Below are 56,073 nucleotides of genomic sequence, written 5' to 3' on the forward strand. Positions count from 1 at the left end.
CCACCTGACCCCATGCCGAACTCAGAAGTGAAACGCCGTAGCGCCGATGGTAGTGTGGGGTCTCCCCATGTGAGAGTAGGGAACTGCCAGGCATCAAACAAGTGAAGAGGCCATCCGAAAGGATGGCCTTTTTGCGTTTATGCGCCAAAAAAACGGCAGGCCGGGTAAGGCAAGCCGCCACCCGGCACGTCAGACCGCACTCCACGTCACAATAAAGCCCGCAATCCCATCCACATCATTTAAGTCCAGCACCGGAACCTCAAGCGGCAATACCACATCACTGGCCACCGCAATCACATGCTCATCCAGCGTTAACTCGCTGAAATCATGCCCGGCATCGCTTCTGAACAGTAGGATCTTAGGCACTGCCTCATGCTTAAATCCTTCAATCAGCACCAGATCCAGGGTGGAATGATCCATCCGACTGACCAGATAAGCGAGATCCAGCGGCGCCTCGTCCGGCGTTTCTGTCATTAACGCCCAGCGCTGAGGACTTGCTACCATCGTTTGTGCTGCTCCGGCCTTACGCAGCTCATAGCTGTCTTTTCCTGGCGTATCGATATCCATGTTGTGATGACTATGCTTAATCAATCCAGGACGAAGGCCTCTGGCACACAGCGCGGGTATCAGCTTTTTCAGCAGCGTGGTTTTCCCGGTCCCACTCCATGCGGAAATGGCTAAAAGAGGTATCATTTTTTCTCCTGCATCATCTGCAAATCTTCATGCGTGTTCACGTTCACAAACGCTGATTTCACATCGCTAAAATCAACGGAATGGCCACCAGACTCACGCATGAAGACCATCACCCTGCGCTCTCCCGCAGCCAGATAGCTCTGCAGAGCAGGCGCTAGCGAACGATGCATCAACGCGACAGCAGGATGGTCACGCTCGCCGTCATGTACCCAAACCACAGGAGCTGTACCACGAAGCAGGAGCAGACGCTCGACAAGACAGGAGGGAATAAACGGCGTATCGCAAGGGCAGAAGATAAACCACTCTCCGTGCGACTGTTGCATGACCGAAAGCATACCGGCAAGCGGTCCCGGGTAATTCTCAAGGCTATCCTGATAAACGGCGTACCCGCTGCGTCGGTAAGTGTCGATATGCCTGTTCGCGCTGATGGCCATTGCCGTCACCTGGCCGGCAAGCGTATCGGCGACATGCTGCCACAAGGGCTTTCCATTAAGAAGCTGAAGCCCCTTATCTTTACCGCCCATTCGCGTTGCTCTGCCGCCTGCCAGAACGACCCCGATGATTTCCTGGCTAACATTCACGAATATCGCCTCTTTTATTGTGGGATTGACCCTGCTAACGTGTCACTCTAAATGAAAGGAGCACCACCATGAAATGTAAACGTCTGAATGAAGTTATTGAACTCCTCCAGCCCGCCTGGCAAAAAGAGCCAGAGCTAAATCTGATGCAATTTTTACAGAAACTGGCGAAAGAGTCAGGTTTTGACGGCGATCTGGCAGACCTTTCTGACGACATCCTGATCTACCACCTTAAAATGCGCGACTCCGCCAAAGATGCTGTTATTCCTGGTATTCAGAAAGATTATGAGGAAGATTTTAAGACCGCATTATTGCGCGCCCGAGGCGTAATTAAAGAGTAAAAGCTTGTAAGCGGCGGCACCGAAATCGCCACAAGATGATATCCTGAATCATTCGTATAATTTCCGGATGATCGGATGAACGACCAGGCTTTTACTTTCCAGACATTACACCCGGACACCATTATGGATGCCCTGTTTGAACAGGGTATTCGGGTGGATTCCGGGCTAACCCCATTAAACAGCTACGAAAACCGCGTCTATCAATTTCAGGACGAGGATCGTCAGCGCTTCGTCGTAAAGTTCTATCGTCCTGAACGCTGGTCCGCTGAACAAATTCAGGAAGAGCATCAGTTTGCTCACGATCTGCTGGATGACGATGTTCCCGTTGCCGCACCGCTAAAATTCAATAACCAAACGCTCCTCACGCACGAAGGGTATTACTACGCAGTATTCCCAAGCCTGGGTGGTCGTCAGTTTGAAGCGGATAATATCGATCAGATGGAATGGGTTGCCCGCTATCTTGGGCGTATCCACCAGACGGGACGCAAAAAAGCCTTTATTGCCCGTCCAACGATGGGGATTCAGGAATACCTCCTTGAACCGCGCGAACTATTCGAAACGTCTGCAATGATCCCCGCTGCGCTAAAGGATGATTTCCTCAACGCCACCGATAAGCTTATTGCTGCAGTGAAAACCTGCTGGCGCGATGATATTTCCGTTCTGCGCCTGCATGGCGATTGTCACGCCGGGAATATTCTCTGGCGTGATGGCCCGCTGTTTGTCGATCTCGATGATGCGCGTATGGGGCCAGCGGTTCAGGACCTGTGGATGCTGCTCAATGGCGACAAAGCCGAGCAACGCATGCAGCTTGAAACCATTATTGAAGCTTATGAAGAATTTAGCCCGTTTAATTCAGACGAAATTGCCCTGATTGAGCCTTTACGTGCGATGCGTTTTGTTTATTATCTCGCATGGTTAATCAGGCGTTGGGACGATCCGGCATTTCCTCGCAATTTCCCGTGGCTTACCGGAGAGGATTACTGGCGTAGCCAGATATCTACATTTACTGAGCAGGTTAAGGTTCTTCAGGAGCCCCCTCTGCAATTAACGCCGATGTATTAATTGGACACACCCAGGAGAGAGTTAATCATGAAAAAAATTTGGCTGGCGCTGGCAGGTATGATTCTGGCATTTAGCGCTTCTGCTGCGCAGTTTACCGACGGAAAACAGTATATCACGCTGGACAAGCCGGTCGCTGGCGAGCCACAGGTTCTGGAGTTCTTCTCGTTCTATTGCCCACACTGCTATCAGTTCGAGCAGGTGCTGCATGTCTCTGACAGCGTGAAGAAAAAGCTGCCGGAAGGCACCAAAATGACCAAGTACCATGTTGAGTTCCTGGGCCCATTGGGTAAAGACCTGACTCAGGCATGGGCGGTGGCGATGGCACTGGGCGTGGAAGATAAGATCACTTCGCCAATGTTTGAAGCCGTACAGAAAACCCAGACCGTTCAGACCACTGCAGATATCCGTAAAGTGTTTGTTGATGCTGGCGTGAAAGGTGAAGAGTACGATGCCGCATGGAACAGCTTCGTGGTGAAATCACTGGTTGCCCAGCAGGAAAAAGCGGCTGCTGACCTCCAGCTTCAGGGCGTTCCGGCGATGTTTGTTAACGGCAAATACCAGCTGAACATGCAGGGTATGGACACCAGCAGCATGGATATCTTCGTACAGCAGTATGCTGATACCGTGAAATACCTGGTTGAGAAGAAGTAATTTCGCTGATGTAAAAACGCCGGTCACTGACCGGCGTTTTTGTATGAAGATTTTATCTTGTCTATCTGTTCGTCTTTCTCTTTCCAGAGCGTATTAAGCCACTGCTGGAAACGACGTTTGAAGTTCTTATCGTTTACGTAATCACCGTGCAGTTCAGCGTCTATCGGGACCAGATCGACGTGCACGACAATGCGCGTCAGTTTGCCGCTGAGCATATCGAAGAACGGCGTCCTGTCGTTTTCCGGATAGCAGAGCGTGACGTTAAGAAGTTTATCGAACTGTGCTCCCAGCACGTTAAGCGCCATCGCAATCCCCGCCGCCTTTGGCGGCAACAGATGCTGATAAGGAGAGCGAGTTTGCTGGCGCTTCTCTTCCGTAAACCGGGAGCCTTCAACAAAGTTAACGATGGTCGTTGGATGTGCGCGAAACTTTTCACAGGAACGGCGCGTGGTCTCCACATCCTTACCGCGACGTTCGGGATGACGAATCAAATAGCTGCGCGAATAGCGTTTCATAAACGGCATATCGAGCGCCCAGCAGGCCAGCCCGATAAAAGGCACCCAGGCGAGCTGCTGTTTAAGGAAGTATTTGTTCATCGGGATGTGTTTGCGAAAAAGCACGCATAACACCACGATGTCCGCCCAGCTGTGGTGATTGCAGATCAGCAGATACCAGTTCTTTTTGTTGAGACTCTCCAGCCCTTTGACATCCCACCTCAAATGCGGGTTAAGGCACAACAGGATCGCCAGTCCTTCGCACCAGCAATACATCATGAAGTTACAAAATGCGGATACGGCTCGCCACACCACGGGTACAGGCAGCAGCAGTTTAATGATCCCGGCGAGAATGATCGGCACGGAACAGGCGATCGTCACCAGAATAGTTAAAATGATGCTTAGCAGTAATGTTATTGCAGCGAGCAATCTCGACATGATGAGCTTTTTCAAATAGTTAGCTGTAAGTGAGCGACCGACTAGTCGACGCTGGGCGCTGATTTTACCAGAAAACAGACAAATGAATGGCGCTTTCACATGATGATTTGGCGGCTTTTACCCTGGCGCAGCAGATTTCTCTGGGGTTCTGCGCGAATCAAGGCTTATATCCACATAGACTAAATTGCCATCAGTTGGCCATATAGATAAGATCTGACAACATAACAGCATGATAATTAAGATCTAAATATTACCTCATATGTGTTTTTTGCGTCTGTTATTCATATGAAGTGAAAATATACACAAACTTATCCACAGTTTGATTTTTGCGAGCGATCCTCACGATCGCAAAATCTTTTCCTGTATCTGGCGCTAATAACTGATGTTTTCATCCTTCTGTGGCATCCTTTATCCATAAATTGATTAAAGGCACGGACATTATGGTTCAGATCCCAGAAAACCCTCTTATTCTCGTCGATGGCTCTTCTTACCTGTATCGGGCATACCATGCGTTTCCTCCTCTGACCAATAGCGCAGGGGAACCCACCGGCGCAATGTACGGCGTGCTGAACATGCTGCGCAGCCTGATCCTTCAGTATCAGCCAACCCATGCGGCTGTCGTCTTTGATGCGAAAGGTAAAACCTTCCGCGATGAGCTGTTTGAGCATTACAAATCCCACCGTCCGCCAATGCCTGACGATCTGCGTGCGCAGATTGAGCCGCTGCACGCCATGGTAAAAGCGATGGGGCTGCCGCTGCTGGCCGTCTCCGGCGTTGAAGCCGATGACGTCATCGGCACGCTGGCGCGTGAAGCAGAAAAAATGGGGCGTCCTGTGCTGATCAGCACCGGTGATAAAGATATGGCGCAGCTGGTAACGCCAGGTATCACCCTGATTAACACCATGACCAACACCATTTTGGGGCCAGAAGAAGTGGTCACTAAGTATGGCGTGCCGCCTGAGCTGATTATCGACTTCCTCGCGTTGATGGGCGACTCCTCGGATAACATCCCTGGTGTTCCCGGCGTCGGTGAGAAAACCGCGCAGGCGCTGCTTCAGGGGCTTGGCGGGCTGGATACGCTCTACGCCGAATCAGACAAAATCGCCGGGCTCTCCTTCCGTGGTGCAAAAACCATGGCCGGGAAGCTGGAAGAGAACAAAGAGGTGGCTTATCTCTCCTATAAGCTGGCAACCATTAAAACCGATGTCGAACTGGAGCTGGGCTGTGAGCAGCTGGAAGTGCAGCAGCCTTCCGCTGACGATCTGCTGAGCCTGTTTAAGAAATACGAATTTAAGCGCTGGATCACTGACGTGGAAGCCGGCAAGTGGCTGCAGGCAAAAGGGGCGAAACCTGCTGCAAAGCCGAAGGAGACGATTGTCGTTGACGCAGAAGAGCAGGCGGAAGAAGAAGCCGTGGCGCTTTCCTTCGACAACTACGAAACCCTTCTTGAAGAGTCGCAGCTCATTGCCTGGATCGAAAAACTGAAAAAAGCGCCGGTCTTCGCCTTTGACACAGAAACGGACAGTCTCGATAACATTTCTGCCAATATGGTAGGCCTGTCATTTGCGACAGAACCTGGTCATGCGGCCTATGTTCCCGTTGCGCACGATTACCTGGATGCGCCGGAGCAGATCTCCCGTGAACGCGTGCTTGAGCTGCTGAAGCCGATCCTGGAAGACGAAAAGGCGCTTAAGGTTGGGCAAAACCTCAAGTACGATCGTGGCATTCTGCAAAACTACGGCATTGAACTGCGCGGGATCGCCTTCGACACCATGCTCGAATCCTACATTCTGGACAGCGTCGCGGGTCGCCATGATATGGATTCCTTATCTGACCGCTGGCTCAAGCACAAAACGATCACCTTCGAAGAGATTGCCGGCAAAGGGAAAAATCAGCTCACCTTTAACCAGATTGCTCTCGAAGAGGCAGGACGCTACGCGGCGGAAGACGCTGACGTCACGCTGCAGCTGCACCTGAAAATGTGGCCAAAACTGCAGAAGCACGAAGGTCCGCTGAATGTGTTCCAGCATATCGAGATGCCGCTGGTGCCCGTGCTGTCACGCATTGAACGTAACGGCGTGAAAATAGACCCAACGGTGCTGCATAACCACTCCGGGGAGCTGGCGCAGCGCCTGACCGAGCTGGAGCAAAAAGCGCATGAGCTTGCAGGCGAGCCGTTTAACCTCTCTTCACCGAAGCAGCTGCAAACCATCCTGTTTGAAAAGCAGGGCATCAAGCCGCTGAAGAAAACCCCTGGCGGCGCGCCGTCAACCTCTGAAGAGGTGCTGGAAGAGCTGGCGCTGGATTATCCGCTGCCGAAAGTGATTCTGGAGTACCGTGGTCTCGCGAAGCTGAAGTCTACCTACACTGATAAGCTCCCGCTGATGATCAACCCGAAAACGGGCCGCGTGCATACCTCATACCATCAGGCTGTCGCGGCGACCGGTCGACTCTCGTCTACCGATCCCAACCTGCAGAACATCCCGGTACGTAACGAAGAAGGCCGTCGTATTCGCCAGGCTTTCATCGCTCCAGAGGATTATCTGATTGTCTCGGCGGACTACTCGCAAATCGAACTGCGCATTATGGCGCACCTGTCCCGTGACAAAGGCCTGTTGAGCGCATTTGCCGAAGGGAAGGATATCCACCGGGCAACCGCGGCAGAAGTCTTCGGTTTGCCGCTGGACAGCGTGACCAACGAACAGCGCCGCAGCGCTAAGGCGATCAACTTCGGTCTGATTTACGGCATGAGTGCATTCGGGCTTTCGCGCCAGCTCAACATTCCGCGTAAAGAGTCGCAGAAGTATATGGATCTCTACTTCGAGCGTTATCCGGGGGTGCTGGAATATATGGAACGCACCCGCGCGCAGGCGAAGGAGAAAGGTTATGTCGAAACCCTTGATGGTCGCCGTCTCTACTTACCTGACATCAAATCCAGCAACGCGGCGCGTCGCGCTGGCGCAGAGCGTGCGGCGATCAACGCCCCGATGCAGGGTACCGCGGCGGACATTATTAAGCGTGCAATGATCGCCGTTGATGCCTGGCTGGAAAAAGAGAAGCCTCGCGTGAAAATGATCATGCAGGTACACGATGAACTGGTATTTGAAGTGCACAAAGACGATCTCGACGCCGTGTCGAAGAAGATCCACGAACTGATGGAAAGCAGCATGACGCTTGACGTGCCGTTGCTGGTGGAAGTGGGAAGTGGTGAAAACTGGGATCAGGCTCACTAACGGTTCTTCGCATAACGCGCCTTTTATGTAAGTTTGCAACATAACAACGCGCGTTTTGTGACGATCATTAGAATTCCCTATGTAAAGAATGAAAAAAAACTACAAAAAGTGCTTTTTCTGCAGCACAAAAAGGGGTAGAGTTATCGGCGTAGGGTACAGAGGTAAGATGTTCTATCTTTCAGACCTTTTACTTCACGTAATCGGATTTGGCTGAATATTTTAGCCGCCCCAGTCAGTAATGACTGGGGCGTTTTTTATTGCGGCAAAGAAAAATTCAGGCAAAAAAAACGCGGCCATCGCCGCGCTCGGTATTACTCTTCTTCCGCTTCCGTCGCGGGTTCCAGCTCGCTAAACCAGGTGTCGAGCTTCTGACGCAGCTTGTCCACACCCTGCTTTTTCAGCGAGGAGAACGGCTCAACCTGCACGTCACCGTTGAACGCCAGCACCGCTTCGCGAACCATATTCACCTGCGCTTTGCGTGCGCCACTTGCCAGCTTATCGGCTTTCGTCAGCAGCACCAGCACGGCGATATCGCTTGCCACAGCCCAGTCGATCATCTGCTGATCCAGATCTTTCAGGGGATGGCGAATATCCATCAGCACCACCAGACCTTTCAGGCACAGGCGTTTTTCCAGGTATTCCCCCAGCGCACGCTGCCACTTGATTTTCATCTCTTCCGGTACCTGCGCGTAACCGTAGCCCGGTAAGTCGACCAGGCGTTTGCCCTCTGCGACTTCAAACAGGTTGATGAGCTGGGTACGGCCAGGTGTTTTTGAGGTACGCGCCAGGCTCTTCTGATTGGTCAGCGTATTCAGGGCGCTGGACTTCCCCGCATTGGAGCGGCCAGCAAAGGCCACTTCAATACCGGTATCAGAAGGGAGGTGGCGAATATCGGGCGCACTGGTGACAAAATGCGTCTGTTGGTAGTTCCAGGTAGTCACGTGGTCGTCTCCAAAATCGTAATCTGAGGGGGATTATACCTGAATGCAGGCAAAAGGCTTTTCTGATTGCCAGGACTTGTAGGCGAATGCCCCAACCAGTGTGAGAGATCGGCCAGAGAGGCTATGGGAGATTTCAGAGAATTCGCAGGCGTCAAAAAAACCAAACTGTTTTAAATCATAAGCTTATTTCCGGGTAATTGTCTGAAAATCCCTTTTTGTACCGTTTCGTTGCTTGTTAGTTTAACGGAACAAGGTAAAGTGTGCGTCAGGGCGAGGAAGCCAGCAGGATATCGACTTAAGGATTAGGGTCAGGAGCGCCAGGAGGCGAAGACGCAGGATTGTCAGGATGACCAGCGCCTGGAGGCGTTTAAACAGGAAAGGGAACCGTATCACGGACGGTATTAGCCAAGGGATAAACAGGGTTTGTTGTTGGCAAACACGGAATGTCTGACCCGCTAAGGGTTGTGAGTCAGGAAAAAAGGCGACAGATTGCTCTGTCGCCTTTTTTCTTTGCTTGCTTTCTGCTAGATTTCGCCGCAATTCTATACTGAAGAAAACGACTTAAAGATAAAACATCATGAAAAAACCAACCTCCGCTGCGGGCGCGAAACGCCCTGCAAAAGCACGCCGCAAAACGCGCGAAGAACTGAACCAGGAAGCGCGCGATCGCAAACGCGACAAAAAACATCGCGGTCATGCTGCGGGTAGCCGTGCCAACGGTGGTGGTGCAGCGGGCGCTTCTGCAAAAGGCAAACAGCAGAAAGATCCTCGTATCGGCAGTAAAACTCCCATTCCACTGGGCGTGACAGACACCCCGGTCACTAAGCAGCACAAACCAAAGAGCGAGAAACCTATGCTTTCACCGCAGGCTGAGCTGGATTTGCTGGAGAACGATGAGCGCCTGGACGCGCTGCTGGAACGTCTTGAAGAGGGTGAAACCCTGACCGCCGAAGAGCAGTCATGGGTGGATGCCAAACTGGATCGCATCGACGAGCTGATGCAGAAGCTGGGTCTGTCTTACGATGACGAAGACGACGAAGAAGAAGACGAAAAGCAGGAAGATATGATGCGTCTTCTGAAGGGTGGAAACTAACATTTGCACCCGGCAGGCACGATAGTCCTGCTTATAACCCTTCCGGTTATATGTTATCTGGTGTGGTTATTCGTTAAACTACGGCGGTTGTCGCGGCGACAGAAGTGGCTGCGCACCCGAGTGATGGCCCGCGATGGGGCCAGAACGGGCCGCCGTATACGAACGCGACACCAACGGAAGGAGTGAGCATGTCAGCACCAACTATCGACTGGGATTTGGCCCTAATCCAGAAATATAACTATTCCGGGCCGCGTTATACGTCATACCCCACCGCGCTGGAGTTCTCCGATGCCTTCGGAGAGCGTGCTTTCCAGCAGGCTGTCGCGCGCTATCCTGAGCGTCCGCTGTCTCTCTACGTCCATATTCCGTTCTGCCATAAGCTGTGTTACTTCTGCGGCTGCAATAAAATCGTGACCCGTCAGCAGCATAAAGCCGACCAGTACCTTGATGCGCTCGAACAAGAAATTGTGCATCGCGCGCCGCTGTTTGCTGGCCGTCACGTCAGCCAGCTTCACTGGGGCGGCGGTACGCCAACCTATCTGAATAAAGCGCAAATAAGCCGCCTGATGACCCTGCTGCGCGGCAATTTCAGTTTTAACGCCGACGCTGAAATCTCGATCGAAGTCGATCCGCGTGAAATTGAGCTGGATGTACTGGATCACTTACGCGCCGAAGGCTTCAATCGTCTGAGCATGGGCGTGCAGGATTTCAATAAAGAGGTTCAGCGTCTGGTGAATCGCGAGCAGGACGAAGAATTTATCTTTGCCTTACTCAATCACGCGCGTGAGATTGGCTTCACCTCGACCAATATTGACCTGATTTACGGCCTGCCAAAGCAAACGCCGGAAAGCTTCGCCTTCACCCTGAAGCGCGTGGCCGAACTCAACCCGGACCGCCTGAGCGTCTTTAACTACGCGCATCTGCCGACGCTGTTTGCTGCCCAGCGCAAAATCAAAGATGCCGATCTGCCTTCTGCCCAGCAGAAGCTGGATATCCTGCAGGAAACGATCACCTCGCTGACCGAAACCGGCTATCAGTTTATCGGGATGGATCACTTTGCCCGTCCGGATGACGAACTGGCGGTAGCTCAGCGCGAAGGGGTCCTGCACCGCAACTTCCAGGGCTACACGACCCAGGGCGATACCGATTTGCTGGGAATGGGCGTCTCCGCCATCAGCATGATTGGCGACTGCTACGCGCAAAACCAGAAAGAACTGAAGCTGTATTACCAGCAGGTTGATGAGACGGGCAACGCGCTGTGGCGCGGCATTGCATTAACGCGCGATGACTGTGTCCGTCGCGATGTGATTAAGGCGCTTATCTGCAACTTCCGTCTCGATTTCAGCGACGTGGAAGCGCAGTGGGAGCTGAACTTCAGCGATTATTTCGCAGAAGACCTGAAGCTTCTGGCGCCGCTGGCGAAAGACGGGCTGGTGGATGTGTCGGAGAGCGCGATTGAGGTCACGCCGAAAGGGCGTCTGTTGATCCGTAATATCTGCATGTGCTTCGACGCGTATCTGCGTCAGAAAGCGCGACTGCAGCAGTTCTCGCGGGTGATTTAAGCCGCAAAAGCGCAAACGTAGGCCGGGTAAGGCGAAGCCGCCACCCGGCTTTTACGTTCAACCCCGCTAGCTAAACAGCCCAACCAGCGCCGCACACAACATAGCCGCAACGGCGGTTTGTGGCGTGTGGCTTTCAGCGGCTCCGCTAGAGAGCATATTCACGATTGTTTCCAGCATGATGTTCACCCCCAATTTCCGGGCACGATCATACAAAACTCATCGGAACAGTAAAGCGCAAAATAACGGCGATTTGCGCTCAATTAATAACCTTTACACTTCGGGGACGATCACTCCATTCCCAGCTCTTTAAGCTTGCGCGTCAGGGTATTACGTCCCCATCCCAACAGGCGAGCGGCTTCCTGCTTGTGACCCTGCGTATGACGAAGCGCGGTAGTTAACAGCGTACGCTCCATCTCTGGCTGAGCTTCAGACAGCAGGTTTTGATGACCGGAACGCAACGCGCGGTCGGCCCACTGCGCCAGCAGCGTTGCCCAGCTGTCCGGCAGCGCGTGCCCGGTAGTGCTTTCAGGCGCGGTCGCTTCAAACAGCTCAGCGGGTAAATCCTGAATCAGCACTTCCTGCCCGGCGGCCATCACGGTTAACCAGCGGCAGGTGTTCTCCAGCTGACGCACGTTGCCCGGCCACGCCAGGCGCGTCAGAGCGGCATCGGTTTCCGGGTGAAGCTGCTTGGCTTCCACACCCAGCTCGCGGGCGGCCACCTGCAGAAAATGACGCGCCAGGCGGGGAATATCTTCCCGACGCTCACGCAGCGGCGGCAGATGAACGCGGATGACGTTCAGGCGATGGAATAAATCCTCACGGAATTTCCCTTCCTGCACGCGTTGCTCCAGGTTCTGGTGGGTCGCGGCAATAATGCGCACGTCTACCTTCACCGGCGCATAGCCGCCCACGCGGTAAAACTGTCCGTCGGCCAGCACGCGCAGCAGGCGGGTCTGGACATCCAGCGGCATATCGCCAATTTCGTCCAGGAACAACGTGCCACCGTCAGCCTGTTCGAAACGCCCCTGACGAATGGTATTAGCGCCGGTAAATGCCCCTTTTTCATGGCCGAACAGTTCGGACTCAATCAAATCCTTCGGGATCGCCGCCATATTCAGAGCGATAAACGGCGCTTTTGCCCGCGGGCTGTGGCGATGCAATGCATGCGCCACAAGCTCTTTACCGGTTCCCGATTCACCGTTAATCAATACGCTGATGGACGAGCGGGACAAACGACCGATAATGCGAAACACGTCCTGCATCGCCGGCGCTTCGCCGATGATGTCTGTCGTTGGCCCAAAATCGGGCGCGTGGCGCGGCTGCTGCTGCTCCTGATAATGGCTAATCGCGCGCTCAACCAGCGCCACCGCTTCGTCAATATCAAACGGTTTGGGCAGGTAATCGAACGCCCCTTGCTGATAGGCGCTCACTGCGGCATCCAGATCGGAATGCGCGGTCATTATGATGACCGGAAGCATAGGGTGGCGTTGTTTGATCTGCTTTAACAGCGCCAGCCCGTCCATGCCCGGCATACGAATATCCGAAAGCAGAACATCCGGCGTTTTGGTGGTGAGTGCATCGAGCACTTCGCTGCCGCTCTCAAACGTCGTGCAGCTTAATCCTGCCCCTGTGAGCGCGCGTTCAAGCACCCAACGGATGGAGCTATCGTCATCGACTACCCAGACTATCCCTCGTTGCATAAACGTCACCTTTATTTTTTAATCGGCAGGAAAACCGAAAACTCGGTATGTCCCGGCCAACTGGTAAATTCAATTTTCCCGGAGTGTTGATCGATCAAACTGCGGGCAATGGATAAGCCCAGGCCGGTCCCGCCTTCGCGACCGCTTACCATCGGGTAGAACAGGGTATCCTGCAGATGCGATGGAATGCCGGGCCCGTTATCCTCAACGTCGATTCGGGCCGCCAGCCGGTAGCGCACGCCGTGTAACGTGAGCTGGAAGGCGGTGCGGGTGCGTAAAATAATCTCGCCCCCTTCAGGCCCCAGCGCCTGCAGGGCATTACGCACAATATTCAACAGGACCTGCTCAATCTGGTCCGGATCATGGGCCAGTTCCGGCAGGCTTGGGTCGTAATCACGTACCAGCGTGACGTTCTCCGGCAGCTCCATTGAGACGAGCTTCACCACCCGTTCAGCCACTTTATGGATGCTTTCAGTGACGTGCATGCCCGGCTGCTGCGGACCAAGAAGACGGTCTACCAGATTTCGCAGACGGTCGGCCTGCTCAATGATGACGTTGGTGTACTCCGCCAGCGCGGGATCGGGGAGTGCCTTGGTCAGAAGCTGCGCCGCGCCGCGTAACCCACCCAACGGGTTTTTGATTTCATGCGCCAGACCGCGCACCAGGTCACGGGCGGCAATTTGCTGCGCATGCTGAAGCTGCTCCTGGCTCAGTCGACGCTGATTATCCATCGGCGCCATTTCCAGCAGGATCATCCCATCGGGAAGACGCTGCGCGGTCAACGACAGAATGTGCGAGCGCCCGTCGATCACCAGCGTCACTTCGTTATCGGTAAACCCCTGGCCAGCCTGCAAACTTTCCTGCATCAGGCCAATATTCAGCGAAAAATAGCTCAGGAGTTCAGGAAGCGGGGTGCCGAACAGTTTACGTGCGCTTTGGGCGAGCAGCTGCTGCGCCGCCGGGTTGGCGTAATGAACGGCCAGCTCGTCATCGACCAGCAAAATGCTGTTAATCAAAGAATTGAGGATCTGCCCAGCATCGGGCAGCGTGCCAGTTGCCATTCAGCAGTCTCCTGGAGTTGTTGCACTGTTTTAGTGCAGTATAGCGTTTTCGGCGTAAATAGCGCGTGAGATCAGGTTGTTGGTGGAGAAAAAAGCCCATCCGGAGATGGGCTAAAAGTTTCCACGGCAACTACCCCCGGCGCTTGTCACGCCGGGTAAAACAACTTTATTAAACGCTGTAGTACAGTTCGAACTCAACCGGGTGTGGCGTCATACGCACACGGTCGTTCTCTTCAATACGCAGGGCGATGTAAGCGTCAATCGCTTCATCAGTGAACACACCACCTGCAGTCAGGAACTCGCGGTCTGCGTCCAGCGCCTGCAGGGCTTCTTCCAGAGAGCCAGCAACCTGTGGGATCTCTTTCGCTTCTTCTGGCGGCAGGTCGTACAGGTTTTTGTCCATCGCTTCGCCCGGGTGGATCTTGTTCTTAATACCGTCCAGACCGGCCATCAGCAGTGCTGCGAAGCACAGGTATGGGTTAGCCGCTGGATCCGGGAAGCGCACTTCGATACGACGTGCTTTAGGAGACGCCACCACCGGAATACGGATAGAAGCAGAACGGTTACGTGCAGAGTAGGCCAGCATCACTGGCGCTTCGTAGCCCGGGACCAGACGCTTGTAGGAGTTAGTGGTTGGGTTCGCCAGGGCGTTGATCGCTTTAGCGTGTTTGATAACACCACCGATGTAGTGCAGCGCCTGCTCGGACAGACCGGCATATTTGTCGCCAGAGAACAGGTTGGTACCGTTCTTGGACAGAGACATGTGGCAGTGCATACCGGAACCGTTATCGCCAAACATTGGTTTTGGCATGAAGGTCGCGGTTTTACCGAAACGGTGCGCAACGTTGTGCACAACGTATTTGTAAATCTGAATCTCATCCGCTTTCTTGGTCATGGTGTTAAAGCGGGTAGCGATTTCGTTCTGGCCAGCAGTCGCCACTTCGTGGTGGTGCGCTTCAACAACCAGGCCCATCTCTTCCATGATCATACACATGGTAGAACGGATGTCCTGTGAAGAATCGACAGGAGGAACCGGGAAGTAACCGCCTTTCACGCCAGGACGGTGACCTTTGTTACCACCTTCGTATTTGGTGGAAGAGTTCCATGCGCCTTCGATGTCATCGATAGCCACGTGGGAACCAGAAATTGAAGCGCCGAAACGGATGTCGTCAAACAGGAAGAACTCTGGCTCTGGTCCGAACAGAACGGTGTCTGCGATGCCGGTAGAACGCAGGTACTCTTCAGCACGTTTTGCGATAGAACGTGGGTCACGGTCGTAGCCCTGCAGCGTGCCTGGCTCGAGGATGTCGCAACGGATGATCAGGGTTGGTTCTTCGAAGAACGGGTCAATGAGCGCAGTGGTCGCGTCCGGCATCAGAACCATGTCGGATTCGTTAATGCCTTTCCAGCCACCAATGGAGGAGCCGTCAAACATTTTGCCTTCTTCGAAGAATTCGGCGTTCACCTGATGAGCAGGGATTGTGACGTGCTGTTCTTTACCTTTGGTATCGGTGAAGCGCAGATCAACAAACTTCACTTCATGTTCGTTCAGCATCGTCAAAACGTGTTCAGCGGACATACTTAACTCTCCAGATTGGTCATTGTCGTCGTGGTAACGAGGTCTTCAATTTCTGTTTGTACTGGCTGGTGCCATGTATTTTTTATAAAGCGAAATCTGTGCCAACTTTTAAAACACCCCAAAAAGGCGTTATCATGCGCACCATAGTGCAAAAGGGCTGCACCACGATGGATTTGTTGCACCAGTATAGTGCTTCAATGTGAACATTGAGCACCATATTGGTGCAATTTACGTTAAAGTGCCCTTTTACCGCTCCGTGAAAGCGATCACAAAGCATCCCTGCATGACTTGTTTGCGGGGGATGTTTGTGATCCTGTTTTGTAGTGCGATTAATCCGTGTACAATAACGCGCTATTTCTAAATGCCTGAGGCAAAGTTGTGATCGAAAATTTGCGTAACATCGCCATCATCGCGCACGTAGACCATGGTAAAACTACCCTGGTTGACAAGCTGCTGCAGCAATCCGGTACGTTTGATGCGCGTGCCGAAACCCAAGAACGCGTGATGGACTCCAACGATTTGGAGAAAGAGCGTGGGATTACCATCCTCGCGAAAAACACCGCGATTAAATGGAATGACTACCGTATCAACATCGTTGATACCCCAGGGCACGCCGACTTCGGTGGTGAAGTTGAACGTGTAATGTCCATGGTAGACTCCGTTCTGCTGGTCGTTGACGCAATGGATGGCCCAATGCCACAGACGCGCTTCGTGACCAAAAAAGCTTTTGCCCATGGTCTGAAGCCAATCGTTGTTATCAACAAAGTTGACCGCCCTGGCGCGCGTCCTGACTGGGTTGTTGACCAGGTCTTCGACCTGTTCGTTAACCTCGACGCGACCGACGAGCAGCTGGACTTCCCTATCGTTTACGCCTCTGCGCTGAACGGTATCGCAGGTCTGGACCACGAAGACATGGCTGAAGACATGACCCCGCTGTATCAGGCGATTGTTGACCGTGTTCCTGCGCCAAACGTCGATCTCGACGGTACCCTGCAGATGCAGATCTCTCAGCTCGACTACAACAACTACGTTGGCGTAATCGGCATTGGTCGTATCAAGCGCGGTAAAGTGAAGCCAAACCAGCAGGTTACTATCATCGATAGCGAAGGCAAAACCCGTAACGGTAAAGTTGGTAAAGTGCTGACTCACCTGGGTCTTGAGCGTATCGAGAGCGACATCGCTGAAGCGGGCGACATTATCGCTATCACCGGTCTGGGTGAACTGAACATCTCCGACACCATCTGCGATCCGCAGAACGTCGAAGCGCTGCCAGCCCTGTCCGTTGATGAACCAACCGTATCCATGTTCTTCAACGTCAACACCTCTCCGTTCTGTGGTAAAGAAGGTAAGTTCGTTACCTCTCGTCAGATCCTTGACCGTCTGAACAAAGAGCTGGTGCACAACGTTGCGCTGCGCGTTGAAGAAACCGAAGACGCTGATGCATTCCGCGTTTCGGGTCGTGGTGAGCTGCACCTGTCTGTTCTGATCGAAAACATGCGTCGTGAAGGTTTCGAAATGGCGGTTTCCCGTCCGAAAGTAATCTTCCGCGAAATCGACGGCCGTAAACAAGAGCCGTTCGAAAACGTGACGCTGGACGTTGAAGAGCAGCACCAGGGTTCTGTGATGCAGGCTCTGGGTGAGCGTAAAGGCGACCTGAAAAACATGAATCCAGATGGCAAAGGCCGCGTACGTCTCGACTACGTGATCCCAAGCCGTGGCCTGATCGGCTTCCGTTCAGAGTTCATGACCATGACCTCCGGTACCGGTCTGCTGTACTCCACCTTCAGCCACTACGACGACGTTCGTCCGGGCGAAGTGGGCCAGCGTAACAACGGCGTGCTGATCTCCAACGGTCAGGGTAAAGCGGTTGCGTTTGCGCTGTTCGGTCTGCAGGATCGCGGTAAGCTGTTCCTGGGTCACGGTGCTGAAGTTTATGAAGGCCAGATCATCGGTATTCACAGTCGTTCTAACGACCTGACCGTAAACTGCCTGACCGGTAAGAAACTGACCAACATGCGTGCGTCCGGTACTGACGAAGCAACGGTTCTGGTTCCACCGATCAAGATGACTCTGGAGCAGGCTCTGGAATTCATCGATGATGACGAACTGGTAGAAGTGACTCCACAGTCAATTCGTATCCGTAAACGTCACCTGACCGAGAACGATCGTAAACGTGCTATGCGCGGTGCGAAAGAAGACTAATACGGTCAATCTATAGGCCGGGTAAGCGCACGCGCCACCCGGCAGGTAAAAAGCCGCTGATCCCTCAGCGGCTTTTTTATTCGATGATCGCCAGAATTCTTCATTACCCGGGGACGTTATGTCCCAACGCTATCTTTTTCCTGCGAAATTCACGGATTAGGGTAACTCTGCTCCATTTATCACGAACACCCGATCTGCCGATGAAATCGTGGTTTCGCGATGCGCGATAATAATCCTCGTAATGTTCATCGCCTGTATAGACTGATTGACCTGACTTTCACTGGTTTTATCAAGGTGGCTGGTCGCCTCGTCCATGAATAAAATACCCGGTTTACGGTATAATGCCCGGGCAATATAAATCCGCTGTTTTTGACCGCCGGACAACCCTTCCCCAAGTTCACCAATCAGTGTCTCGTAACCCATTGGTAGCTTTAAAATGTCATTATGAATATGGCTTGCGATAGCGCATTGCACCATCCACTGCTCGTCAATGTCAGGCCGAAAACCGGCGATATTCTCTTTGATTGAGCCTGAAAACAGCTTATCTTCCTGCATGATACAGGCAATGCGTTCAGCATAATGCTCGAAACCAAGTTGCTTAATATCAATGCCATTAATTCGGACGCAGCCGTTCGACGGTTCGAATAAACCGCACAACACTTTCATCAAGGTGCTTTTACCTGAACCCGATACGCCCGTAATAGCAATACTCTCTCCGGCATGAATGGTCAGATTCAGTTTGCTGAAGATAGGGTCCGCATGGTTATCATAACGGTAAGTCAGATCCTGAGTTTCGAGCGTTAAGGCTCCGTGTGGTAAACGCAGCGGGCTGGTGGCCGTTGAAGAAGATGCTTCCTGCAGCGCAATATCGGCAACGCGTTCATTGTGTAAGTTGATGATCTTCAGCTGAATGATAAAGTTGATCAGGGCATTTATTCGGTCATAGAACTGACTCCTGAAGGTGTTAAATGCGATAAACATACCGATGGTTAAATGACTATCCATCATCAGCCTGCCGCTAACCCACAGGATAACAATTTGGTCGCAGGCGGCGATAAAAGAGACGACGCCACCAAAGAAAAGATCCATTCGCGTCAAACGAATGCCTGTATTGACCTTATCTGAAAAAAGATTAAACCAGTTATTGATTCTCAGGTCAGTCATCCCCTGAATCTTAATCGTCGCGATACCGTACAGGGTTTCCATAAAATAAGAATTAAGGCGTGCTTCCTTGATTAACTCTTCTTCGGATAGCTGGCGATAGTATCGATAGGTAGCAAACCGAATGAAGGTGTATATTGCGGTAAAAGAGACCACTATCATGCTGAGCTGCAGGTTGTATAAAAACATCATTACCAGCAAACCCATGAGCATTAGCGTATCAATAATGCTACCAGTCAAACCTGTGGTAAAAGTGGCCCGTATAACATCAAGCGAGTGGAAGCGAGACTGAATGTCCCCCAGTTTGCGTCTTTCAAAATAGGTGGTCGGTAGCTTAATAAGGTGAGAAAAGAGGCTAAAACTCCACTGGACGTCGATGAGTGTTCCCAGTATCAGCGTGGTCCAGGAGCGTATGACACTGACCGTCAAACGTAACAGAATCAGAATAAACAACCCAAGACAGATGATATTAAGTAAACCGTAATCTCCGGATGCAATCACATTATCCGTGACTAATTGTGTCCCCACTGGCATTAGCAGGCTGATCAACTCAATCACCAGCGATAAGAAAAATACCTTCGTCAGTGAAGTTATCAGTCCATTGATATTCTTTAATAACGTGGTCGCTTTTAACCTGTTTTGCTTCTTTTGAACTGAGAAAGTGGTTCCCGGCCATACCTCAAGCACAACACCAGTAAAATGTTGGGACAATTCGGGCATGCTAATCACCCGTCGTCCAAACGCAGGGTCGTGGATCACCGCGCTGTTCTTATCGACCTTAATCAGTACGACAAAATGGTTAAAATCCCAATGCAATATGCAGGGCTTACGCACGTCATGTAATTCCTGAAGGTCCACGGACAATGCGCGTGACGACATCTCCAGTTCACTGGCAATTGCTTTTATCGCATTGAGGTTGACCCCACGTGATGACAAATTGAATTGTTGCCGGAGTTGCAGTAGATCCACCTGCTTGCCATAAAAACTGCATATCATTGAAAGACAGGCCAGGCCACATTCGGACGCTTCGGTTTGAAAGACAACTGGGATGCGTTTAAATATTTTCAGATCCAACTTGCGCAGCAGCGTCTCAAGTGTATAAAGATTATTCATTACCTGCGTCCGTTACGCTCATTTTCATTTCGTAAAATGGCGATAATAACCACTCATAGATATGTCTCTTTTCAAGGAAAAGAGAAATCTGCGCTTTGGCTCCCTGGCTCAGTGAGAGTTGTTTTCCATGAACTTGCACAGACTGTAGGTCAGGTTTGATCATGATTTTGTACCAGGACTTTTTATCGTCATAGAATTCATGTGCGATGGTCTGCTTTGACAGGAGTTCTGGCTTCGATGCCGGAAGCCTGGATATTGCTGATATTGATGCCCTGAACTGACCAAATTTTTCATAAGGAAAGGCGTCGTAACTAACATTAACGCGCTGGCCAATCGCCAGATAAGGAAGAACTTCATCCGGAACCCAGGTTTCGAGATAGCATGGAGAATGGATATTCTGCTGAACTCGCGCCAGTACATCGCCTGCGCCGATCATCTTACCTTGCGCCGTATTGATGGAGTCGATTAAGCCATCGGCTGTTGCCACGATGACATAATTACCTTCCGCTTCTGTATTTAACTTTTCTTTTTGCAGTTCGTATATTTTTTGCTCAAGCTGGTAAATCTGTTGGTCATAATCAGCGCTCTGGGACTGGATTTGCTGATTGAGCGCATCGATCTGAACCTGGTCCTGTGATTTTCTGGCGACCAGGTCAGAAACATTGCTCTGCTGTTGGTAGAGTAGTGCGTTTTGACTGCTCATCTGGTCTTTGGTGACCAGACCTTTTTCCTGATAACCACGGTAATCGTTAACGTTCTTCTCAATCTGATGCAGTTCCCGCTCAGCCTGCACCAGTAGCCCAGATGAGGTATTAAAACTGGACTGATAATGATCTTTTTGAGTCGTCAGCGCGTTGAGCGTACGGTTTTTCGAAGAGTTCAAATTTGCCATCATTACGCTGATACTCTTTATCTGTAGCGCGATCTCCTTTTTTTTATTCTCATCAACCAGGCCTGATTGCGTCGATACACCCGAATGAATGAGAAAGAGAGCATCACCTTTTTTTACGCGATCGCCTTCATTAACAAAACTCTGCACGACTGTACCCTGCATTGATGCAGAGATATTCACTGAGCCAGGGAAAGTGGTTATTTCACCGTGAACGATGACGCGACGGGTGTAGGAACCTTTGGTAATAAAAATAGAAATGGAAGCAATAAAAAAAATGCTGAGCAATATGATAAGAGCAAAAGGGATGCCCGGCAGAAGAACAGCTTTCCCTTCCCACCGTGTACTCTGATATTCAATAGCTTCCTTGCGAAACATATCTGGCCTCCTGCGGGGTGGAAATAGCCGCCAAATATCAGCGGCTATGAGTTATAATGGTTCAGGAATTAATGTCTACCGTGATCATTACCCTGGCGGCCACCGCCACTTTTCGAACCACCATTACCTTTTGATGAACCACCGCTTTTACCACCAACGTTAACCGAGCAACCACCGCTAAAGGATGTGCTTTCAGAGTGAGAACCATCTTTGTTAGTGGTGCTGGTGTGAGAATAGCTGCCATTACAACCAGCGCTACCACCACCGAACATCCCACCAATCGCACTACCGATAGAACCCCACATTCCTGCACCGCTGACGTTACTTAATTCACTTTCATTGAGTTCACGCATTATTAATTTTCCTTGCAATAGTGAGCAAAAGGTATACCCATAATATCCATAGACTTTTTCCATACCATTTCACCATCCGTGAATGAAATGTTTTTTACGCCAAAACGCGTAAAATCCTTTTCGCTGTACGTCGACAGACCTGTGTCTGGATCACCAATATTTTCTTTTTGCCCGCAAAGTGGCATCATCCATGACACATTTATATCTTTGTAGAATGCTTTATCCGTTTTTCTTATTTCTGAGAAAATGCGATCTGTTATCGTTGTGTCTGTATTGATTTCTCCGTTAACCGTAGTTGTTAACTTATTGTCATCAGAATTAGGCGACCCATGGAAACCAATAATGGAACCATAGTTGATGATTTTGTTTTTTGCCGCTGGGAAAAGATAGTTAGCACAGGAAGAAAGGCATAATCGCCTGACCTCAATGTTAATTTCTTTATCATGAATAACTTTTGCTATTTTTATTGCAGTTTCGACATCGCCACCACCACTGTTTATGGATATCGTTCTGACAGGGATAAGGTTTTTTCTGATAAGCCCCACAATGATTTTGTCATCATCTTTGGATATGTTTCCGTCGATATATAACGTATCAAAAACGAGGTGGGTTGAAAGTTTTGGTTCAAGCCCTTGCTTCACAATCAGTTGGCTAGAGAGTTGATATAAAATATCTCTGCTGGCTTTTTTAAATCGGTAGGCATTGTATGAATAAATAGCGAATGCGCAGAGTATTGCTATTAATACGGCACTGAGGACGTATCCCTTTTTAATCTTCACGAAAGTGCAGCTCCATGTGTAAAGTAATGTAAACTTAGCATTATAAAAAAGAAGATAAATAGAGTATTTGTATCTAAATGTAAATTTAAGTAAAGTAAACTTGTTGCAATTTCTCGCAAAGCCGCGAGAAATGGGATTGCCATGGAAAAAACTGGGGGAATATGGTGATGAGAAAAAGCTTATGGAAGCGTTTTTCTATAATTTTTTGCAAAATGAACTAAAACGTATATCTTCGCAAAAACGCACTTAAATAAAACTCATCCCAGCCTATCGCCCGAAAGCCAATATCATCTTCCCGGGCTAAATTTTTGTTCTTCATACTGCTCCCTCTCAGCTGAATCTCGTGCATAGCCAAACTTTATCTTTCCCGCTACAGTTACCTCTCCACGGCGAGCAGGAGATAACCATGCTTTATATCTTTGATTTAGGAAACGTAATCGTCGATATCGATTTTAATCGCGTGCTGGGTGCGTGGAGCGACTTTAGCCGCGTTCCGCTGGCGACACTGAAGCAGAATTTCGCGATGGGCGAGACCTTCCATCAGCATGAACGCGGCGAGATCGGTGATGAAGAATTCGCTGAACGTTTCTGTCAGGAGATGGATCTACCGTTGAGCTACGAGCAGTTTTCACACGGCTGGCAGGCAGTATTTGTCGCCATCCGGCCTGAAGTGATCGACATAATGCATAAGCTTCGCGAGCAGGGCCATCGGGTCGTTGTGTTGTCCAATACCAACCGTCTGCACACGACGTTCTGGCCTGAGGAATACCCTGAAGTTAAGGCGGCGGCCGACAAGATCTATCTTTCGCAGGAGATGGGGATGCGTAAGCCTGAAGCGCGAATTTACCAGGCTGTTCTGCAGTCAGAGGGATTCACCGCGGCCGATGCGGTCTTTTTTGATGACAACGCCGATAATATAGAGGGAGCTAATCAGTTGGGTATCACGTCAATTCTGGTGACCGGAAAAGAGACGATACCAAACTACTTCGCGAAGCAGCTATGCTAAAAACCGTTCATCAAAAAGCCACGCACCATACTCGCCCGCTGCGGGCCTGGCTGAAACTGCTCTGGCACCGTATTGATGAGGACAATATGACCACGCTGGCGGGTAACCTCGCCTACGTGTCGTTGCTCTCATTAGTACCGCTGGTGGCGGTTATCTTTGCCCTGTTTTCCGCCTTTCCGATGTTTGCGGACGTCAGCCTGCAGCTTCGTCATTTTGTCTTCGCGAATTTCATTCCTGCAACCGGGGATGTCATCCAGAACTACATTGAGCAGTTTGTCGCCAATTCCAGCAAGATGACGGCTGTGGGGGCATGCGGGCTTATCGTCACCGCGCTGCTGTTGATGTACGCCATCGATAACGCGCTGAACACGATCTGGCGGAGCAAAAAAGCGCGGCCAAAGGTCTATTCCTTTGCCGTATACTGGATGATCCTCACGCTGGGGCCGCTGCTGGCCGGGGCGAGCCTGGCGATCAGTTCGTATCTCCTTTCCCTGCGCTGGGCGAGTGATTTAAACGGCGTAATTGATAATGCGCTTCGCATCTTCCCGTTGATCCTGTCGTGGCTCTCGTTCTGGCTGCTCTATAGCGTCGTGCCGACCACGCGCGTGCCTAACCGCGATGCGGTTGTGGGGGCGCTGGTGGCGGCGTTGCTTTTTGAGCTCGGTAAAAAAGGGTTTGCCCTCTACATCACCATGTTTCCGTCCTATCAGCTTATTTACGGCGTGCTGGCGGTGATCCCCATTTTGTTTGTCTGGGTCTACTGGACCTGGTGTATCGTCTTGCTTGGTGCTGAAATAACTGTCACTCTCGGTGTATACCGCGAACTTAAAAAAGCAGCAGCAGCTGAAAAACAACAAGAAGCAGACCAACCATGATTGCATTGATACAGCGCGTAACCCGTGCCAGCGTCACCGTGGAGGGAGAGGTGACGGGTGAAATTGGCCCAGGACTTTTGGTGTTGTTAGGTGTCGAAAAGGATGACGACGAACAAAAAGCCAACCGCTTATGTGAGCGCGTGCTGGGCTACCGTATTTTCAGCGATGCGGAAGGCAAGATGAACCTGAACGTCCAGCAGGCGGGCGGCAGCGTGCTGGTAGTTTCCCAGTTTACGCTGGCAGCGGATACCGAGCGCGGCATGCGCCCGAGCTTCTCTAAAGGCGCCGCGCCGGATCGTGCAGAAGCACTTTACGAGTACTTTGTTGAGCGTTGTCGCCAGCAGGAAATGAATACGCAAACCGGACGATTCGCTGCAGATATGCAGGTGTCGCTGGTGAACGATGGCCCCGTCACATTCTGGCTCCAGGTATGAGCATACTGGCGGCGTGGCCGCGGGTAACAAGAGAGAGTACAGCTATGTATCACCTTCGAGTACCGCAAACGGAAGAAGAGTTAGACGCTTATTACCAGTTCCGCTGGGAAATGCTGCGCAAGCCACTGCATCAGCCAAAAGGCTCTGAACGCGACGCCTGGGACGCGATGGCCCACCATCAGATGGTGATGGACGAAGAGGGTAACCTCGTCGCCGTCGGGCGTTTGTATATCAACGCCGATAACGAAGCGTCTATTCGCTTTATGGCGGTTCATCCCTCCGTGCAGGACAAAGGTCTGGGGACGCTAATGGCGATGACCCTGGAGTCCGTCGCCCGTCAGGAAGGCGTTAAGCGCGTCACCTGTAGCGCCCGCGAAGATGCCGTAGAATTCTTTGCCAAACTTGGTTTTGTGAATCAGGGGGAGATCACGACCCCGCAAACCACGCCGATTCGTCATTTTTTGATGATCAAACCCATCGCCACGCTGGACGATATTCTGCATCGCGCCGACTGGTGCGGACAGCTCCAGCAGGCCTGGTACCAGCACATTCCGCTCAGTGAAAAAATGGGCGTGCGTATTCAGCAGTACACCGGACAAAAATTTATTACCACCATGCCGGAAACCGGCAATCAGAACCCGCACCACACGCTGTTTGCCGGCAGCCTGTTCTCACTGGCCACGCTCACCGGCTGGGGGCTGATCTGGCTGATGCTGCGCGAGCGCCATCTGGGTGGCACCATCATTCTGGCCGATGCTCACATCCGCTATAGCGCACCGATCAGCGGCAAGCCGAGCGCGGTGGCCGATCTGGGGTCACTGGGCGGCGATCTGGACCGTCTGGCACGTGGCCGCAAGGCTCGCGTCCAAATGCAGGTTGAACTGTTTGGCGATAAAACACCGGGCGCGGTGTTTGAAGGCACCTATATCGTTCTTCCGGCGAAGCCCTTCGGCGCGTATGAAGAGGGTGGGAACGAGGAGGAGTAATCTCCTGTTCACTCTTACCGGGCGTGCTGAATTCGCCCGGCGATATCCCGCATAACATCTCGCGCTGACTGGCTGATGCCGCCAAGCTGAAAGAAGCCATGGATGACGCCCAGCCAGCGCTGAGCGGTACACTTCACACCCTGCTCCGTCAGATGCTGGAACAACATTTCGCCCTCATCGCAGAGCGGATCGTACTCTGCGGTAATAACGTGCACAGGCGGAAGACCGTAAAAATCATCGCGCCACAGCGGACTTGCTTCGGGGTGCTGGCGGTCGGTGTCAGCGAGGTACATTTCATACCCACTGAGCAGGGTATCGCGGGTGATGATGTAATCCGTGCCATTGAGGGCATAGCTTTCAAAACTGGCCGTGGCGTCGAGCATGGGGTAGATGAGTATGAGCTGCGCAGGTTGCCACAGCCCTTTAACCTTAAGCCGCAGCGCCGTTACCAGCGCAAGATGTCCCCCCGCGCTGTCTCCACAAAGGGTGAGCCGGTTCCTGTCGACGCCTAATTTGTCCGCATATTGCCATACCAGCTCAGCACCTCTTTCCGCATCGTCATGTGCGGCGGGGAAAGTATGCTCCGGCGCCAGCCTGTACTGAATCGCAATCACCCGACAATTGCCGTAGCAGGCTAACTGACGGAGTTGGTTGTCATGGGTATCAAAGCCGCCGCTGATAAAGCATCCGCCGTGGTAGTAGATGGCAGCAGGCAATATTTCAGGTGCATTGAGAGGTGAAAATACCCGAATGGTAAGACCCTCAAGAACAAGCGTCTCCACCTGTACGCGCGTTTCGGTCTCCCCGGCAAGCCCCGTGCTGGCAATATAGCCTGCTCGTCGCACCTCAATGCTCTGGCGACGTGACGAGGGTCGCCCTGCAGCGATAAATCCCTGAACCAGCTGTGCAATACCCTGTTCCAGCGCCATGAAAATTCCCTTTTACTGTATGGATGAACAGTTTTATAGCCTGGTTTGATTCAAAAGAAAACAAGAATATTGTTGCGGATAACAATCTGGAAAGCAGCCCGCAAACAGAAGGCAAACTATTGGCTGGGGCTTTAACCCTACTGAGAGAAAGTGTATGTTGCCTTGAAAATAGACAATAATGATATACTGAGGTGATATATGAGTTTACTGGCGGAGCTTAACATGGGCAGAATTCTGATCGATTTGTCGGATGACGTTATTCAACGTCTCGATAACCTCAAGCAGCTGCGCAACCAACCTCGTGCCGAATTACTGCGTGAAGCAGTTGAGCAGTATCTCGATCAGCAAAGCTCATCCGTTATCCGTGATGCGCTTGGTCTGTGGGGGAACCAGCAAGAAGACGGTTTAGAGTATGAACGCAAGCTGCGTGAGGAGTGGTAGCTATGGAACACATGGCGGTTTTTGATACCAATATCCTGATCGACCTTTTCAACAATCGCGTCGAGGCAGCAAATACGATCGAAAACACAGCGTCGCACCGGTCAATCAGTCTAATCACATGGATGGAAGTCATGGTGGGGGCACGCAAACATGGCCACGAAGCGAAAACAGCGTCGGTAATGGGCGCATTTGAGATTATCGATGTAACCCGAGAGATCGCTGAAAGAAGCGTCGTGCTCCGTGAGAAGCATGGCATGAAACTGCCGGATGCCATTATTTTAGCGACTGCCCAAAGCAGAAATTGCCCGTTAATCACCCGGAATACCAAAGACTTTCAGGGCATTCCTGGGGTTGTTTCACCGTACCAGCTGTAGGCCGGGCAAGCACGCGCCGCCCGGCACTGTCACAGGAAATTACTCCCCTTCACCCGGGAACAGGAACGGGTTGATCGAGCTGCGGGCAAAGCCCTCCTGCTCCATCTTCGCGTCCAGAATCAGCGAGGCGAGATCGTCGGCCACCGCTTCGACTTTCGGGTCTTTTTCCTGATACAGAATCTTCAGGTAAGTGCCGCAGTCGCCGCAGCTTTCGGCTTTCACCGCCGCGTCTTCATTTTCCAGCGACCAGTAGTTCAGATCGCGGGTCTGCTCGCAGTTGCTGCACTTGATGCGCACCACGTGCCACTCGGTTTCACACAGGTTGCAGTGCAGGTAGCGCAGCCCCTGCGTGGTGCCGATTTGCACCATGCTCGATACCGGCATGGAGCCGCAGACCGGGCAGAACTGGCGCGCTTCGCCGTATTCTGCGCGCGCTTTGCCCGGGATCAGGCTTGCCATTTGCGCCCAGTAGAGCGACAGGGCAGCCCAGATAAACGGCGCTTTATCGCTGCTCACCAGCGAGAAGTCAGAGGCAAACAGCGCGCTTGCCATCTCTTCCAGCTCTTGTTCGGACGCTTTTTCCAGATTCTCAATGACCGACAGCGCGGTACCGCTCATCTCGGGCTTCAGCTCGGCAATCAGCGAATGCAGCAGCTTCTGCCAGTGCTTGTCGCGCGGCAGGACGTGAATGTCCAGCGGCGGCTTGCCCTGCGCGTTGGCTTCTTTGATGCGCGCGGTCAGGTCCATTTGCAGGGGATGGTCGTACAGCACCACTTCCTGCGCGTGGGCGACCAGCGCGGCAAAGCGCAGAAAATCGCCCAGCGGGTTGTTCTCTGCCAGCTCGCGCAGACGCTCTGCGCGGCGGTTGTAGAGGTTCTTGAGTCTGGGGAATAACAACGGCGGAATATAATCCGCCGTGCGTTTCTCGCTCGACCCCAGCTCATCTTGCGGGATTATGCGAATACTCATTCAGATGACTTTTCCTGTTTCTGGCGGACTTCACGGTACCAGCGCGGGTGATGTTTCTTCGCCCACGTACTGGTTACCCATCCTTCCACCATCGCGGTAATGGTGCCTTTCACCCAAAGGGCGGCGTAGATATGCACCATGATAACCACAATTAACGCCACTGCGGCAAATGAATGCAGCATCAGCGCGAATCGGATCACCGGGATTGAGAAAGCAGGCGCAAAGTACGGACGCCAGATGATCACGCCGCTCACCAGCAACAGGACCAGGAAGATAATCGCCGCCCAGAATACGCATTTCTGGCCGAAGTTATAACGCCCGGTATCACCCACTTCCTCGTTGACGACGATCTTACGAATATTCTTCGCCCAAAAGATATCATCCCGATTGATTAGGTTATGGTGCCAGTAGCGGAAAAACATGATGATGAACGACGCGAACATGATGACGCCCACAAACGGGTGCAGGATGCGCGCCAGCTGTGGTGTCCCCATGATCTGCATCAGCCAGTTGAAGGACGGGAAGAAGAACCCCAGCCCGCTTATCGCCGCCAGCATGAAGCAGAAGGCGGTGACCCAGTGGTTGATGCGTTCCGGCGCGGTGTAGCGCACGATGGTGTCACGTTTTCTCATTTGCGCACCTCGTCTTTCTCTTCATGCAGGTTGTCGTCTTCCTCTTCCGCGCGGTTCGGACCAACGCCGACGTAGTGGAAGATGCTCGCTGCGAAGGTGGCAGCAAAGCCTACCGCTGCCAGCGGTTTCCAGATGCCTTTCCAGAACTTCACGGTAGCGCTGATTTCCGGGTTCTCCGGCAGGCCGTGATACAGATTCGGCTTGTCGGCGTGGTGCAGCACGTACATCACGTGCGTACCGCCAACCCCGGCCGGATCGTACAGGCCCGCGTTGTCGTAACCACGGGTCTTCAGCTCGCCCACGCGCTCTGCCGCCAGCGTTTTCATATCCTCTTTGGAGCCAAAGTGGATCGCGCCGGTTGGGCAGGTCTTCACGCATGCAGGCTCCTGGCCGACGGTGACGCGGTCCACGCACAGGGTGCATTTGTAGACGCGGTTGTCTTCCGGGTTCAGGCGCGGTACGTCGAACGGACAGCCCGCGATGCAGTAGCCGCAGCCGATGCACTGTTCGGACTGGAAGTCGACGATGCCGTTGGCATACTGAATGATAGCCCCTTCTGACGGACATGCCTTGAGGCAGCCTGGATCCGCACAGTGCATACAGCCGTCTTTGCGGATAAGCCATTCCAGTTTGTCGTTCTGCTCCACTTCCGAGAAACGCATCACCGTCCAGGACTTGGCGGTCAGGTCCGCTGGGTTGTCGTACACCCCGACGTTGTGACCCACTTCGTCACGCAGATCGTTCCACTCTGAACACGCCACCTGACAGGCTTTACAGCCGATACAGGTGGTCACGTCGATAAGCTTCGCCACTTCCTGCTGGTGGTCCCGCGCCTGAGGCGCGGGCGTGAAACCATTAGTCGCGGAACGACGGATAATGTCTTGAGATTGATAAGCCATAAGTCGTCTCCGTTACACCTTTTCCACGTTCACGAGGAAGGCCTTAAACTCCGGCGTCTGCGTGTTCGCATCGCCGACGAACGGCGTCAGGGTGTTCGCAATGAACCCTTTCTTCGCCACGCCCTCATAGCCCCAGTGAATCGGAATACCGATGGTATCCACCTGCTGACCGTGAACGTTCAGCGTGCGAATACGCTTGGTCACCACCGCCTTGGCTTTAATGTAGCCGCGGTTAGAGGAGACCTTCACGGTATCGCCATGGGCAATCCCGAGCTTGTTCGCCAGCTTCTCGCCGATCTCCACAAACTGTTCCGGCTGCGCGATGGCGTTAAGCAGCGCGTGCTTGGTCCAGTAGTGGAAGTGCTCGGTCAGACGGTAGGTGGTGCCCACGTACGGGAACTTGTCTTTTTTACCCAGCGCTTCGAAATCGCCCTTAAAGATACGGGCTGCCGGGTTAGAGACCACGTTCGGGTGCAGCGGGTTGGTGCCCAGCGGCGTCTCAAACGGCTCGTAGTGTTCCGGGAACGGACCTTCCGCCATCTTATCGATAGCAAACAGACGTCCCATCCCTTCAGGCTGCATGATAAACGGCCCAACGTCGCTGCCCGGTGCGGCAGTGCTGTAGTCCGGAATATCCACGCCGCCCCATTTCGCGCCGTCCCACTTCAGAAGCTGACGCTTCGGATCCCACGGGTTGCCCTGCGGGTCAGCGGATGCGCGGTTATAGAGGATGCGGCGGTTAAGCGGCCATGCCCATGCCCAGCCCAGCGTATTGCCGAGGCCCGACGGATCGGCGTTATCGCGGTTGGCCATCTGGTTGCCCTTCGGCGTCCAGCTACCGGCAAAGATCCAGCAGCCGCTTGACGTGGTACCGTCATCGCGCAGGTGGGCGAAGGTACTAAGCTGATCGCCTTTCTTCGCCAGCACGGTGCCGGTGGCCGGGTCGATAACGTCCGCCAACGCCTTACCGTTGCTCTCCATCGCCACTTCTTCTGGCGCAGGGTTTTCCGGCGTCGAGTAGTTCCAGGTCATGTTCAGGACCGGTTCCGGGTTCGCGCCGCCTTCTTCCGCGTACATCTTACGCAGGCGCAAGAAGATTCCGGCCAGGATCTCGCCGTCGTTCATGGCGATGCCCGGGGCGTCCGCGCCTTTCCAGTGCCACTGCAGCCAGCGTCCGGAGTTAACGATAGACCCGTTCTCTTCCGCGAAGCAGGTAGACGGCAGACGGAACACTTCGGTCTGAATCTTCGACGGATCGACGTCGTTCGATTCACCGTGGTTCTGCCAGAAGGTTGAGGTCTCGGTATTGAGCGGGTCAATCGTCACCAGGAACTTCAGCTTCGACAGAGACTCAACAACCTTGTTCTTGTTCGGGAACGAGGCCACCGGGTTAAAGCCCTGGCACAGATAGCCGTTCACTTTGCCCTGGTGCATCATCTCGAAATACTGCAGAACGTCGTAGCCTTTGTCCCACTTCGGCAGCCAGTCAAAGCCCCAGCTGTTTTCCGCCGTCGCTTTATCGCCGAAGAACGCTTTCATCATCGAGACGAAGAACTTCGGATAGTTGCCCCAGTAGTTCACCTGGCCTTCGAGCAGCGGTTTGGGCGTGCTGGCCGTCAGGTAGGTTTGCAGATCGGTCTGTTTCTCGCTTGGCAGGTTCATGTAGCCCGGCAGGCTTTGAGACAGCAGGCCGAGGTCGGTCAGACCCTGAATGTTGGAGTGACCGCGCAGGGCGTTCACGCCGCCGCCTGCCATCCCCATGTTGCCGAGCAGCAGCTGAACCATCGCCATGGTACGGATGTTCTGCGCGCCGATGGAGTGTTGCGTCCAGCCGAGGGCGTACAGGAACGACGCGGTTTTATCTTTCGCGCTGGTTTCGGCGATCAGCTCGCACACCTTCAGGAAGTCCGCCTTCGGCGTACCACAGATGTTTTCGACAACCTCCGGCGTGTAGCGGGATACGTGCTCTTTCAGCAGGTTCCACACGCAGCGCGGGTGTTGCAGGGTGGTGTCGCGCTTCGCAAAGCCTTTCTCATCCAGCTCGTAGTTCCAGCTGGTTTTATCGTATTTGCGTTTTTCGGCGTCGTAACCGCTGAACAGACCATCTTCGAAGTGGTAATCCTCACGCACGATCAGGCTGGCGTTGGTATAGGCTTCGGTGTATTCGCGGTTGTATTTTTCGTTGGTCATCAGGTACAGCAGTACGCCTGACAGGAAAGTGATGTCAGTACCTGAACGAATAGGGGTGTAGAAATCCGCCACTGACGCAGTACGCGTAAAGCGGGGATCGATCACAATCAGTTTCGCACCGTTGTGGATTTTGGCTTCCATCGCCCAGCGGAACCCGACAGGGTGCGCTTCAGCGGCGTTACCGCCCATCACCACAATGAGGTTGGCGTTCTTGATGTCGACCCAGTGGTTGGTCATCGCACCGCGACCAAATGTTGGAGCAAGACTTGCTACCGTTGGTCCGTGTCAGACACGCGCCTGGTTGTCGACCGCGAGCATACCGAGTGCGCGCGTAAATTTCTGGGTTAAATAACCGGTTTCGTTGCTGGAAGCAGAGGCACACAGCATCCCGGTGGAGAGCCAGCGGTTGACCGTAACGCCGTCGGCGTTCTTCTCAACAAAGTTGGCATCGCGGTCTTCTTTAATGTGTTTTGCGATGCGATCAAACGCCTCTTCCCAGCTGATTTGCTGCCATTTGTCGGAGCCAGGCGCACGATATTCAGGGAATTTGAGGCGGCTTTCGGAGTGGATAAAGTCCACCAGACCGGCCCCTTTCGGGCACAATGCGCCGCGGTTGACCGGATGATCCGGGTCGCCTTCGATATGGAAAATAGACGCTTTGGCGTTTTTAGCACCGTCGCCGAGGCTATACATTAACAGCCCGCAACCGACAGAGCAGTACGTACAGGTATTACGGGTTTCACGGGTGCGCAGCAGTTTATACTGCCGCGTTTCCGCCAGCGCTACGCCGGGCGCAAAGCCCAGTGCCGCTGCCGTGGTGCCTGCCATACCGCCAGCGCAGATCTTAAAGAACTGCCTTCTGCTGACCTGCATGGGTCACTCCTTGTTTCGACATTGCTTACATATGTAGTTTTAACTTCGCGGTTGAGAATTGACCGCAAAGGAGAAAAATTTGCGTTAATCCCTCAATTCCACGAGGGATATCATCAGAATACCACATTGTCGGTACCGCTGTTCTAATGGCGTTAATACAAAGTGAACGTATTATCACCATGTTGATTATAAAGTGTGATATTGATCACATTAAAAGCTCTGCATGTTAAAGCGGTGTAGCCGGTGGCAGGTTGCACCCCTGCTAAATGAGTAGGAGAATGGTTGTCGAAAAGTTGATCCATACTATGCGTAACGCCTGTGAATTATGCTGCAATAGCAGGCTCACCTCCGTGGTTGTTCAGGAATACCGCTGTGTCTAAACAAAACCGTACTCCCCACTCGTCACCACTGCCTGCGGGCATTGTGGAACTGTCGGTACACAGACCGCCCCACATCACCCATGCCACGCCGGATTTTCTGGCGGAAGAGGTGCCCGTTGCGCTCGTTTACAACGGTATCTCGCATGTGGTGATGATGGCTTCGCCAAAAGATCTTGAGCTGTTCGCCATCGGTTTTTCCCTCTCGGAAGGCATCATCGAGCATCCGCAAGAGATCTACGGCATGGACGTGGTGCAGGCCTGCAACGGTCTCGAAGTGCAAATCGAACTCTCCAGCCGCCGCTTTATGGGGCTGAAAGAGCGCCGCCGCGCGCTGGCCGGGCGTACCGGCTGCGGCGTCTGTGGCGTTGAGCAACTCAATGATATTGGTAAAGCCGTTGCGCCATTGCCGTTTACTCAGACCTTTAATCTGGCTCACCTCGACCATGCGCTTGAGCACCTGAACGATGTTCAGCCCATCGGCCAGCTGAGCGGCTGTACGCACGCGGCGGCATGGGTGTTGCCGTCGGGAGAGATTGCCGGTGGGCATGAGGACGTTGGCCGCCATGTGGCGCTGGATAAGCTGCTGGGGCGCCGGGCGCGTGAAAGTGACGTCTGGCAGCAGGGCGCGGCGCTCGTTTCCAGCCGGGCCAGCTACGAGATGGTGCAAAAGTCCGCCATGTGCGGTGTGGAAATTTTGTTCGCGGTGTCGGCGGCGACCACGCTGGCGGTGGAGGTAGCGGAGCGCTGTAACCTGACGCTGGTGGGCTTCTGCAAGCCGGGAAGGGCAACCATTTATACCCATCCACAGCGATTAACACTTAATCAATAATTTTGAATAATAATAGCAAATCCTTCCGCTTTTAGTTGTTCATGATGAGGTCTAGTATTTAACTCATCAAGGCACGGTGCCTTACCTAAACAACTTAATGAAAGGGTTTATATTATGAAAAGCATCAAAACTTTTGTCGCTGTAATCGCTCTGGCTACTTCTTTCGGTTCTTTCGCTGCTCAGACCGTGACCGCAACCGCGTCAACCATTGACGGCGCAGAAGCGAAAATCGCGGCTCAGGCTCAGGAAGCCGGCGCGTCATCTTACAAAATTACCCAGGCGTTCTCAGGTAACCGCGTACACATGACCGCTGAACTGACGAAATAAGCTGTCACACCGTCGAAAGAGCGCCCCCGGGGCGCTTTTTTAGTTTATGCCCGCCACGCGCAGCAGCGCGGTTACCACTGCCGCCGCCACGATCACCACAATTAACGGCATCTTTCTCCAGGCCAAAAACACCGCAAACGCCACGCCCAGCACGCGCGCCATGCCTGCGAAATGTTCGCCTTCATAAAACGTCGTCGCCAGCGCCACGGAAAAAAGCAGCACTGTTGCCGCGTCCGAAAGCAGCGCCTGAGAGCGTTCTGACAGTGCCAGCCTGCTGCCCAGTTTCGCCCCGCCAAGACGCATCAGGTACGTTCCCGCAGACAAAATGGCGATGCCGAGAATAAAAAACGTCATATTTCCCATTATTTTTTCCTCGCAGCAAGACCCAGTAAAGAGAGCAGCACCGGTAATCCTACCGGGGCAAACGGCACGGCAGCCAGTGATAGCGCGGCACCGCTGCAGGCGCGGATTAGCGTGGTACGGTTTTTAAATGCGGGAACCACCAGCGCCAGTAATATGGCCGGGAATACCGCGTCCAGGCCGATGGTTTCCGGGTCAGGTAACAGTTTGCCAACCATTGCGCCCAGCAGCGCGCCGAGCGGCCAGACGATGGCGACGCCTAAGCCGCACAGCCAGTAGGCGGCCTTACGCTGCTCGGCGGTTTTTTGCGACAGGCCAAACACCACGCTTTCGTCGTTCATAATGTGGCAACCCAACAGGCTCAGGCCGCGTTTGCCTACCAGTTCACGCACCGTCACGCCAAACGGCACGTGCCGCGCGTTGACCAGCAACCCCGCGGCTGCGGCTGCCAGTGGGTTACCGCCGCTTGCCACAATGCCGATAAACATAAACTCTGACGCGCCCGCGAGTACGGTGATGGAGAGTACAAACGGTACCCAGACCGGGAAACCGTAGGCCATCGCCAGGGAGCCGTAGGACATCCCGACCACGCCCACCGCGAGGCAGACCAGGATAATTGCTTTTATGGTGTCGCCTTTCAGGCAAGAGAGATGATGCTTCATACAATTTTAGCCATATCGAACGTGTATCCATTATAATGAACGCAACGAAACTGATTTTCAAGACGAACGATTCGTTCGTTTTATAGAACAAGAGGCCGTTATATGACGCAGCCGATCAGCCTGATCGCCAAAAGTCTGGTGCGAGAACGCCTGCGAACCGGGCTTTCACTGGCGGAAATTGCCCGCCGTGCCGGGATCGCAAAATCCACCCTTTCCCAGCTGGAGTCCGGCAACGGTAACCCTAGCCTGGAAACGCTGTGGTCGCTTTGCGTGGCGCTGGATATTCCTTTCGCCCGCCTGCTTGAGCCGCAGTTGCCGACCACACAGGTGATCCGCCGCGGCGAAGGGACGAAAGTGGTCGCCGGACAGGCTAATTACGAGGCTATTTTACTGGCCGCATGCCCCCCCGGCGCGCGCCGCGATGTTTATCTTCTGATGACCCAGCCGGGTGCTGACCGTATTTCCCAGCCGCATCCGCCAGGCTCGGTTGAGCATATCATTGTCACGCAGGGACGGGCGCTGGTTGGCCTGCTTGACGCGGCGGAAGAGCTCGGCGCAGGGGATTACATTTGTTATCCCGCCGACCAGCCGCACATCTTTAAAGCCCTGGATCCAGACACTTACGCGCTGCTGGTGGCGGAACAAAACTAACCCGACAATGCTGTCGTCTTCGCGGCAGCATCTTCCGTTAACCTCCTGAGTGAATTACCCATTTTAGCTTTTGTCAGAATGTGAATAACCTTATAAAAACTACGGCATTGATAATCATTTTCAATATCATTTAATTAACTATAATGAACCAACTGCTTACGCGGCATTAACAGCTGTGCCGCCCGACAATAATGGAGAGGATTATGAGTTATACACTGCCATCCCTGCCGTATGCCTACGACGCACTGGAACCGCATTTCGACAAGCAGACGATGGAAATCCATCACACTAAACACCACCAGACCTATGTGAACAACGCGAACGCCGCGCTGGAAAGCCTGCCAGAGTTCGCTAACCTGCCTGTTGAAGAGCTGATCACCAAGCTGGACCAGCTGCCAGCGGACAAGAAAACCGTTCTGCGTAACAACGCTGGCGGCCACGCTAACCACAGCCTGTTCTGGAAAGGCCTGAAAACCGGTACTACCCTGCAGGGCGACCTGAAAGCGGCTATCGAGCGCGACTTCGGTTCTGTGGACAACTTCAAAGCGGAATTCGAAAAAGCCGCTGCTACTCGTTTCGGCTCTGGCTGGGCGTGGCTGGTTCTGAAAGGTGACAAACTGGCGGTGGTTTCTACTGCGAACCAGGACTCCCCGCTGATGGGTGAAGCGATCTCTGGCGCATCCGGCTTCCCAATCCTGGGTCTGGACGTGTGGGAACACGCTTACTACCTGAAATTCCAGAACCGTCGCCCGGACTACATCAAAGCCTTCTGGGACGTGGTGAACTGGGACGAAGCTGCAGCACGTTTCGCCGCTAAAAAATAAGGTTGCGTTGACGCCTGTGAGAAGCGAGTCTTATGACTCGCTTTTTTTGTATCTGCGTAATGGAGGCAGCAATGCATTACCCGGTGAACGTGTTTACAGGCAAGGTAAGGGAGTACGACGGCAGTCGCCCGAGCGCCATCGCTAAAATTCAGGTCGACGGTGAGCTGACGCTTACCGACCTCGGGCTGGCGGGTGACGAGCAGGCCGAAAAGAAAATCCACGGCGGGCCCGAGCGCGCGCTGTGCCACTACCCGCGCGAGCACTATCAGCACTGGAAAGCCGAATTCCCCGAACAGGCGGATCTGTTTGTCGCGCCCGCGTTCGGTGAGAACCTCTCGACCGAAGGGCTGACCGAGCAAAACGTCTTTATCGGTGATATTTACCGCTGGGGCGATGCCCTGATTCAGGTGACGCAGCCGCGCTCGCCGTGCTTCAAGCTCAACTACCATTTCGGCATTCATGACATGTCGGCTCAGATGCAAAACGCGGGTAAAACCGGCTGGCTGTACCGTGTGGTGCTGGCTGGGCAGGTTTCAGCGGACGCACCGCTTGAGCTGGCATCACGCCTGAGCGATGTGTCTGTTTATGACGCCTGCGCCATTGCCTGGCATATGCCGTTTGATGACGAACAGTATCACCGCCTGCTGTCGGCGGCGGGGTTGTCGACCAGCTGGACGCGCACCATGCAAAAACGGCGGCTCAGTAACAAAATTGAAGACAATGCCCGTCGGTTATGGGGTAAATAGATTTCTCTTTCGTTCGTCTCCCCCGTGCTAACGGGGGATGCTCCCTTCTTTTACACCGTACTCAACCTTTCCTTGCTTCATTCCTGATACATGGCCCACAAAAAAAGTGTTGGCCATGTAAAAACACTTGAGAATTCTTCCGGCTCAAATATCTTATGATCAAATTGGTTTAAACCAGATGGTGTGGTATGAAAGAAAAAAACTACGTGGATGTGCTCAGGGAACGTTTTGAACGCTGGCTGAGTGAACAAAACTTACCGGCTGGCTCGAAGCTACCGTCTGAGCGCGAGTTGTGCGAACTGCTGGATGCCAAACGCATGACCTTACGGCAGGTGCTGATTGAGCTGGAGGTGGGTGCACGGATATTTAGAAAGAACCGCAGCGGCTGGTTTATTTCTGCTAAGCGCTTTATCTATAACCCAAAATCCCTCTCCAGTTTTAATGCGGAAGCCCGTGCCCAGGGGCGAAATCCCTCCTGGGGCTATTTATCCCGTGAGAGCATGGAGAGCGTACCGCATCAGGTTGAGAGGGTGTTTCCCGCGTCTGAGAATTGCTATCGGGTAACAGGATGGTGTGGGCTCGATGAACATAAGGTTTTTTACCACGAGTCATATATTGATGCAGAAACCGCGCCGGGATATATCCATAAACTGGAGAACCAGTCGTTTGCCAGCGTCTGGGAAGATGAATTCGGTCATACCTTAACCATTAAAGAGATGATCTTCAAACCGGTCAATATGCCGGAGCTGGCCTGCAAAGAACTGGGTGTGGCACCGAATACTTACGGAATTTTGGTGGAAAAACACCGAGCGACACGGGATAAAAAAGTGGTGCAGGTCGATTTTGAATACTGGCGCCTTGAATCAGTGGAACTCGTTATTCATGATGAATGAGAAGAAAAATGAAAAATATTGATAAAGTGCGGCTGGCGGAACGTGCGAGAAATATACCTCTCTATCTGCACGCCTACGCGTTTCATTTAAATATGCGCTATGAACGCGTATTGCCGGGTGATTTGTTAGATATAGCGCATCAGCAGAAATTAAAGGGGGTAAAAATTCATGTCGAAGACGGTGAAACGCAATCCCTGCAAAAATTAAATGACCAACAGTTACGCACGTTTAAAGAAAAAGCGCAAGGCTACCATCTGGATATTCATATTGAAACCAGCGCTTCGGATAAAGCGACGCTGGATGATGCGATCCGTATCGCCCTGGCGACGGGAGCGACCTCGGTGCGCTTCTACCCGCGTTATGAAGGGTATCTGAAAGACGTGCTCGATAAAATTGCCAGCGATATTGCGTATTTATCTCGTTATGACGATTGCGGCCTGAGTTTTACTATTGAACAACATGAAGATTTACAGGGCCATGAACTGGTGACGCTGGTGAAAAACAGCGGGATGAAAAACCTCTCCATTCTGTTCGACTTTGGCAATATGATTAATGCCAACGAAGAGCCGCTGGCGGCATTAGAGGTTATGGCCCCCTTGATTACCCAGGTGCATATTAAAGATGCGCGGATTATTAACGAGGGGAAAGGTTGGGGACATGAAGCCTGTCGTACCGGATACGGTGATCTACCTGTGGAGGAGATGCTAAAAAGATTACTACTTTTAGGCGATGAGCAACCCCAGGTCACCTCTTTTGGCTTAGAAGAAGAGGTGGAATATTATGCGCCTGCGTTCCGTTTCGACGATGAAGGGAATAACCCCTGGATACCGTGGCGAAATGCGAGCTATACCCCATTGCCCGACAGCACGATGGTAGATGCCCGTCTTGCGGAGGAAAAACATCACGCCCTTTCTCAAATTCAGTATATACGTAACGTGTGTCAAAAATTTATAACAACCTGACTAGTATTTAGGTCGTTAAAAAAGAACGTCAACATGAAGGCCATTTCATTTTGAGCTGGCTGAGGATTATTGCATTCATTTTCTGATTGAGAACGTTTTCTCAACCTACGCTAAGGGTGTTAATTATGTTCATGAATAAATGGGCACGACTCTGCTTTTTGATTTTAGGCGGCGGGACGATATTCAAACTTTCCAGTATGAAAGATGTCTTTTATGTACCTATGCAAAATGACTGGGGATTAACCAATACCCAAATTGGTTTAAGCTTTACGGTATATACTATTGTCCAGACAACGGGCCTGTTCCTCTCTCTGTATATTGCCGATCGTTACTCTAAAAAAATACTGCTGCCGTTTGGTTTAATCGGCGTGGGATTGTGCGGCCTCTACTTATCCACGCTGCCGTCATTTACCGGGTATCTGCTCTGTTTTGCGGCGATGGCCTTTTTCGCTGACGTAGTTTACTGGCCAGTATTGCTGAAAGCGGTGCGTCTGCTGGGAACGCAGGAGGAACAGGGGCGTATGTTTGGCTTTCTTGAGGCTGGTCGCGGCGTGGTGGACGTGGTTGTTGCCTCCGGGGCACTGTTCGTCTTTGTGCACTTCGGGGAAGGCAAAGCGGGCATGCAGGCGGGGCTGTTATACTACACGCTGATTACCCTGGTCGCAGGGGTGATCACCTACTTCATTGTCGATGACGACAAGGTCAAAGGCAGCGAAAAGGGGAGTGCCAACATGGAGGTGCTCAAGGGGATCAAACATATCCTCTCCTGCGCCAACGTCTGGCTAGCCGCGTTTGGCATTTTCTTCGTGTACGCTGCCTACTGCGGGCTGACATACTTTATCCCTTTCCTCAAAGATATCTATATGCTTCCGGTTGCTCTGGTTGGAGCCTACGGCATTATCAACCAGTATGCCCTGAAAATGGTGGGGGGACCGGTGGGCGGTTTCCTGGCGGATAAAGTGGCAAAATCGCCTACTGTCTACCTGAAGTGGACCTTCCTGATTGCCGCCGCGGCGATGATTGTCTTTATGCAACTACCCCACCAATCGATGAACGTCTATATCGGGATGGCGGCAACCTTAGGTTTTGGGGCGATTATTTTCTCGCAGCGCGCCATTTTCTTCGCGCCGATGGATGAGATAGGCACCCCGCGTGAGTATGCCGGCTCGGCAATGGCGTTTGGCTGCATCATCGGTTACATGCCCGCCATGTTTGCTTACACGCTTTATGGCTGGTTGCTGGATACCCACACCGGTATCGCAGGCTACAACTATGTTTTTAGCGTGATGATCGCGTTCAGCCTGATGGGATTCGTCTGCTCAACGCTGCTGGTGAAACGGATCAAAAAGCAGAACCGCGCTGCAGTCACCGCGGAGGTATAAGGTCAGCTGTCCCCGGCAAACGCCGGGGACAGGGCGTCATGAACGTTTGTACAGCGGCAGCCAGAGGGTCAATCTCAATCCACCCAGCGGACTGTCATCGGCTTTCACCCAGCCACGGTGCTGCTGCATGGCGGTTTCCACAATCGCCAGGCCCAGCCCCGTACCCCCCGATTCCCGGTCGCGCGCCTCATCGGTACGATAGAACGGACGGAAAATCTGCTCGCGGTCTTCCGGGCTGACGCCAGGACCGTCGTCGTCGACAATGACGGTGATCCCGTCTTTATCCACCGAGAACGCCACCTCAATCTTCGTGTGCGAGTAGCGCAGGGCGTTACGCACGATATTCTCCAGCGCGCTTTCCAGCGTGTTGGGGTTACCGTACAGCGGCCATGGACCCGGTGGGAAGTTGACGGTGAAGGATTTACCCATCTGTTCCGCTTCGAACGCCGCGTTGTCCAGCACCTCGTGCCACAGGTGATTGGCTTTCACCGTTTCGCTGACCAGCGCGTTTTTCTGCTGATTACGCGACATGACCAGCAGGTCGTTGATCATGCTGTCCAGGCGGTGAGCTTCTGTTTCAATACGCTCCAGCTCTTTGCTCTCACCGCTGCGGCGGCGCAGCAGCGCGGTGCCAAGCTGCAGGCGGGTAAGCGGGGTACGCAGTTCGTGCGAGATATCCGACAGCAGACGCTGCTGTGCGGTCATCATGCGATCGAGAGCGCTCACCATCTGGTTAAAACTGGTCCCGGCGGCAAGGAATTCCTGCGGTCCGGCTTCCAGTTCAGGGTGTTGTCGCAGGTTACCCTGCGCCACTTCATCGGCGGCATTTTTCAGCTTACGCGCTGGTTTTGCCAGGCTCCACGCCAGCCATAACAGCAGCGGCGAGCTGACCAGCATGGTGACAATCAGCAGCAGGAGAGGGCGGTCAAACAGCAGGTTGATAAAATCAGACTGGGAGTTGCTCGCCGGACGGATCAGGTAGAGCTGATAATTATCCTCTCCGTCTCTGACGGAGAAAGGCCCTACCATTTCTACGCGGCCATATTTCTTCTTCTGGGGATGATCGGCGTTATCCGCCTGGCCAATGAAGTTGCGGATAATCTGCATTTCATTGCGATCGGCCCCAATGACGCGGCCTTCGCTGGTTACCAGCAGCAGGCGTTGTCCGGGCGGCGCCCACTTGTCGATAGCGCGAAATAATCTGCGCCACCACATTAAATCGTTCGGCGGGTCGTTTGCCAGCTCGGCTTCCACGTGCTGCTCGATCATCACGCCCTGACGTTGCTCGCTGTCGAGAAGCTCCGTCATCTGGCGTGAGTCGAGTTTTGGCAACATCAGTACGAGCATTAAAACCAGTGCCAGCGTCAGCCAGAAGATGGCGAAGATGCGGGCGGTTAAGCTTCCTATCATGAAGCGGAAACCATCAGATAACCGCGACCACGCAGGGTTTTAAACCATGGGTGACCGTCTTTACGCTCCGGCAGCTTACGGCGCAGGTTAGAGATGTGCATGTCGATGGCGCGGTCAAACGGGGTCAGACGCTTGCCCAACACTTCCTGACTTAAATGCTCACGCGAGACCACCTGGCCGAGGTGCTGTGCCAGCAGATACAGCAGGGTGAACTCCGTGCCGGTGAGTTCCAGCGTCTGGCCATCAAAGCTCGCTTCCTGACGGCCCGGGTTCAGGCTCAGGGAGTCGACTTCAAGGGTAGGTGAGCTGTTGTCGGTATTCTGCTGCTGCTCGCTCCAGTGGGAACGACGCAGGATCGCGCGAATACGGGCGACCAGTTCGCGGTCGTTAAACGGCTTCGGTAAATAGTCATCCGCGCCCAGCTCAAGGCCGAGTACGCGATCGAGTTCGCTGCCGCGTGCGGTCAGCATGATAACGGGAGTCTGGTGTGTCTGGCGAAGCTCTTTCAACGTATCAATGCCGTTTTTCTTCGGCATCATCACGTCGAGCAAAAGTAAATCGATGCTGTCGTCAAGGAGACTCAGCGCCTGCTCGCCATCATGGGCAACCAGGACGTTGAAACCTTCCATGTCGAGCAACTCCTTTAAAAGGGATGTGAGCTCTCGGTCATCATCAACTAACAGGATTTTATTCATTGTTTAAATACCTCCGAGGCAGAAATTACGACATCAAGGCTGTCTAATCCATGACTTTACGTTGTTTTACACCCCCTGACGCATGTTTGCAGCCTGAATCGTAGACTGTCTCTCGTTGAATCGCGACACGAAAGATTTTGGGAGCAAGTGATGCGCAAAGTTACCGCTGCCGTCATGGCCTCAACGCTGGCGTTCAGTGCGTTTAGCCAGGCTGCTGAAGCTATCATCAGCGATAACAGTCCCTTACAAGAGGGCGCAACGCAGAACAGCAGCCAAAGCCATATGTTTGACGGCATAAGTTTAACCGAACATCAGCGTCAACAGATGCGAGATCTGATGCAGAGGGCGAGACACGACCAGCCCCCTGTTAATGTTAGCGAAATGGAGACAATGCATCGCCTTGTCACCGCAGAAAATTTTGACGAAAGCGCTGTACGCGCTCAGGCCGAAAAAATGGCACAGGAACAGGTTGCCCGCCAGGTCGAAATGGCGAAGGTCCGCAACCAGATGTTCCACCTGCTAACGCCCGAGCAGCAAGCGGTTTTGAACACCAGACATCAGCAGCGAATGGACCAGCTGCGTGAGGTTGCACGGATGCAGCGAAGCTCAGAAACGACGTTTTTCAGTAGCAATAGCAGTACCCGTAGTAACCAGTAAACCCTGTTTTCCTTGCCATAGACACCATCCCTGTCTTCCCCCACATGATGTGGGGGTTTTTTTGCCCCGCATTCTGATTTGTTAACCGTTTATTCATCCTTCGACTCCACATGCTTCCGTTATACTAGCGGCATGACATGACAGGAGCGTTTATGAATCAATCCTATGGAAGACTGGTAAACCGGGCCGCCATGGCCGCGACGGTAATGGCGTCGTGCTTGCTGGTCATCAAAGTTTTCGCGTGGTGGTATACCGGTTCGGTCAGTATTCTGGCGGCGCTGGTGGACTCGCTGGTGGATATTGCCGCCTCGCTGACCAACCTGCTGGTGGTGCGTTACTCGCTGCAGCCAGCGGATGAAGAGCACACCTTTGGGCACGGTAAAGCGGAGTCGCTGGCCGCGCTGGCGCAAAGCATGTTTATATCCGGTTCTGCGCTGTTCTTGTTTCTCACCGGCATTCAGCATCTCGTCTCGCCAACACCGATGAACGATCCCGGCGTCGGCGTCGTTGTGACGATTGTCGCGCTTATATGCACACTTGTTCTGGTAACGTTCCAGCGCTGGGTTGTGCGCAAAACGCAAAGTCAGGCTGTACGGGCAGATATGCTTCATTATCAATCTGATGTTATGATGAATGGGGCTATTCTTATTGCGCTCGGTCTGGCCTGGTATGGCTGGCATCGGGCCGATGCGTTGTTTGCGTTAGGGATTGGTATCTATATTTTATATAGCGCCCTGCGGATGGGGTATGAAGCGGTGCAATCACTGCTTGACCGCGCCCTCCCGGACTCAGAACGTAATGAAATTTTTTCTATCGTGACCTCCTGGCCCGGCGTCAGCGGTGCACACGATCTTCGAACGCGGCAGTCAGGGCCGACCCGCTTTATTCAGATTCACATTGAAATGGAAGACAACCTGCCACTGGTTCAGGCTCACGTGATAGCTGAGCAGGTCGAGCAGGCGATTTTGCAGCGTTTTCCTGGTTCAGACGTCATCATTCACCAGGATCCCTGCTCGGTTGTACCCGGTCATGTTGGGCTTTCGTAATTCGTTGTAAAAAAGTGAGCCAGGCCAGCATTTTGTGTATAAATTACCGCCATTTGGTCTGACCTGAATCAATTCAGCTGGAAGGGATTGATATACTATTTGCAGTATTCGTTGGTCGATAAGTTTCTTCCGGCAACAGATTTCAATTTTGCATTCCTAAGTTCAGAGGTAGTCATGATTAAGAAAATCGGTGTGTTGACAAGCGGCGGTGATGCGCCGGGCATGAACGCGGCAATTCGTGGTGTTGTCCGTGCAGCGCTGACGGAAGGCCTGGAAGTTTTTGGCGTTTATGACGGTTATCTGGGCCTGTATGAAGATCGTATGGTTCAGCTCGACCGTTACAGCGTGTCTGACATGATCAACCGTGGCGGTACTTTCCTCGGTTCTGCGCGCTTCCCGGAATTCCGTGATGAACACGTTCGTGAAGTGGCTATCGAAAACATGAAGAAACGCGGCCTGGACGCCCTGGTGGTTATCGGTGGTGACGGCTCCTACATGGGTGCAAAACGTCTGACCGAAATGGGTTTCCCGTGCATCGGTCTGCCGGGCACCATCGACAACGACATCAAAGGTACTGACTACACTATCGGCTTCTTTACCGCGCTGGGTACCGTTGTTGAAGCGATTGACCGTCTGCGTGATACCTCGTCTTCTCACCAGCGTATCTCTATCGTTGAAGTGATGGGCCGTTACTGCGGCGACCTGACCCTGGCGGCAGCCATTGCGGGCGGTTGCGAATTTATCGTCGTGCCAGAAGTCGAATTTAGCCGTGAAGATCTGGTGGCTGAAATCAAAGCGGGCATCGCGAAGGGTAAAAAACACGCAATTGTGGCTATCACCGAGCACATCTGTGACGTTGACGAGCTGGCGAAGTACATCGAAGCCGAAACCAAACGCGAAACCCGCGCGACCGTACTGGGTCACATCCAGCGTGGAGGTTCCCCAGGCCCTTACGACCGTATTCTGGCGTCCCGTATGGGCGCGTACGCTATCGATCTGCTTCTGCAGGGTCACGGCGGCCGCTGCGTCGGTATTCAGAACGAAAAACTGGTTCACCATGACATCATCGATGCGATTGAAAACATGAAGCGTCCGTTCAAAGGTGACTGGCTGGACTGCGCGAAAAAACTGTACTGATCGGCGTTTTTTGCCCGGTGGCGCTGCGCTTACCGGGCCTACAAAAGCACGGTTCGTAGGCCGGGTAAGGCGAAGCCGCCACCCGGCTTTTTTATGTGTGCACGCTTTTTTATTCCACTCCGTTATAGCCAATCTTTTTTTATTCTTTAATCCTTGAATCGCTTTCTGGCACGCTGCATTCATCAAAACACTACACAAGAGAGCTGGGCGATGAATAAATGGGGCGTGGGTTTAACATTATTGCTGGCATCGACCAGCGTTCTGGCTAAGGACATCCAGTTACTGAACGTGTCATACGACCCGACGCGTGAGCTGTACGAGCAATACAACAAAGCGTTTGCGGCACACTGGAAACAGGAAACCGGCGACAATGTCGTGGTTCGCCAGTCCCACGGTGGTTCTGGCAAGCAGGCGACCTCCGTCATCAACGGGATTGAAGCCGACGTGGTGACCCTGGCGCTGGCCTACGATGTTGACGCGATCGCCGAGCGTGGCCGTATCGACAAAAACTGGATCAAACGCCTGCCGGATAACTCCGCGCCATACACCTCGACCATCGTTTTCCTGGTACGTAAAGGCAACCCGAAACAGATCCATGACTGGAATGACCTGATTAAGCCGGGTGTGTCAGTCATCACGCCTAACCCGAAAAGCTCTGGCGGCGCTCGCTGGAACTACCTGGGCGCATGGGGCTACGCGCTGCACCATAACAATGGCGACCAGGCTAAAGCGCAGGAATTCGTGAAAGCGCTATATAAAAACGTTGAGGTGCTGGACTCCGGCGCACGTGGCGCCACCAACACCTTCGTCGAGCGTGGGATTGGCGACGTGCTGATCGCATGGGAAAACGAAGCCCTGCTGGCCACTAACGAACTGGGTAAAGACAAATTCGAGATCGTGACCCCAAGCGAATCAATTCTGGCTGAACCGACCGTCTCCGTGGTCGATAAAGTGGTTGAGAAGAAAGATACCAAAGCGGTGGCGGAAGCCTACCTGAAGTATCTGTACTCGCCAGAAGGCCAGGAAATTGCGGCGAAAAACTTCTATCGTCCACGCGATCCGGCCGTTGCGAAGAAATACGAAAGCGTATTCCCTAAACTGAAACTCTTCACCATTGATGACGAGTTCGGTGGCTGGACCAAAGCGCAGAAAGAGCACTTCTCTAACGGCGGCACCTTCGACCAGATCAGCCAGCGCTAACTCATTAGCCCATGACACGGTGACCCGGCGTGAGAAATCCGCCGGGTTTTTTATTTGGTCATCATTTTGCGTTACTCTTTTGCCTCTATTGAAAACAGGGAACGCGTTGTGAAAAAAATTATCTTATTGCTCCTCATTGTCATCGCCCTGGCCGCTGGCGGTGTGTACTGGATGAAAGCGGGTAATCCGAATGCGTTGCGACATATCGTTCTCGACCAGTGTGTGCCGAATCAGATCCAGAACCGTAACCCGGCACCGTGTGCGCAGGTGAAAACGGACGCAGGCTACGTGGTGTTTAAAGATCGCAACGGGCCGCTGCAGTACCTGCTGATGCCAACCTACCGCATCAACGGCACCGAAAGCCCGCTTTTGACCGAATCTCATACTCCGAACTTTTTCTGGCTGGCCTGGCAGTCACGCAGCTTTATGACTCTGAAGCGCGGCTCCGAGGTGCCTGACAGCGCCATTTCGCTGACGATTAACTCGCCGACAGGGCGCACGCAGAACCATTTCCATATTCATATTTCCTGCCTGCGCCCGGACGTGCGCGAGAAGCTCAACGCGGCACAGGGAGAAATCAGCACCCAGTGGCTGCCTCTTCCCGGAGGGCTGGAAGGACATGAGTATCTTGCTCGCCGGGTGACGGAAAATGAACTGGTGCAGCGCAGCCCGTTCATAATGCTGGCTGAAGAGCTGCCGGAAGCGCGCGACCATATGGGGCGCTTTGCCCTGGCGATGGCGCAGCAGTCGGATGGCTCGTTTGTGTTGCTGGCGACCGAGCGCAATCTGTTGATGCTCAACCGCGCGTCGGCAGAGGAATTGCAGGATCATCAATGCGCTATCCTGAAGTAACCCCACCATAAATCGCGTTTACTCGGGCTGCCTGTCACCGTAGACTTGCTGAAAAATTCTACAGGAGACAGGTATGTCGCTCTGGTTAACGTATCCTCTGCTGCTACCCTCACTGATTGTTGGCGTCACCATCGTTCTGTGGGCGACGTCGCTATTGCCGGAATTCATCACCGCGCTGCTGTTCTTCACGGCGGCGATGACCGCCAGAATCGCCCCGCCGGAGGTCATCTTCGGCGGTTTTGCCTCGTCGGCTTTCTGGCTGGTATTCAGCGGCTTTGTGCTCGGCGTGGCGATCCGTAAAACCGGACTGGCGGACAGGGCCGCCCGGGCGCTGTCGGCAAAGCTCACCGACTCCTGGGTATTAATGGTAGCGAGCGTGGTGCTGCTGAGCTATGCGCTGGCGTTTGTGATGCCGTCGAACATGGGACGTATTGCGCTGCTGATGCCGATTGTCGCGGCGATGGCAAAACGCGCCGGTATCGCCGACGGCTCCCGCGCCTGGTTTGGTCTGGCGCTGGCGGTAGGGTTCGGGACTTTCCAGCTTTCGGCGACGATTCTGCCCGCTAACGTCCCTAATCTGGTGATGAGCGGTGCGGCGGAAGGCTCGTACGGCATCCATCTGAACTATGTCCCGTATCTGCTGCTGCACACGCCGGTGCTGGGCATTCTCAAAGGCCTGATCCTGATTGGCCTGATCTGCTGGCTATTTCCCGGTAGCCCGAAACCGCCGAAGGAACAGGCGCCGTCTGAGCCTATGGGGCGGGACGAAAAGCGTCTCGCCTGGCTGCTGGCGGTGGTGCTGGGGATGTGGGTGACGGAGAGCTGGCACGGCGTGGGACCCGCGTGGACGGGGCTGGCTGCGTCGATCATCGTTATGCTACCGCGTATAGGTTTTATCACCGGGGAGGAGTTTTCTGCGGGGGTGAATATGCGCACCTGTATCTACGTTGCCGGTATTTTGGGGCTGGCGATCGTCGTGACCCAAACCGGCATCGGAACGGCGGTGGGCGAGGCGTTGCTCCGCATTATGCCGCTGGATGCAGACCGACCGTTCACCAGTTTCCTGGCGCTGACCGGTATTACCACCGCACTCAACTTCATTATGACCGCCAACGGCGTGCCGGCGCTTTACACCACCCTGGCGCAGAGCTTCTCGGACGCGACCGGCTTCCCGCTGCTGTCGGTGATCATGATTCAGGTGCTGGGCTATTCTACGCCGCTGCTGCCGTATCAGGCGTCGCCGATTGTGGTGGCGATGGGGCTCGGGAAGGTGCCTGCAAGGGCGGGGATGGTGCTTTGTCTGGCGCTGGCGGTGGCAACTTATCTGGTGCTGCTGCCGCTGGATTATCTGTGGTTTAGCGTGTTAGGTAAGTTGTAGCGTTTTTGTAGGGCGGGTAAGCGCAAGCGCCACCCGCCACAAAGGCAATTACGCCTGTTTAGCCGCTTCTGCCGCTTTAACGATCACCGCGAAAGCGTCCGCTTTCAGGGATGCACCGCCAACCAGTGCGCCATCGATGTCTGGCTGGGTGAACAGCTCAGCAGCGTTGGAGGCGTTTACGGAACCGCCGTACTGGATGATCACTTGCTCAGCGACTTTGGCGTCAGCTTTCGCAATGTGGTCACGGATGAATTTGTGAACCGCCTGAGCCTGCGCAGGGGTTGCTGATTTGCCGGTACCGATCGCCCAGACTGGCTCGTAAGCGATTACCGCGCCTTCGAACGCTGCCGCGCCCTGGGTTTTCAGCACGGCGTCGATCTGACGTGCGCACACTTCTTCGGTTTTGCCCGCTTCGTTTTCTGCTTCGGTTTCACCGATGCACAGAACCGGGATCAGACCCTGCTCTTTCAGCACGGCGAATTTCTTCGCGATGAACTCATCAGATTCTTTGTGATAGGTGCGACGCTCGGAGTGGCCGATGATGATGTATTTCGCGCCGATATCTTTCAGCATTTCAGCGGAGGTTTCACCGGTGAACGCGCCAGACAGGTTAACGTCAACGTTCTGCGCGCCCAGAATGATGTGGCTGCCGTCAGCGGCGTGTTTAGCCAGATCCAGGTACATATCCGGCGGAGCGATAGCAACCGCGCAGCCCGTCACGCCAGCCAGCTCTTTACGCAGGTTCGCAACCAGTTCGTTTACCATGTGGCGGCTGCCGTTCAGTTTCCAGTTACCCATCACTAAAGGATGTCGCATTTCAATTCTCCACGCTCAATAAGCGAATTAAGGAATATGGCCACCCTGTCGGGCAGCATGGTCTGTGAATCAGTATAGAGATTTTCCCTCGAAAGGCTTTGCTTTTTGTCATTAATTCGCCCCGTCGAGAGTGTCAGATAGTGCCAGCTTAATCGGTTCAACAGCGAAGGTCAGTCCTTTTTCGCCGTTGTCCGCTACAACATAGCGGATCGCGCCTTCGGTATCGGCGTAGTAACGCTTGTTTTTCCCGGCGGTAAGGAGTTTTTGCAGCTTTTGCTGACTTTGCTTTTTCGTCAGCGCAGGGGTAAAGGCCTGCAATACCGCGCTCATGTACTCCAGCGCTTTCGCCTTAGCGGCTTTCTGCTCTGGCCCCTGTATTGGCAGCCAGGTGATTTGCATGCTTTTGATTTTTAACGTCCCGCGCTCCAGCGCCGTGGAGGCATACAAATTCTCGTTAATCTTGCTTGCCGCACGGGTCAGGGTAGGCGTGTCACGGGGGCCATCAATAGCGCGAAACTCATCCAGCGGCAGCGTGGGGTTGGCCTGATTGAAGGTTTCACGAAACTCGCTGATGGACTGATCGAATGACGGCGCGCCCGCCAGCAGATACGGAGCTGTGGTCGGGGCAGTGGTTTCGGCGGCGTGCAGGGGGTAACCCACGCTGAGCAGCGCTAAACACAGGAAGAGAGAACGTGCCGAACTTTTCATCAACATTGCCCCTGGCCGTAAGTGCTCATGATTAAAACGATATCTGGTCGGCTTGTCAAAAGGTCACAACTCCAGGGTAAAATGCGCGCTATACGATAATAAGGAACCTTACATGACCATACAGCAGTGGCTGTTTTCGTTCAAAGGGCGTATTGGACGCCGTGATTTCTGGATCTGGATGGTGACGTGGATTGTCGCCATGCTGCTTCTGTTTTTCGTTGCTTACAATGCATGGCTGAGCACGCAAACGGCGGCCTTCGCGCTGGTCTGTCTGCTATGGCCAACGGCGGCTGTCGTCGTGAAACGGCTGCACGATCGCGGACGTTCCGGCGCGTGGGCATTTCTGATTATTCTGGCGTGGATGCTGGTAGCGGGGAACTGGGCAATGCTTCCGTCCATCCTGCCGTGGGTTGTGGGCAGGCTGCTGCCGTCGATCATCTTCGTGATGATGATTGTCGATCTGGGCGCGTTTATTGGCACCCAGAGCGAAAACAAATACGGTAAAGACACCGTTGAGGTGAAGTACCGCTGATCACCAGTAGTGTTCGGCGGTCATATGGCCCGGCCGGCGGCGAAGATGTTTCGTCATCTGCCGGGTATCCTTCAGAAGCTGCTGCGTGTCGCGAACCATCTGCGGATTGCCACACAGCATGACGTGGCTGGTTTCAGCGTTCAGCGGCAAACCCACCGCGTCCTCCAGGGCTCCACTCTCAATTAACGCCGGCACGCGACCGGTAAGCGCTCCTGCTACGGTTTCGCGGCTGACCACCGTCTGAATCTTTAACTTTCCGCCGTACTGCTGTTCCAGCGCCCGCATCTGCGGCAGGTAGCTCAGGTCTGCAGCGTAGCGTGCAGCGTGCACCAGCACGATGTTTTTAAAGCGCTCCAGATCTTTGCCGTACTGCAAAATAGAGAGATAAGGGCCGATGGCCGTGCCGGTTGCCAGCATCCAGAGCGTGTCACAATCAGGGATCTCTTCGAGCACAAAGAAGCCTGCCGCTTCACTCACAATTTGCACGTCGTCGCCGGGCTTGAGGGCGGCAAGACGCGGGCTGAGCTTACCGTCCGGAACGGTGACCAGATAGAACTCGAGATCCGGGTTATCAGGCGCGTTAACGTAAGAGTAGGCGCGCTGCACGCGCTCGCCGTCGACATCCAGCCCCAGCTTGGCGAATTGCCCGGCTTTAAACGGGTGGACGGGAGCATGGACGGTGAGACTAAATAGCGCATCGGTCCAGAACTCTATTTTCGTGACTTTACCTGTTACCCAGTCCGCCATGATCTTCTCCTGTGCTGTTTCTCTATTCTATCTTCCGTACTTGTGGTGACAATTTCCAGCCCGTCAGGGCCGGAAAGCTCTATCGATCAAACGGTTTTACAGAATGTGCGTCTGTACGTCCGGGTCTTTGCGGTCGAGATAGTGGATAGACTGGATGCGGCGAATGGTGCGCGATTTACCGCGGATCAGCAGCGTTTCGGTGGTCGCCATATTGCCCTTGCGGGTGATACCGTCCAGCAGATCGCCTTTGGTGATGCCGGTCGCGGAGAAGACAACGTTGTCGCTACGGGCCATCTCGTCCAGAGCCAGCACTTTATTGGCCTCGATGCCCATCGCTTCGCAGCGCGCCAGCTCGTTTTCCCCGATACGGCGGTTCTCTTCGCTGTCGCCTTTTACCTCATGACGGGGCAGCAGACGAGCCTGCATGTCGCCATCCAGCGCGCGGATCACTGCCGCAGAGACGACACCTTCCGGCGCGCCGCCGATGCCGTACAGCACGTCTACTTCGCTGTCCGGCATGCAGGTCAGGATCGAGGCGGCAACGTCACCGTCAGGAATAGCAAACACGCGCACGCCGAGCTTTTGCATCTGCGCGATGGTGGCGTCGTGGCGCGGTTTGGCCAGAATCGTCACGGTCAGTTCGCTAAGGGGTTTGCCCAGGGCTTTGGCGACGTTGTGCAGGTTCTCTTCCAGCGGCAGGCTGAGGTCGATTGCGCCCTTTGCGCCAGGCCCGACAATCAGCTTTTCCATGTACATATCCGGCGCGTTAAGGAAGCAGCCCTTATCGCCTACGGCCAGCACCGCCAGGGCGTTGGCCTGACCCATTGCCGTCATGCGCGTACCTTCGATCGGGTCGACGGCGATATCCACGGCATCGCCTTTGCCGGTACCGACTTTTTCACCAATATAGAGCATTGGCGCTTCGTCGATCTCGCCTTCGCCGATCACGATGGTGCCGTCGATGTTGACCTGGTTAAGGACAATGCGCATGGCATGGACGGCTGCGCCGTCTGCGGTATTTTTGTCGCCACGACCCAGCCATTTATAGCCTGCAAGGGCGGCCGCTTCGGTGACGCGGGAAAACTCGATAGCAAGTTCACGTTTCATGAGGTACTCGTGCAATCAAAAGGAATTGCACGAAGTTTATCACAGAGTGGGGAGGGGGGGTTTTAAGTCCCCTCTCCCCTTTGGGGGGCTTACTCGTCGTGCTCTTCCCACGCCAGGGCGCGTTTCACCGCTTTCTTCCAGCCGCTGTAGCGGAAGTTACGCTCGGTGGTTTCAATGCCCGGGCGGAATTCGCGTTCGATCACCGCTTTTTCCTGCAGCTCGTCCAGGTTCTGCCAGAAGCCTACCGCCAGACCGGCAAGATACGCCGCGCCCAGCGCCGTCACTTCACGCACTTCAGGACGCTCAACGCGAGTGCCCAGAATGTCGGACTGGAACTGCATCAGGAAGTTATTCGCGACCGCACCGCCGTCCACGCGCAGGGCGTGCAGACGAATGCCGGAGTCAGCCTGCATCGCTTCCAGCACGTCTCGCGTCTGGTAGGCGATGGATTCCAGGGTGGCGCGAATAATGTGGTTAGAGTTCACACCGCGCGTCAGGCCGAAAATCGCGCCGCGTGCATACGGATCCCAGTACGGTGCGCCCAGACCGGTGAACGCAGGTACCACGTACACGCCGTTGGTGTCTTTCACTTTGGTCGCGAAGTACTCGGAATCGAACGCATCGCTGATCAGCTTCATCTCGTCGCGCAGCCACTGGATAGACGCGCCGGCCATGAACACCGCACCTTCCAGCGCATAGTTCACTTCGCCGCGCGGGCCGCAGGCGATGGTAGTCAGCAGGCCGTTTTCTGATTTCACCGCTTTCTCGCCGGTGTTCATCAGCATAAAGCAGCCTGTGCCGTAGGTGTTCTTCGCCATCCCTTCTTTGACGCATAGCTGGCCGAACAGCGCCGCCTGCTGGTCACCGGCGATACCGGCGATAGGAATACGGGTGCCGCCTTTACCGCCGATGTTGGTCTGACCGTACACTTCTGAAGACTTGCGCACTTCAGGCAGCATCGCGCGTGGGATATCCAGGGCGTCCAGCATCTTGTCATCCCACTCCAGGGTGTTGATGTTGAACAGCATGGTGCGCGAGGCGTTGGTGTAGTCGGTGACGTGAACGCGTCCCTGGGTCATCTTCCAGATAAGCCAGGTGTCAACGGTACCGAACAGCAGCTCGCCGCGTTTAGCACGCTCGCGTGAACCTTCCACATGGTCGAGGATCCATTTCACTTTGGTGCCGGAGAAATACGGGTCAACCACCAGGCCGGTGGCGCTGCGCACGTACTCTTCCATGCCGTCGCGCTTCAGCTGTTCGCAGATCTCAGAGGTACGGCGGCACTGCCAGACGATGGCGTTGTAAATAGGCTTACCGGTTTCACGTTCCCAGACAATCGTCGTTTCACGCTGGTTAGTGATACCAATCGCGGCAATCTCGTCGGAACTGATATCGGCTTTCGCCAGCACTTCGACCAGCGTGGAGCTTTGTGACGCCCAGATCTCCATCGGGTCGTGTTCTACCCAGCCTGGACGAGGATAAATTTGCTCAAATTCGCGCTGTGACACGCTGACGATGTTCGCGTCATGATCCATTACGACAGCGCGGGAGCTGGTAGTGCCCTGGTCGAGCGCAACGATATATTTTTTTTCGGTCATGGTATGTGTCCCGTAGTCAGATTACAGCGAAGCTTTTTGTTGTGCGGTAGAAGTCGTTTCCTTCTCCTCTTCCACACAGGTGTCGCACGGTAAATGGCGACCAATTAATTTGCGGTAGCTGAACGCACCCAGCGCAGCCCCGACAACCGGCGCAAACAGCGGTACCAGGAAGTAAGGAATGTCTTTGCCTCCGGTGAAGGCGACGTCGCCCCAGCCTGCGATGAAGGCGAATGCTTTTGGTCCGATATCACGTGCCGGGTTCATCGCGAAGCCGGTCAGCGGGCCCATGGAGGCGCCAATCACCGCAATCAGCAGGCCAATCAGCAGGGGGGCCAGCGGGCCGCGCGGAATGCCGTTTCCGTCGTCGGTCAGCGCCAGGATAACGCCCATCAGAATAGCGGTAATCACCATTTCAACTGCGAACGCCTGCACAAAATTGATATGCGGGTTTGGGTAGGTTGAGAAGATGCCTGCCAGATCCAGACTTTCGACGCTGCCGCGTACCATATGATGCGTCTGTTCGAAGTCGATGAAAAGATTGTAATAAAGCCCGTAAACTAACGCCGCTGCGCAAAACGCGCCGGCAAACTGAGAAAGAATGAAAGGAACAACTTTGCGTCCGTCGAAGCACGCGAACAGCCACAGTGCGATTGTCACCGCCGGGTTAAGATGTGCACCAGACACCCCTGCGGTCAGGTAGATGGCCATCGCCACGCCCAGACCCCAGATGATACTGATTTCCCACTGACCAAAACTGGCACCCGCCACTTTCAGTGCAGCGACACAGCCCACTCCGAAGAATATCAACAACCCGGTACCAAGGAACTCGGCAATGCACTGGCCTTTTAAGGTTGATGTCTGACTCATAATCGGAATCCTGAAGAAATTGATGTTTATTGTTAGCATGGCCGCCCGTGACAGCCACGATGCCCTGTAGACATAGTGTTAATTTATCGTTAACGAGCAAAAACGAGAAATATCGAAATCAAAATGTGTGGTCTGTGTCAATAAAATGAGCGTTTTCGCGCCATAAAGCACATTTTTGCAGCAGTACAGGATCGGTACAGGAATGTGAGCTGAATCATTTCATTAACGAATCAGTTAACAATTTAGGGGTATATGGCGCGAACGCACCAGGACCAGACCTAAAAGTGTTGCAAACCGCGATCTGCGCGGTGTGTCGCTGGACACAGAGCGCCGCGCTCCATACAATCGACGGTATATGTCGTGCGCGTTTATGTTAAAGCGTCGCCTTGCAATTCAGG

The 56,073-nt window shown here is 53.6% G+C and carries 56 protein-coding genes and 1 rRNA gene; 30 read left to right on the plus strand and 27 right to left on the minus strand.

The genetic code is table 11. From position 1 onward, the window contains the following. Positions 1-92: ribosomal RNA gene (rrf, locus tag AC0TOY_RS03440) — 5S ribosomal RNA — on the plus strand; the annotation flags it as partial. Between the two features lie 97 nt (positions 93-189). Here the strand turns inward: rrf and mobB are convergent. Then, on the minus strand, positions 190-693 hold the full coding sequence (mobB, locus tag AC0TOY_RS03445; RefSeq protein WP_024909225.1) for a molybdopterin-guanine dinucleotide biosynthesis protein MobB: 504 nt from the start codon (positions 691-693) through the stop codon (positions 190-192). Further along, a complete protein-coding gene (gene mobA / locus AC0TOY_RS03450) occupies positions 690-1,274 on the minus strand; it encodes a molybdenum cofactor guanylyltransferase MobA (protein WP_024909224.1) in 585 nt (194 codons plus the stop codon). The genes mobB and mobA overlap by 4 nt, the downstream gene beginning before the upstream one ends. Before the next feature lie 68 nt (positions 1,275-1,342). Between mobA and AC0TOY_RS03455 the strand changes: the two genes are divergently transcribed. The 3 genes from AC0TOY_RS03455 (at position 1,343) to dsbA (ending at position 3,325) form a co-directional block, all read left to right on the plus strand. Further along, the gene (locus AC0TOY_RS03455; RefSeq protein ID WP_008501866.1) at positions 1,343-1,612 is read left to right on the plus strand and encodes a YihD family protein; all 270 of its coding nucleotides are present in this window, start codon (positions 1,343-1,345) and stop codon (positions 1,610-1,612) included. 75 nt (positions 1,613-1,687) lie between these two features. Beyond that, complete coding sequence (locus tag AC0TOY_RS03460) at positions 1,688-2,674, plus strand: serine/threonine protein kinase (protein WP_024909223.1); 987 nt, start codon at positions 1,688-1,690, stop codon at positions 2,672-2,674. Positions 2,675-2,701: 27 nt separating this feature from the next. Further along, positions 2,702-3,325, plus strand: a complete 624-nt coding sequence (gene dsbA / locus AC0TOY_RS03465; protein WP_024909222.1) for a thiol:disulfide interchange protein DsbA — start codon at positions 2,702-2,704, stop codon at positions 3,323-3,325. Between the two features lie 23 nt (positions 3,326-3,348). Here dsbA and AC0TOY_RS03470 read toward each other — a convergent pair whose 3' ends face one another. Further along, positions 3,349-4,257, minus strand: a complete 909-nt coding sequence (locus AC0TOY_RS03470) for an acyltransferase (protein WP_473721499.1) — start codon at positions 4,255-4,257, stop codon at positions 3,349-3,351. A 440-nt stretch (positions 4,258-4,697) separates the two neighbouring features. On the opposite strand from AC0TOY_RS03470, the gene polA reads away from it, so the two are divergent. Next, entirely contained in the window at positions 4,698-7,490 is a 2,793-nt protein-coding gene (gene polA / locus AC0TOY_RS03475; protein ID WP_248273408.1) for a DNA polymerase I, read from the plus strand. Between the two features lie 166 nt (positions 7,491-7,656). Further along, entirely contained in the window at positions 7,657-7,704 is a 48-nt protein-coding gene (gene spfP, locus AC0TOY_RS03480; RefSeq protein WP_071892919.1) for a small protein SpfP, read from the plus strand. Positions 7,705-7,801: 97 nt separating this feature from the next. On the opposite strand, the gene yihA is transcribed toward spfP, so the two are convergent. Beyond that, a complete protein-coding gene (yihA, locus tag AC0TOY_RS03485; RefSeq protein WP_023309768.1) occupies positions 7,802-8,431 on the minus strand; it encodes a ribosome biogenesis GTP-binding protein YihA/YsxC in 630 nt (209 codons plus the stop codon). Between the two features lie 577 nt (positions 8,432-9,008). Here yihA and yihI point away from each other — a divergent pair. Further along, a complete protein-coding gene (gene yihI, locus AC0TOY_RS03490) occupies positions 9,009-9,524 on the plus strand; it encodes a Der GTPase-activating protein YihI (protein ID WP_014885763.1) in 516 nt (171 codons plus the stop codon). 188 nt (positions 9,525-9,712) lie between these two features. Further along, on the plus strand, positions 9,713-11,086 hold the full coding sequence (gene hemN / locus AC0TOY_RS03495; RefSeq protein ID WP_473721500.1) for an oxygen-independent coproporphyrinogen III oxidase: 1,374 nt from the start codon (positions 9,713-9,715) through the stop codon (positions 11,084-11,086). 66 nt (positions 11,087-11,152) lie between these two features. Here the strand turns inward: hemN and AC0TOY_RS03500 are convergent, their stop codons facing one another. From AC0TOY_RS03500 to glnA, 4 genes are all read right to left on the minus strand, one after another. Beyond that, positions 11,153-11,263, minus strand: coding sequence for a YshB family small membrane protein (locus AC0TOY_RS03500; RefSeq protein ID WP_023333898.1), 111 nt, complete (start codon positions 11,261-11,263; stop codon positions 11,153-11,155). 110 nt (positions 11,264-11,373) lie between these two features. Continuing rightward, positions 11,374-12,786: a nitrogen regulation protein NR(I) gene (gene glnG, locus AC0TOY_RS03505; protein ID WP_024909218.1), complete on the minus strand. Its 1,413-nt coding sequence runs from the start codon at positions 12,784-12,786 to the stop codon at positions 11,374-11,376. A gap of 11 nt (positions 12,787-12,797) precedes the next feature. After that, positions 12,798-13,847: a nitrogen regulation protein NR(II) gene (gene glnL, locus AC0TOY_RS03510; RefSeq protein WP_023333897.1), complete on the minus strand. Its 1,050-nt coding sequence runs from the start codon at positions 13,845-13,847 to the stop codon at positions 12,798-12,800. A 169-nt stretch (positions 13,848-14,016) separates the two neighbouring features. Further along, positions 14,017-15,426 (minus strand): glutamate--ammonia ligase, encoded by a 1,410-nt coding sequence (gene glnA / locus AC0TOY_RS03515; RefSeq protein ID WP_024909217.1) that lies wholly within the window; start codon positions 15,424-15,426, stop codon positions 14,017-14,019. 378 nt (positions 15,427-15,804) lie between these two features. On the opposite strand from glnA, the gene typA reads away from it, so the two are divergent. After that, positions 15,805-17,628, plus strand: coding sequence for a ribosome-dependent GTPase TypA (typA, locus tag AC0TOY_RS03520; protein ID WP_023331638.1), 1,824 nt, complete (start codon positions 15,805-15,807; stop codon positions 17,626-17,628). 156 nt (positions 17,629-17,784) lie between these two features. Here typA and AC0TOY_RS03525 read toward each other — a convergent pair whose 3' ends face one another. From AC0TOY_RS03525 to AC0TOY_RS03540, 4 genes are all read right to left on the minus strand, one after another. Continuing rightward, positions 17,785-19,902 carry a peptidase domain-containing ABC transporter gene (locus AC0TOY_RS03525; protein ID WP_024909216.1) on the minus strand — a complete coding sequence of 706 codons (2,118 nt, stop codon included), beginning with the start codon at positions 19,900-19,902 and terminating at the stop codon, positions 17,785-17,787. Next, positions 19,895-21,169 (minus strand): HlyD family secretion protein, encoded by a 1,275-nt coding sequence (locus AC0TOY_RS03530; RefSeq protein ID WP_157189888.1) that lies wholly within the window; start codon positions 21,167-21,169, stop codon positions 19,895-19,897. Before AC0TOY_RS03530 ends, AC0TOY_RS03525 begins: the two co-directional genes overlap by 8 nt. A gap of 68 nt (positions 21,170-21,237) precedes the next feature. After that, a complete protein-coding gene (locus AC0TOY_RS03535; RefSeq protein ID WP_023309759.1) occupies positions 21,238-21,522 on the minus strand; it encodes a hypothetical protein in 285 nt (94 codons plus the stop codon). A 2-nt stretch (positions 21,523-21,524) separates the two neighbouring features. Next, complete coding sequence (locus AC0TOY_RS03540; RefSeq protein ID WP_473721501.1) at positions 21,525-22,301, minus strand: hypothetical protein; 777 nt, start codon at positions 22,299-22,301, stop codon at positions 21,525-21,527. A 406-nt stretch (positions 22,302-22,707) separates the two neighbouring features. Here AC0TOY_RS03540 and yihX point away from each other — a divergent pair, with 406 nt between their 5' ends. The 4 genes from yihX to fabY are packed head-to-tail and all read left to right on the plus strand — an operon-like array spanning position 22,708 to position 25,602. Continuing rightward, entirely contained in the window at positions 22,708-23,307 is a 600-nt protein-coding gene (gene yihX, locus AC0TOY_RS03545) for a glucose-1-phosphatase (protein WP_090420827.1), read from the plus strand. Next, positions 23,301-24,182 carry a virulence factor BrkB family protein gene (locus AC0TOY_RS03550; protein ID WP_032648442.1) on the plus strand — a complete coding sequence of 294 codons (882 nt, stop codon included), beginning with the start codon at positions 23,301-23,303 and terminating at the stop codon, positions 24,180-24,182. The genes yihX and AC0TOY_RS03550 overlap by 7 nt, the downstream gene beginning before the upstream one ends. After that, the gene (dtd, locus tag AC0TOY_RS03555) at positions 24,179-24,616 is read left to right on the plus strand and encodes a D-aminoacyl-tRNA deacylase (protein ID WP_008501836.1); all 438 of its coding nucleotides are present in this window, start codon (positions 24,179-24,181) and stop codon (positions 24,614-24,616) included. The genes AC0TOY_RS03550 and dtd overlap by 4 nt, the downstream gene beginning before the upstream one ends. Before the next feature lie 44 nt (positions 24,617-24,660). Continuing rightward, on the plus strand, positions 24,661-25,602 hold the full coding sequence (fabY, locus tag AC0TOY_RS03560) for a fatty acid biosynthesis protein FabY (protein WP_023309755.1): 942 nt from the start codon (positions 24,661-24,663) through the stop codon (positions 25,600-25,602). A 14-nt stretch (positions 25,603-25,616) separates the two neighbouring features. On the opposite strand, the gene AC0TOY_RS03565 is transcribed toward fabY, so the two are convergent. Continuing rightward, positions 25,617-26,531 (minus strand): alpha/beta hydrolase, encoded by a 915-nt coding sequence (locus tag AC0TOY_RS03565; protein ID WP_148769957.1) that lies wholly within the window; start codon positions 26,529-26,531, stop codon positions 25,617-25,619. A 198-nt stretch (positions 26,532-26,729) separates the two neighbouring features. Here AC0TOY_RS03565 and AC0TOY_RS03570 point away from each other — a divergent pair, with 198 nt between their 5' ends. Then, positions 26,730-26,972, plus strand: a complete 243-nt coding sequence (locus AC0TOY_RS03570) for a ribbon-helix-helix protein, CopG family (RefSeq protein WP_473721502.1) — start codon at positions 26,730-26,732, stop codon at positions 26,970-26,972. A 2-nt stretch (positions 26,973-26,974) separates the two neighbouring features. Then, positions 26,975-27,346 (plus strand): type II toxin-antitoxin system VapC family toxin, encoded by a 372-nt coding sequence (locus tag AC0TOY_RS03575; RefSeq protein WP_032648446.1) that lies wholly within the window; start codon positions 26,975-26,977, stop codon positions 27,344-27,346. 39 nt (positions 27,347-27,385) lie between these two features. Here the strand turns inward: AC0TOY_RS03575 and fdhE are convergent, their stop codons facing one another. From fdhE to fdnG, 4 genes are read right to left on the minus strand one after another with little or no spacing between them, the layout of a single operon-like run. Next, a complete protein-coding gene (gene fdhE, locus AC0TOY_RS03580; protein WP_148769955.1) occupies positions 27,386-28,315 on the minus strand; it encodes a formate dehydrogenase accessory protein FdhE in 930 nt (309 codons plus the stop codon). Further along, positions 28,312-28,947 carry a formate dehydrogenase cytochrome b556 subunit gene (fdoI, locus tag AC0TOY_RS03585; protein ID WP_008501832.1) on the minus strand — a complete coding sequence of 212 codons (636 nt, stop codon included), beginning with the start codon at positions 28,945-28,947 and terminating at the stop codon, positions 28,312-28,314. The genes fdhE and fdoI overlap by 4 nt, the downstream gene beginning before the upstream one ends. Then, the gene (fdxH, locus tag AC0TOY_RS03590; protein WP_008501831.1) at positions 28,944-29,846 is read right to left on the minus strand and encodes a formate dehydrogenase subunit beta; all 903 of its coding nucleotides are present in this window, start codon (positions 29,844-29,846) and stop codon (positions 28,944-28,946) included. Before fdxH ends, fdoI begins: the two co-directional genes overlap by 4 nt. A gap of 12 nt (positions 29,847-29,858) precedes the next feature. Next, positions 29,859-32,909, minus strand: coding sequence for a formate dehydrogenase-N subunit alpha (gene fdnG, locus AC0TOY_RS03595; protein ID WP_090420837.1), 3,051 nt, complete (start codon positions 32,907-32,909; stop codon positions 29,859-29,861). Between the two features lie 372 nt (positions 32,910-33,281). Here fdnG and fdhD point away from each other — a divergent pair, with 372 nt between their 5' ends. Continuing rightward, a complete protein-coding gene (gene fdhD / locus AC0TOY_RS03600; protein WP_473721503.1) occupies positions 33,282-34,118 on the plus strand; it encodes a formate dehydrogenase accessory sulfurtransferase FdhD in 837 nt (278 codons plus the stop codon). Positions 34,119-34,232: 114 nt separating this feature from the next. Beyond that, positions 34,233-34,445: a YdgH/BhsA/McbA family protein gene (locus AC0TOY_RS03605; protein ID WP_023309747.1), complete on the plus strand. Its 213-nt coding sequence runs from the start codon at positions 34,233-34,235 to the stop codon at positions 34,443-34,445. Between the two features lie 39 nt (positions 34,446-34,484). Here the strand turns inward: AC0TOY_RS03605 and AC0TOY_RS03610 are convergent, their stop codons facing one another. Together AC0TOY_RS03610 and AC0TOY_RS03615 are read right to left on the minus strand one after the other, a co-directional pair. Beyond that, entirely contained in the window at positions 34,485-34,808 is a 324-nt protein-coding gene (locus tag AC0TOY_RS03610; RefSeq protein ID WP_024909205.1) for an AzlD domain-containing protein, read from the minus strand. Continuing rightward, positions 34,808-35,467 carry an AzlC family ABC transporter permease gene (locus tag AC0TOY_RS03615; RefSeq protein ID WP_023333870.1) on the minus strand — a complete coding sequence of 220 codons (660 nt, stop codon included), beginning with the start codon at positions 35,465-35,467 and terminating at the stop codon, positions 34,808-34,810. The genes AC0TOY_RS03610 and AC0TOY_RS03615 overlap by 1 nt, the downstream gene beginning before the upstream one ends. Before the next feature lie 102 nt (positions 35,468-35,569). Between AC0TOY_RS03615 and AC0TOY_RS03620 the strand changes: the two genes are divergently transcribed. The 6 genes from AC0TOY_RS03620 to AC0TOY_RS03645 all read left to right on the plus strand — a co-directional run bounded on the left by AC0TOY_RS03620 (position 35,570) and on the right by AC0TOY_RS03645 (position 40,925). Further along, the gene (locus AC0TOY_RS03620; RefSeq protein WP_473721504.1) at positions 35,570-36,118 is read left to right on the plus strand and encodes a helix-turn-helix domain-containing protein; all 549 of its coding nucleotides are present in this window, start codon (positions 35,570-35,572) and stop codon (positions 36,116-36,118) included. Between the two features lie 203 nt (positions 36,119-36,321). Beyond that, positions 36,322-36,942, plus strand: coding sequence for a superoxide dismutase [Mn] (sodA, locus tag AC0TOY_RS03625; protein ID WP_003861999.1), 621 nt, complete (start codon positions 36,322-36,324; stop codon positions 36,940-36,942). A 71-nt stretch (positions 36,943-37,013) separates the two neighbouring features. After that, a complete protein-coding gene (gene yiiM / locus AC0TOY_RS03630; RefSeq protein ID WP_024909204.1) occupies positions 37,014-37,688 on the plus strand; it encodes a 6-hydroxyaminopurine reductase in 675 nt (224 codons plus the stop codon). A 188-nt stretch (positions 37,689-37,876) separates the two neighbouring features. Continuing rightward, positions 37,877-38,581 carry a UTRA domain-containing protein gene (locus AC0TOY_RS03635; protein ID WP_048989393.1) on the plus strand — a complete coding sequence of 235 codons (705 nt, stop codon included), beginning with the start codon at positions 37,877-37,879 and terminating at the stop codon, positions 38,579-38,581. 8 nt (positions 38,582-38,589) lie between these two features. Further along, positions 38,590-39,543, plus strand: coding sequence for a sugar phosphate isomerase/epimerase family protein (locus AC0TOY_RS03640; protein ID WP_473721505.1), 954 nt, complete (start codon positions 38,590-38,592; stop codon positions 39,541-39,543). Between the two features lie 131 nt (positions 39,544-39,674). Further along, complete coding sequence (locus AC0TOY_RS03645; protein ID WP_152680688.1) at positions 39,675-40,925, plus strand: MFS transporter; 1,251 nt, start codon at positions 39,675-39,677, stop codon at positions 40,923-40,925. A 36-nt stretch (positions 40,926-40,961) separates the two neighbouring features. Here the strand turns inward: AC0TOY_RS03645 and cpxA are convergent, their stop codons facing one another. Continuing rightward, positions 40,962-42,335 (minus strand): envelope stress sensor histidine kinase CpxA, encoded by a 1,374-nt coding sequence (gene cpxA, locus AC0TOY_RS03650; RefSeq protein ID WP_023309731.1) that lies wholly within the window; start codon positions 42,333-42,335, stop codon positions 40,962-40,964. Further along, positions 42,332-43,030 (minus strand): envelope stress response regulator transcription factor CpxR, encoded by a 699-nt coding sequence (cpxR, locus tag AC0TOY_RS03655; protein ID WP_006179159.1) that lies wholly within the window; start codon positions 43,028-43,030, stop codon positions 42,332-42,334. Before cpxR ends, cpxA begins: the two co-directional genes overlap by 4 nt. 150 nt (positions 43,031-43,180) lie before the next feature. Between cpxR and cpxP the strand changes: the two genes are divergently transcribed. The 6 genes from cpxP to AC0TOY_RS03685 all read left to right on the plus strand — a co-directional run bounded on the left by cpxP (position 43,181) and on the right by AC0TOY_RS03685 (position 49,300). Then, positions 43,181-43,687, plus strand: coding sequence for a cell-envelope stress modulator CpxP (gene cpxP, locus AC0TOY_RS03660; RefSeq protein WP_024909200.1), 507 nt, complete (start codon positions 43,181-43,183; stop codon positions 43,685-43,687). 152 nt (positions 43,688-43,839) lie between these two features. After that, positions 43,840-44,733 carry a CDF family cation-efflux transporter FieF gene (fieF, locus tag AC0TOY_RS03665; RefSeq protein ID WP_024909199.1) on the plus strand — a complete coding sequence of 298 codons (894 nt, stop codon included), beginning with the start codon at positions 43,840-43,842 and terminating at the stop codon, positions 44,731-44,733. A gap of 174 nt (positions 44,734-44,907) precedes the next feature. After that, positions 44,908-45,870: a 6-phosphofructokinase gene (gene pfkA, locus AC0TOY_RS03670; protein ID WP_023309696.1), complete on the plus strand. Its 963-nt coding sequence runs from the start codon at positions 44,908-44,910 to the stop codon at positions 45,868-45,870. A gap of 210 nt (positions 45,871-46,080) precedes the next feature. Then, positions 46,081-47,070, plus strand: a complete 990-nt coding sequence (locus tag AC0TOY_RS03675) for a sulfate ABC transporter substrate-binding protein (protein WP_024909198.1) — start codon at positions 46,081-46,083, stop codon at positions 47,068-47,070. A 108-nt stretch (positions 47,071-47,178) separates the two neighbouring features. Beyond that, positions 47,179-47,922 (plus strand): CDP-diacylglycerol diphosphatase, encoded by a 744-nt coding sequence (locus AC0TOY_RS03680; protein WP_024909197.1) that lies wholly within the window; start codon positions 47,179-47,181, stop codon positions 47,920-47,922. Positions 47,923-47,995: 73 nt separating this feature from the next. After that, on the plus strand, positions 47,996-49,300 hold the full coding sequence (locus AC0TOY_RS03685) for an SLC13 family permease (RefSeq protein WP_148769945.1): 1,305 nt from the start codon (positions 47,996-47,998) through the stop codon (positions 49,298-49,300). Positions 49,301-49,348: 48 nt separating this feature from the next. Here AC0TOY_RS03685 and tpiA read toward each other — a convergent pair whose 3' ends face one another. Further along, on the minus strand, positions 49,349-50,116 hold the full coding sequence (tpiA, locus tag AC0TOY_RS03690) for a triose-phosphate isomerase (RefSeq protein ID WP_014172206.1): 768 nt from the start codon (positions 50,114-50,116) through the stop codon (positions 49,349-49,351). A gap of 111 nt (positions 50,117-50,227) precedes the next feature. Continuing rightward, a complete protein-coding gene (locus AC0TOY_RS03695; protein ID WP_024909195.1) occupies positions 50,228-50,824 on the minus strand; it encodes a DUF1454 family protein in 597 nt (198 codons plus the stop codon). Between the two features lie 112 nt (positions 50,825-50,936). Between AC0TOY_RS03695 and AC0TOY_RS03700 the strand changes: the two genes are divergently transcribed. After that, the gene (locus AC0TOY_RS03700; protein WP_148244648.1) at positions 50,937-51,356 is read left to right on the plus strand and encodes a DUF805 domain-containing protein; all 420 of its coding nucleotides are present in this window, start codon (positions 50,937-50,939) and stop codon (positions 51,354-51,356) included. On the opposite strand, the gene fpr is transcribed toward AC0TOY_RS03700, so the two are convergent. The 4 genes from fpr to AC0TOY_RS03720 all read right to left on the minus strand — a co-directional run bounded on the left by fpr (position 51,357) and on the right by AC0TOY_RS03720 (position 55,675). Beyond that, on the minus strand, positions 51,357-52,103 hold the full coding sequence (fpr, locus tag AC0TOY_RS03705; protein WP_024909194.1) for a ferredoxin--NADP(+) reductase: 747 nt from the start codon (positions 52,101-52,103) through the stop codon (positions 51,357-51,359). It abuts the gene before it with no gap. Between the two features lie 96 nt (positions 52,104-52,199). Then, positions 52,200-53,210 (minus strand): class II fructose-bisphosphatase, encoded by a 1,011-nt coding sequence (glpX, locus tag AC0TOY_RS03710; protein ID WP_115876985.1) that lies wholly within the window; start codon positions 53,208-53,210, stop codon positions 52,200-52,202. Between the two features lie 89 nt (positions 53,211-53,299). After that, positions 53,300-54,808, minus strand: a complete 1,509-nt coding sequence (gene glpK, locus AC0TOY_RS03715; RefSeq protein ID WP_014885706.1) for a glycerol kinase GlpK — start codon at positions 54,806-54,808, stop codon at positions 53,300-53,302. Between the two features lie 21 nt (positions 54,809-54,829). After that, positions 54,830-55,675: an MIP/aquaporin family protein gene (locus AC0TOY_RS03720; RefSeq protein WP_014885705.1), complete on the minus strand. Its 846-nt coding sequence runs from the start codon at positions 55,673-55,675 to the stop codon at positions 54,830-54,832. Positions 55,676-56,073: the final 398 nt, after the last annotated feature.

The organism is Enterobacter sp. PL_is379, from assembly GCF_055817355.1.

Excerpts from the sequence above, each read along its gene's own strand:
- mobB (WP_024909225.1), bottom strand. The coding sequence starts at position 693 with ATGATACCTCTTTTAGCCATTTCCGCATGGAGTGGGACCGGGAAAACC.
- AC0TOY_RS03455 (WP_008501866.1), top strand. The coding sequence starts at position 1,343 with ATGAAATGTAAACGTCTGAATGAAGTTATTGAACTCCTCCAGCCCGCC.
- AC0TOY_RS03460 (WP_024909223.1), top strand. The coding sequence starts at position 1,688 with ATGAACGACCAGGCTTTTACTTTCCAGACATTACACCCGGACACCATT.
- dsbA (WP_024909222.1), top strand. The coding sequence starts at position 2,702 with ATGAAAAAAATTTGGCTGGCGCTGGCAGGTATGATTCTGGCATTTAGC.
- AC0TOY_RS03470 (WP_473721499.1), bottom strand. The coding sequence starts at position 4,257 with ATGTCGAGATTGCTCGCTGCAATAACATTACTGCTAAGCATCATTTTA.
- polA (WP_248273408.1), top strand. The coding sequence starts at position 4,698 with ATGGTTCAGATCCCAGAAAACCCTCTTATTCTCGTCGATGGCTCTTCT.
- yihI (WP_014885763.1), top strand. The coding sequence starts at position 9,009 with ATGAAAAAACCAACCTCCGCTGCGGGCGCGAAACGCCCTGCAAAAGCA.
- hemN (WP_473721500.1), top strand. The coding sequence starts at position 9,713 with ATGTCAGCACCAACTATCGACTGGGATTTGGCCCTAATCCAGAAATAT.
- AC0TOY_RS03500 (WP_023333898.1), bottom strand. The coding sequence starts at position 11,263 with ATGCTGGAAACAATCGTGAATATGCTCTCTAGCGGAGCCGCTGAAAGC.
- glnG (WP_024909218.1), bottom strand. The coding sequence starts at position 12,786 with ATGCAACGAGGGATAGTCTGGGTAGTCGATGACGATAGCTCCATCCGT.
- glnL (WP_023333897.1), bottom strand. The coding sequence starts at position 13,847 with ATGGCAACTGGCACGCTGCCCGATGCTGGGCAGATCCTCAATTCTTTG.
- glnA (WP_024909217.1), bottom strand. The coding sequence starts at position 15,426 with ATGTCCGCTGAACACGTTTTGACGATGCTGAACGAACATGAAGTGAAG.
- AC0TOY_RS03525 (WP_024909216.1), bottom strand. The coding sequence starts at position 19,902 with ATGAATAATCTTTATACACTTGAGACGCTGCTGCGCAAGTTGGATCTG.
- AC0TOY_RS03530 (WP_157189888.1), bottom strand. The coding sequence starts at position 21,169 with ATGTTTCGCAAGGAAGCTATTGAATATCAGAGTACACGGTGGGAAGGG.
- AC0TOY_RS03535 (WP_023309759.1), bottom strand. The coding sequence starts at position 21,522 with ATGCGTGAACTCAATGAAAGTGAATTAAGTAACGTCAGCGGTGCAGGA.
- yihX (WP_090420827.1), top strand. The coding sequence starts at position 22,708 with ATGCTTTATATCTTTGATTTAGGAAACGTAATCGTCGATATCGATTTT.
- AC0TOY_RS03550 (WP_032648442.1), top strand. The coding sequence starts at position 23,301 with ATGCTAAAAACCGTTCATCAAAAAGCCACGCACCATACTCGCCCGCTG.
- dtd (WP_008501836.1), top strand. The coding sequence starts at position 24,179 with ATGATTGCATTGATACAGCGCGTAACCCGTGCCAGCGTCACCGTGGAG.
- fabY (WP_023309755.1), top strand. The coding sequence starts at position 24,661 with ATGTATCACCTTCGAGTACCGCAAACGGAAGAAGAGTTAGACGCTTAT.
- AC0TOY_RS03565 (WP_148769957.1), bottom strand. The coding sequence starts at position 26,531 with ATGGCGCTGGAACAGGGTATTGCACAGCTGGTTCAGGGATTTATCGCT.
- AC0TOY_RS03570 (WP_473721502.1), top strand. The coding sequence starts at position 26,730 with ATGAGTTTACTGGCGGAGCTTAACATGGGCAGAATTCTGATCGATTTG.
- AC0TOY_RS03575 (WP_032648446.1), top strand. The coding sequence starts at position 26,975 with ATGGAACACATGGCGGTTTTTGATACCAATATCCTGATCGACCTTTTC.
- fdhE (WP_148769955.1), bottom strand. The coding sequence starts at position 28,315 with ATGAGTATTCGCATAATCCCGCAAGATGAGCTGGGGTCGAGCGAGAAA.
- fdoI (WP_008501832.1), bottom strand. The coding sequence starts at position 28,947 with ATGAGAAAACGTGACACCATCGTGCGCTACACCGCGCCGGAACGCATC.
- fdxH (WP_008501831.1), bottom strand. The coding sequence starts at position 29,846 with ATGGCTTATCAATCTCAAGACATTATCCGTCGTTCCGCGACTAATGGT.
- AC0TOY_RS03605 (WP_023309747.1), top strand. The coding sequence starts at position 34,233 with ATGAAAAGCATCAAAACTTTTGTCGCTGTAATCGCTCTGGCTACTTCT.
- AC0TOY_RS03610 (WP_024909205.1), bottom strand. The coding sequence starts at position 34,808 with ATGGGAAATATGACGTTTTTTATTCTCGGCATCGCCATTTTGTCTGCG.
- AC0TOY_RS03615 (WP_023333870.1), bottom strand. The coding sequence starts at position 35,467 with ATGAAGCATCATCTCTCTTGCCTGAAAGGCGACACCATAAAAGCAATT.
- AC0TOY_RS03620 (WP_473721504.1), top strand. The coding sequence starts at position 35,570 with ATGACGCAGCCGATCAGCCTGATCGCCAAAAGTCTGGTGCGAGAACGC.
- sodA (WP_003861999.1), top strand. The coding sequence starts at position 36,322 with ATGAGTTATACACTGCCATCCCTGCCGTATGCCTACGACGCACTGGAA.
- yiiM (WP_024909204.1), top strand. The coding sequence starts at position 37,014 with ATGCATTACCCGGTGAACGTGTTTACAGGCAAGGTAAGGGAGTACGAC.
- AC0TOY_RS03635 (WP_048989393.1), top strand. The coding sequence starts at position 37,877 with ATGAAAGAAAAAAACTACGTGGATGTGCTCAGGGAACGTTTTGAACGC.
- AC0TOY_RS03640 (WP_473721505.1), top strand. The coding sequence starts at position 38,590 with ATGAAAAATATTGATAAAGTGCGGCTGGCGGAACGTGCGAGAAATATA.
- AC0TOY_RS03645 (WP_152680688.1), top strand. The coding sequence starts at position 39,675 with ATGAATAAATGGGCACGACTCTGCTTTTTGATTTTAGGCGGCGGGACG.
- cpxA (WP_023309731.1), bottom strand. The coding sequence starts at position 42,335 with ATGATAGGAAGCTTAACCGCCCGCATCTTCGCCATCTTCTGGCTGACG.
- cpxR (WP_006179159.1), bottom strand. The coding sequence starts at position 43,030 with ATGAATAAAATCCTGTTAGTTGATGATGACCGAGAGCTCACATCCCTT.
- cpxP (WP_024909200.1), top strand. The coding sequence starts at position 43,181 with ATGCGCAAAGTTACCGCTGCCGTCATGGCCTCAACGCTGGCGTTCAGT.
- fieF (WP_024909199.1), top strand. The coding sequence starts at position 43,840 with ATGAATCAATCCTATGGAAGACTGGTAAACCGGGCCGCCATGGCCGCG.
- pfkA (WP_023309696.1), top strand. The coding sequence starts at position 44,908 with ATGATTAAGAAAATCGGTGTGTTGACAAGCGGCGGTGATGCGCCGGGC.
- AC0TOY_RS03675 (WP_024909198.1), top strand. The coding sequence starts at position 46,081 with ATGAATAAATGGGGCGTGGGTTTAACATTATTGCTGGCATCGACCAGC.
- AC0TOY_RS03685 (WP_148769945.1), top strand. The coding sequence starts at position 47,996 with ATGTCGCTCTGGTTAACGTATCCTCTGCTGCTACCCTCACTGATTGTT.
- tpiA (WP_014172206.1), bottom strand. The coding sequence starts at position 50,116 with ATGCGACATCCTTTAGTGATGGGTAACTGGAAACTGAACGGCAGCCGC.
- AC0TOY_RS03695 (WP_024909195.1), bottom strand. The coding sequence starts at position 50,824 with ATGAAAAGTTCGGCACGTTCTCTCTTCCTGTGTTTAGCGCTGCTCAGC.
- AC0TOY_RS03700 (WP_148244648.1), top strand. The coding sequence starts at position 50,937 with ATGACCATACAGCAGTGGCTGTTTTCGTTCAAAGGGCGTATTGGACGC.
- fpr (WP_024909194.1), bottom strand. The coding sequence starts at position 52,103 with ATGGCGGACTGGGTAACAGGTAAAGTCACGAAAATAGAGTTCTGGACC.
- glpX (WP_115876985.1), bottom strand. The coding sequence starts at position 53,210 with ATGAAACGTGAACTTGCTATCGAGTTTTCCCGCGTCACCGAAGCGGCC.
- glpK (WP_014885706.1), bottom strand. The coding sequence starts at position 54,808 with ATGACCGAAAAAAAATATATCGTTGCGCTCGACCAGGGCACTACCAGC.
- AC0TOY_RS03720 (WP_014885705.1), bottom strand. The coding sequence starts at position 55,675 with ATGAGTCAGACATCAACCTTAAAAGGCCAGTGCATTGCCGAGTTCCTT.